Below are 57,671 nucleotides of genomic sequence, written 5' to 3'. Positions count from 1 at the left end.
GTACGGACACGGCGTCAGCGCGACCGCTTGGCCAGCCGCTCGACGTCGAGCAGGATCACGGCGCGGGCCTCGAGCCGCAGCCAGCCGCGTCCGGCGAAGTCGGCGAGCGCCTTGTTGACCGTCTCGCGGGAGGCGCCGACCAGCTGGGCGAGCTCTTCCTGCGTGAGGTCGTGCACGACGTGGATGCCCTCTTCGGACTGCACGCCGAACCGGCGCGACAGGTCGAGGAGCGCACGGGCCACACGGCCCGGCACGTCGGAGAAGACGAGGTCGGACATCTGGTCATTGGTCTTGCGAAGGCGCCGGGCGACGGCGCGCAGCAGCGCGGCGGCCACCTCGGGGCGGGCGTTCAGCCAGGGCTGGAGGTCGCCGTGGCCGAGGCCGAGCAGCTTGACCTCGGTGAGGGCGGACGCCGTGGCGGTCCGGGGGCCCGGGTCGAAGAGCGACAGCTCTCCGATGAGCTCGCCGGGGCCGAGCACCGCGAGCATGTTCTCGCGGCCGTCGGGCGAGGTGCGGTGGAGCTTCACCTTGCCCTCGGTGACCACGTACAGGCGGTCTCCGGGGTCGCCCTCATGGAAAAGCGCATCCCCGCGCGCGAGCGTCACCTCACTCATGGAGGCGCGGAGCTCCGCGGCCTGCTCGTCATCGAGCGCCGCGAAGAGCGGGGCGCGCCGCAGAACGTCGTCCACGAGTTCTCTCCTTGTCGACCTGCTCAGGGGATCTTGCTTCCCCCGCATATCAGGGGACCGTGTTCCCCATTTTGCCGGACTGTCCAAACAGTGTGATCAGTCACAAGTCTGCCGCACTGGCGTCGCAAGCTGTGCGGGAGGGGGCCAATTGGGGGCCGATCCATGGGGTCAGGGACGGATGTCAGTGCCGGGCTCTAGGCTGGCCGGGTGTCCAAAAAGCCGGTGAGAGCGCAGGCCGAGGGGGCTGAGCAGGTGAGCGCACCTCGCGATTCCGCTGTGGGCGAACAAGCGTCCGACGCCCTCGATAAAGCGACGAAACGGACAGTATCCCTGTTGTTCCCGGCGAAGAGGTCGGCCCTGTGAACGCAAAGAAGACGACACCTGCGGTGACGACGCCGACGGCCGAGAAGGCCCCGGCGAAGAAGGCGGCAGCGAAGAAGACGCCCGTGAAGAAGGCGCCTGCGGCGACGGCGTCAGCAAAGAACACAGCAGCAAAGAACACAGCAGCAAAGGCGACCCCTGGCACGGAGACCGCTGCGGAGAAGAAGCCTGCGGAGAAGAAGCCTGCGGAGAAGAAGCCCGCCAAGAAGGCCCCTGCGAAGAAGGCCGCCGCCAAGAAGGCCACCGCCCAAAAGCCCGCCTCACCGGCGCAGAAGCAGGAAGCCCCGACCGCCGACACCGGCACCCGGACGGAGTCCCACGCCGCTCTCGTCCGCCGCGCCCGGCGGATCAACCGTGAGCTCGCCGAGGTGTACTCGTACGCCCACCCGGAGCTGGACTTCGAGAACCCGTTCGAGCTCCTGATCGCCACGGTTCTCTCCGCCCAGACCACCGACCTGCGTGTGAATCAGACGACCCCGCGTCTCTTCGCCGCGTACCCGACTGCGGAGGACCTGGCCGCGGCCGTCCCCGAGGAGGTCGAGGAGCTGATCAGGCCGACCGGCTTCTTCCGGGCGAAGACCAAGTCGATCATGGGCCTGGCCAAGGTGTTGCGGGACGACTTCGGGGGCGAGGTGCCGGGCCGCCTCGACGACCTGGTCAAGCTCCCCGGCGTCGGCCGCAAGACGGCGTTCGTCGTTTTGGGCAACGCCTTCGGAGTACCTGGCATCACTGTGGACACCCACTTCGGACGTCTGGTCCGCCGCTGGAAGTGGACCGAGGAGACGGACCCGGTGAAGGTCGAGGCGGCAGTCGCCGAGCTCTTCCCGAAGAGCGAGTGGACGATGCTCTCGCACCGAGTGATCTTCCACGGCCGCCGCATCTGCCACTCCCGCAAGCCCGCCTGCGGCGCCTGCCCGATCGCCCCGCTCTGCCCGTCGTACGGGGAGGGCGAGACCGATCCGGAGAAGGCGAAGAAGCTGCTGAAGTACGAGATGGGCGGCTTCCCTGGCCAGCGCCTCAAGCCGCCGTCCGACTACCCGGGCAAGCCGGCGCCGCCGCTCGCGGGGTGACACCGACGGCGGACGGAACGAACCGGAGGGGCGAGAGCGTTGTCCAGAGACGGACGGGGGTGCCGATGACGCACGCGAGCGACACGACGAGCACGTACGAGGGTGAGCAGGGGGGCGACAGCCGGAACAGCGGCGTCGCCCGGACCGCGGGCGACAGCACCGGCGACACCCAGCCCACCGGCGGCAGCCACACCGCAGGCGTCGCCCGAACCGCGGGCGACAGCACCGGCGACACCCAGCCCACCGGCGGCAGCCACACCGCAGGCGACACCCAGCCCACCGGCGGCAGCCAACACACCGACGACACCCAGCCCACCGGCGGCAGCCACACCGCAGGCGTCGCCCGAACCGCGGGCGGCAGCCAGCCCGCAGCCCCCAGCCAGCACGCTGGCGGCAGCCACACCGCAGGCGACACCCAGCCCGCATGCCGCGGTCAGAACGATGGCGGCAGCCAGACCGTAGACCCCAGCCAGCCCACCGGCGGCGGCCACACCACAGACGTCGCCCCGTCCGCGGCCCCCAGCCAGCCCACCGGCGACAGCCAGCCCGCAAGCGGCGCCCAGCCCACAGACCCCGCCCAACCCACAGACCCTGCCCAGCCCACAGCTCACCCCCACCCCACAGACCCTGCCCAGCCCACAGACCCTGCCCAGCCCACAGCTCACCCCCACCCCACAGACCCCCACCCCCACCCCACAACCCAACCCACCCCCCTCCTCACCACCACCGGCCTCCCTTCCTGGCTCGACCCGGTCGTCCGCGCCGCGCAGACCGTTCAGCCGTTGCAGCTGAGCCGCTTCCTGCCCCCGGAGAGCGGTGCCGGACGGCAGTCCGCCGTGCTCGTCCTCTTCGGAGAGGGCGAACGAGGACCCGAGCTGCTCCTGATGGAGCGCGCCGGATCCCTGCGCTCGCACGCGGGGCAGCCCTCCTTCCCCGGCGGCGCGCTCGACCCCGAGGACGGCGACCCGCAGGGCGAAGGCCCCTTGCGCGCCGCCCTGCGCGAGGCCGAGGAGGAGACCGGGCTCGACCCCCGCGGCGTCCAGCTCTTCGCCGAACTGCCCCGCCTCTTCATCCCGGTGAGCGACTTCGTCGTGACGCCCGTGCTCGGCTGGTGGCGCACTCCGACCCCCGTGAGCGTCGTCGATCCGAACGAGACGGCCCGCGTCTTCACAGTGCCCGTGGCCGATCTCACGGATCCGGCGAACCGGGCGACGGCGATCCACCCCAGCGGCCACCACGGCCCCGCTTTCCTCGTCGAGTCCGCTCTGGTCTGGGGTTTCACGGCCGGCGTGATCGATAGAATCCTGCACTTCGCGGGCTGGGAGCGCCCCTGGGACCGCAGTAGGCAGGTCCCGCTCGACTGGCGCGCATGACAAGGTTGCGTGGAATGGCGACCGCGATGCGAGGCGAGGATTGAATCGGTGAACATGCTGGACGTCCTGCTGCTGCTCGCCGCCGTGTGGTTCGCGGTAGTCGGGTACCGCCAGGGCTTCGTGGTCGGCATCCTCTCGGTGACCGGATTCCTCGGCGGCGGTCTCGTCGCCGTCTATCTGCTGCCGATCGTCTGGGACGCCATGACGGACGACGACGCGGCCGAGGTGAGTACGACCGCGGCGGTGGTCGCCGTCGTCATCGTGATCGTCTGCGCGTCGATCGGTCAGGCCTTCACCACCCACCTCGGCAACAAGCTGCGCCGGTACATCACCTGGCAGCCCGCCCGCGCCCTGGACGCCACCGGCGGCGCGCTGGTGAACGTGGTGGCGATGCTCCTCGTTGCCTGGCTGATCGGCTCCGCCCTCGCGGGTACGACGCTGCCGACCCTCGGCAAGGAGGTGCGGAGTTCCAAGATCCTGCTCGGCGTGTCGCGCGCGCTGCCCGGCCAGGCGGACACCTGGTTCGCGGACTTCTCCTCGGTCCTCGCGCAGAACGGCTTTCCGCAGGTCTTCAGCCCGTTCTCGAACGAGCCCATCAAGGAAGTCCAGCCGCCCGACCCCAAGCTCGCCAAGAGCAAGGTCGCCACGACGGCCAAGCGTTCCATCGTGAAGGTCCGCGGTGAGGCGCGCAGTTGCGGCAAGGTCCTCGAAGGCACCGGCTTCGTCTTCGCGGACCGCCGCGTGATGACCAACGCGCACGTGGTGGGCGGCGTGGACGAGCCGACGATCCAGATAGGCGATCAGAACCAGACGTACGACGCGAAGGTCGTCCTCTACGACTGGGAGCGCGACATCGCCGTCCTCGACGTGCCCGCGCTGAAGGCGCCGCCCCTGAAGTTCACGTCGAAGGACGCGACCAGCGGCGTCGGCGCCATCGTGGCGGGCTTCCCCGAGGACGGGCCGTACGACGTCAGGCCCGCACGCGTGCGCGGTCGCATCACGGCCAACGGCCCGGACATCTACCACCGCGGCACCGTGCACCGCGACGTGTACTCGCTCTACGCGACCGTCCGCCAGGGCAACTCCGGCGGCCCGCTGCTCACGCCCGACGGCGAGGTCTACGGCGTGGTGTTCGCGAAGTCCCTCGACGACCCGGACACCGGCTATGCGCTCACGGCCGACGAGGTGCGCGAGGACATCGAGCGGGGCCGCACCGCCAACCAGGAGGTCGACAGCCAGGGCTGCGCGCTCTAGGACTAGGAGCTGCGCGCTCCAGGACCAGGAACGGTCCCCGGCGACCGGGCTGCCCGGAAGAAGGTGGCGGAGCCGGTCGCGCAGGCGGCGGGGTCAGTCGCGCGTATGCCGAAGGCGCGCGGAGACCCAGCGTGCCCTCCGGCGGAGAATGCGGGGGATGCCCATCGCTTGAGGGGGGCCGTGCCGGCCCTGCTCCTGTAGCCCGCCCCTCTCGCTGCTGTTCAGCGCTGTGGCCGAGCGGCGATTGCGTGCTACGTCACTGTAGTCGTGCGTCCAGCCCATACCCCGACGTGTGCCCGTGCCTCATGGTCGGTAACCGCGCCCAGGGGCCCCAATTGGCCTATGCGCGGGGCAATTGGCGTTCGTAGGACAAGTGTTCCCGCGGGTCCTCAGGAAGGCCCGCCCGAACCCTCGCGAATCGGCGTCCGCCACCTCACCGGTCCGGTTCGGGGTCCTTCAGCCAGTTCACCAGCTCGGTCGAGAACGCCACCGGGTCCTCCTCGTGCGGGAAGTGTCCGAGCCCGTCGAACAGCCGCCAGCGGTACGGCGCTTCGACGTACTCGCCGGAGCCCGCCGCGCTCCTCGTCCGCATCACGGGGTCGAGCGATCCGTGCAGATGCAGCGTCGGCACCCGCACGGGGCGCTTCATGCGGCGGTTGAACTGGATGCCGTCGGGCCGCGCCATCGACCGCACCATCCAGCGGTACGGCTCGATCGAGCAGTGCGCCGTCGAGGGGATGCACATGGCCCGCCGGTACGTCTCCACCGCGTCGTCGTCCGGTAGTCCCGGCCCGGACCAGTCGCGTACAAGGCGGCCCACCAAGGCGCCGTCGTCGGCGACCAACTGACGCTCCGGCACCCACGGCCGCTGGAAACCCCATACGTACGACGCCGCCGCGGTCTGCTTGCGGTCCGCCAGCATCGCCGAGCGCCAGCGCCGCGGATGCGGCATCGAGGAGACGGCGAGGCGGCGCACCAGCTTGGGCCGCATCACGGCCGCCGTCCACGCCAGGTACCCGCCGAGGTCGTGCCCGACGAGCGCGGCGTCCGGCTCGCCGAGGGAACGTACGACACCGGTGATGTCGAGCGCGAGGTTGGCCGGGTCGTAGCCGCGGGGGGTGCGGTCGCTGCCGCCTACGCCGCGCAGATCCATCGCGACGGCCCGGAAGCCCGCGTCGGCGAGTGCCACCATCTGGTGCCGCCACGACCACCAGAACTGCGGGAAGCCGTGCAGCAGAAGGACCAGCGGCCCCTCACCCATCTCGGCGATGTGGAACCGCGCACCGTTGGCGGCGACGTCCCGGTGGGTCCAGGGCCCCTCGACGCGTACGACTGAGGCGGGGGATTGGGCCGATGGAGTGGCGGGGTCCGTCATGAGGACGAGCGTGCCACAGTCGCCCCCGTCTCACCGACTCGCACCTCGACGACACTCGCGGGGCTCACCGCGCGGGGATGCGGCTTGACGTTCCCCAGTACGGCAGCCGTCTCCTTGGCCGACGCGGCGACCTTCTGCGGGCCCTTGCCCTTCTTCGCCTTCTTCGCGAAGACGACACCGATCAGCGCGAGCAGCCCGGCCACCAGCACATTGGCGGCGAAGGACAGCACGAAGCAGATCGCGAGGTTCCAGTCGCTCCAGGTGCGGATGCCGTAGGCGAGCGCGAAGCTCAGCATCGGCAACGAGAAGATGAGGACCGTGCCGGCCGCGGCGAACGCACCACCGCCGATCGCGCCGCGCTTGACGTCCTGGCGGAGCTGGGCCTTGGCCAGGGCGATCTCGTCGTGCACCAGCGCGGACATCTCGCCGGTCGCCGTGGCGACCAGCTGGCCGAGGCTGCGCTCGGCGCCGACGGGGCCGTCGGGTGAGCTCATCGCGTTCTCCCCTTTATCTCTTCTGATCTCTTCTGAGGTATGTCTGCTCAGATCATGCCGGACCGTTGCCGTCCTTGCGTTCCCCGCCCGAGACTTCGGCAAGCCTGCGATGCTCCGCGGCCTTCTTCTCATAGATGGCGGCCATCCGCAGGTGATAGTCGGGCTTGTCCAGTTCGTAGATGTCGGGGATGCCGTCGAGGTCGTCGTCGCGCTCCTCGTCCTCGCACAGCTTGCGGTACTTGGCATTGCGCACCTTCAGCAGGATTCCGGAGATGACCGCCGCGATCAGCGAGCCCATCAGGACGGCCGCCTTGATCTCGTCGGTGAGCAGCGGGTCCTCGGTGAAGGCGAGTTCGCCGATGAGCAGCGAGACGGTGAAGCCGATGCCGGCCAGCGAGGCGACCGCGAACACGTCGGGCCAGGCCAGGTCGTCGTTCAGCTCGGCCTTGGTGAACCGCGCCGCGAGCCACGTGCCGCCGAAGATGCCGACCGCCTTGCCGATCACCAGACCAAGGACCACACCGAGCGTCTCCGGTTTGGTGAACACATCGCCGAGCGCGCCGCCCGAGACGACCACACCGGCGCTGAACAGGGCGAACAGCGGCACGGCCAGGCCCGCGGAGACGGGACGTACGAGATGTTCGATGTGCTCACCGGGGGAGTGCTGCTCGCTCTCGTCCTCCTTGTGGCAGCGCAGCATCAGGCCCATCGCGACGCCCGCGATGGTGGCGTGGATGCCGCTGTTGTACATCAGGCCCCAGATGACCAGGGCCAGCGGCACGTAGATGTACCAGCCGCGCACCCGCTTCCTGAGCAGCAGCCAGAAGACGGCGAGGCCGACGACGGCGCCGCCGAGCGCCGCGAAGTTGAGGTCGCTGGTGAAGAAGACCGCGATGATCAGGATCGCGAAGAGGTCGTCGACGACGGCGAGGGTGAGCAGGAAGGCGCGCAGCGCGGACGGCAGCGAGGTGCCGATGACCGCGAGGACGGCGAGGGCGAAGGCGATGTCGGTCGCGGTCGGGACGGCCCAGCCGTCCAGCGAGCCGCCGCCCGCGAGGTTGGTCAGGAAGTACACGAACGCAGGTACGGCCATGCCGCAGAGCGCCGCGACGACGGGGAGCGCGGCGGCCTTGGGGTCGCGCAGATCGCCAGCGACCAGTTCGCGCTTGAGTTCGATGCCCGCCACGAAGAAGAAGACGGCGAGCAGCCCGTCGGCCGCCCAGTGCTGGACGGAGAGGTTGAGCCCGAGCGAGCCGGGCCCCAAGTGGAAGCCGCGGACGGATTCGTACGAGCCGCCGGCCGTGTTGGACCAGATCAGCGCGGTGACCGCGGCGGCGAGCAGCAGCACTCCACCGACGGTCTCGGTGCGCAGCGCCTCCGCGACGAAGTTCCGCTCGGGGAGGGAGAGCCTTCCGAGAACCTTGCGGTTGTCGGTGGGGGCGGGCGCGGTCACGAGAATCGACCTCCGGTCGGGTGGGCAGGACGGAGCACATGCCGACCAGACTTCCCGGCGCACCTAGATTCTTCTCGTCGCGTCGTCTTGTTGCGTTACTGACGCGATTCTTAGCCTACCTAACGTACGCCCGGACGTATCCGGTGATCTTCACCTTAAGCACAAGGGGGCCGCCCGGCGCGCTGCCGGACGGCCCCCTTGTGCTTACGCGAACCGTTGGTTTCCCGGGGTTCAGTCCTCGCTCGGAGCGGCCGGGAGCCTCGTCTGAATGAGGTCCATCACGGACGAATCGGTGAGCGTGGTGACGTCTCCGAGCTCGCGGTTCTCCGCGACGTCCCGCAGCAGCCGCCGCATGATCTTGCCGGACCGGGTCTTCGGCAGCTCGGCCACCGGCAGGACCCGCTTCGGCTTGGCGATCGGCCCGAGGGTGGCGCCCACGTGGTTGCGCAGGTCCGCCACGAGCCCCTCGTCGTCGGCGTCGGCCGTACCCCGCAGGATCACGAATGCCACGATGGCCTGGCCCGTCGTCTCGTCCGCCGCGCCCACGACGGCCGCCTCGGCGACCGCCGGGTGCGAGACGAGGGCGGACTCGACCTCGGTGGTGGAGATGTTGTGCCCGGAGACGAGCATCACGTCGTCGACGCGGCCGAGCAGCCAGATGTCGCCGTCGTCGTCCTTCTTGGCGCCGTCACCCGCGAAGTACCTGCCCTCGAAACGCGACCAGTACGTGTCGATGAACCGCTGGTCGTCGCCCCAGATGGTGCGCAGCATCGACGGCCACGGCTCGGTCAGGACGAGATAGCCGCCACCGCCGTCCGGCACCTCGTTCGCCTCGTCGTCGACGACGGTGGCACAGATGCCCGGCAGGGCGCGCTGGGCGCTGCCCGGCTTGGTCTCGGTCACGCCCGGCAGCGGGGAGATCATCATCGCGCCGGTCTCGGTCTGCCACCAGGTGTCCACGATCGGGCAGGCGTCGCCGCCGATGTTCTTCCGATACCACATCCAGGCCTCGGGGTTGATCGGCTCGCCGACCGATCCGAGCACCCGCAGACTGCTGAGGTCGAACTTCGCGGGGATGTCGTCGCCCCACTTCATGAACGTCCGGATCGCCGTCGGCGCGGTGTAGAGGATCGACACCTTGTACTTCTGGACGATCTCCCAGAAACGGCCCTGGTGCGGGGTGTCGGGGGTGCCCTCGTACATCACCTGCGTCGCGCCGTTCGCCAGCGGCCCGTACGTGATGTACGAGTGGCCGGTGACCCAGCCGATGTCGGCCGTGCACCAGTAGACGTCGGTCTCGGGCTTCAGGTCGAAGACGGCGTGGTGGGTGTAGGCCGCCTGGGTGAGGTAACCGCCGGAGGTGTGCAGGATGCCCTTCGGCTTACCCGTGGTGCCCGAGGTGTAGAGGATGAAGAGCGGGTGCTCCGCGTCGAAGGCCTCGGGGGTGTGCTCCGCGGACTGCTTCTGCGTGATCTCGTGCCACCACACGTCGCGGCCCTCGGTCCACGCCACGTCCTGGCCGGTGCGGCGCACCACGAGGACGCTGCTCACGCCGTCGACGCGGCCCACGGCCTCGTCCACGGCCGGCTTGAGCGCGGAGGGCTTGCCGCGGCGGTAACCGCCGTCCGACGTGATGACGACCTTGGCGTCGGCGTCCTCGATGCGCTTGGCGATGGCGTCCGCGGAGAAGCCGCCGAAGACCACCGAGTGCGCGGCGCCGATACGGGCGCAGGCCAGCATCGCGATGACCGCCTCGGGGATCATCGGCAGGTAGACGGCGACACGGTCGCCCTTGGTGACGCCGAGCTCGGTCAGGGCGTTGGCGGCCCGGCTGACCTCGTCCTTGAGCTCGGCGTAGGTGATGGCCCGGCTGTCACCGGGCTCGCCCTCGAAGTGGATCGCGACGCGATCGCCGTTGCCCGCCTCCACATGGCGGTCGACGCAGTTGTACGCGACGTTGAGCTTGCCGTCGGCGAACCACTTGGCGAACGGCGGATTCGACCAGTCCAGCGTCTCGGTCGGCTCCGTGGCCCAGGTCAGCCGGCGCGCCTGCTCGGCCCAGAAACCGAGCCGGTCGGCCTTGGCCCGCTCGTACGCCTCCGCGGTGACGTTGGCGGCGGCCGCGAGCTCCGCCGGCGGCGCGAAGCGACGCTCCTCCTTCAACATGTTGGCGATGGACGGACGTTCGCTCATGTGCAAGCTCCCAACATGCGGCATCACACCGGGCCCGGCGTGGTTTAGACCAATATCGTGACCGGTCGGATTCTTTAGGTCGCGCGGGGAGTTGGTCAACCCCCTCCCGATCCTGGCACTCGGCTCCCGGTAAAGACAGGGGTGCCCGGTGTGTCACGAAGACAGGTGTTGTAGGCCAGCGTCGCACCAGGGGGTTCGGGGGCTTCTACCGGGGCGATACCGGGGCGACACCGGGGTGGGAGTGCCGAAATGTCGGCTGTTGGGTGCCGGAATACTGGCTGCCGGGGGGGGGAACCCTGACCCGGGTCCCCCCTTCTCCGGTCGCTTCAAGGGGGCGCTGCCGCACGCTCCCCAGGCACGACGCGGGACGTACCGTGACCAGGAGCACCCAGCCCCGGAAGGGAAGGACGCCGCTACGCCTTGACCCGCGCGGTCGGCGCCACCTGATCGAACACCTCGTCGGCCACCCGCTCGGACCCCGCGCCTTCCGTCAGCAGGTAGGCCTGCGCCTCTCCGACGTGGAAGTACATGCCGTGCAGCTCGAGATCACCTTCCGCGAGGCGGCGCGCCACCGCTTCGTGCGCCTTGAGGTGCTCCAGTTGCTGCACCACATTGGTGAGGCAGAGCTGCTCGACCGAGTCGGCGGGCGCGCGCCCGGCGAGACGCGCCCACGCCTTGTCCTGTGCGCTCATGCGCTCCAGGCTCGGCAGCCCGTGCCGGAGCCACCGCTTCAGCGGTGTCTGCGCACCACCGGGCGGGGTATTGAGCAGCGCCTGCATGGCCCCGCACCCGGAGTGCCCGCACACGGTGATGGACCGCACCTTGAGCACGTCGACCGCGTACTCGATCGCGGCGCCCACCGAGTCGTCCCCGCTCTCGGCGCCCGGCAGCGGCACCAGATTGCCCACATTGCGTACGACGAAGAGGTCACCGGGACCGCTCGAAGTGATCATCGAGGTGACGACCCGGGAGTCCGCGCAGGTCAGGAAGAGCTGCGCGGGCTGCTGGCCCTCACGCGCGAGCCTGGCGAGCTCCCCGCGCACATGCGGCGCCGTGTTCCGCTGGAACGCGCTGATCCCACTCTCCAGTTGATGCCCACTGGGCCGCCCGGACCGCTCCGTCTCCTGCGGCCGGTCGCAGTGGTGGTTGCGCCACGGGGTCCAGGGCCTGCAGCAGGAGTGCGTTGCGCCGGCGGGCTCGGCGATGCGAGCCCCGGAGCGGCCGGTGATCTCGACGCTGCCGCCGTGCGCGGCATGCGCGTCCTGCCAGCACTGCAGTGATTCGTACGCGGCATGGTCCATGAAGGAGCCGTCCAGCTCCACGATCACCTGTGCGTCATGCGGGACGAGGTGCAGCGTCCGGCTGAGCCGCGGCACCGCGAGGAAGGTCAACTGGCCGCGTACGCGCACGTGGTGTACGCCGTCCGTCTCGCAGTGGGTGATCCGGGTGCGGGCGAGCCGGTGCAGCGAGACGGCCACGGCCACGGCGACGCCGAGCGCCACGCCTTCGAGGACGCCGAAGAGGATGACGCCGAGGGTGGTGGCGGCGTAGACGGGGATCTCGCGGTGGCGGGTGATGGTGCGGATGTGGTTGAGGCTGACCATCTTGATGCCGACGGCCATGACGAGGGAGGCGAGGGCCGCGAGCGGGATCAGCTCCAGGACGGGGACCAGGAGCAGCGCGGCCACTACTACCCAAACGCCGTGCAGCATCGTGGAGTTCCTGCTGACGGCGCCCGCGCGCACATTGGCCATGCTGCGCACGGCGACACCGGCGACGGGCAGCCCGCCGAGCGTGCCGGAGACGATGTTGGCCGCGCCCTGGCCGAGCAGTTCGCGGTCGAGGTCGGAGCGGCGCACGCCGGGGTGCAGGTCGTGCTGGCTCGCGACGACCTTGTCGACGGCGACGGCGCCGAGCAGCGACTGCACGCTGCACACCAGGGTGGTGGTGAGCACGGCGGCGATGATGCCGAGCACGGGCCCTTCCGGCAGCCCGGCCAGCGCGTGACTGCGCCAGGACGGCAGGTCGACCCTGTCGACCTCGAGTCGGCCGGCCGAGGCGACGGCCGTCGCGGCGGCGACGGAGATGAGGGCCGCGGGCAGGACTTTGGCCAGACGTCCCGCGCGCCCGGGGATCCGGGGCCAGAGGAGCAGGATCGCCAGGGTGAGCACGCTGATCGTCAGGGCGGCCGGATGAAGGTCGGCCAACTGGGCGGGCAACGCGCGGACGTTGTCGAGGACAGAGCTCTGCGGGGTGCCGCCGAGCACGATGTGGAGCTGGGCCACCGCGATCGTGACGCCGATGCCGGCCAGCATGCCGTGGACGACGGCGGGGCTGACGGCGAGCGCGGTGCGGGCCACGCGCAGGCAGCCGAGGCCGAGTTGGGCGAATCCGGCGAGGACCGTGATGGCGCAGGTGGTCCGCCAGCCGTACTGCTGGATGAGGTCGGCGGTGACGACGGTCAGACCGGCGGCGGGGCCGCTGACCTGCAGCGGCGATCCGCCGAGCAGTCCGACGAGGATGCCGCCGACGGCAGCGGCCACGAGGCCTGCCTGGAGTGGTGCCCCGGTCGCGAGGGCGATGCCGAGGGACAACGGCAGGGCGATCAGGAAGACGGCGACCGACGCGGAGAGGTCGGCGCCCGCGATGCGGAACCGCTTGCCGGGCGGCGGGGCGTGGGGCTTGTTGGCGCGGGGTGTGTGGATCGAGTCGGTGGCGCGAGTGGGGACGCAAGCAGACATGTTTCCCGTCTCCTCCGGGGCGGCGCGGTCGCGGGACAAGGGGTCCTCCGGAGGTCTCCGAAGGGCGGGTCGCGGCCGTGGGTCACGGCGTGCAGCGGCGGGATCTCTCAACTCTCGGTAAATGGATCGTAATGCAGAGTAAAGGCCCTGAATAGCTTTTCGGGGTATTTGGCCTATTTGGCCACCCAAAAGAGTGAATAAGAATTTTAATCGGCTTGTCGTATTAGAACAATTAAGACCCCGTGCGAAGTTCGGACTGTTCTGTCCCGACTTGCACGGAAGAAGGTGGGCGGAAGATGGCCGCCACCCGAAGAACCACCGCGAGCCTCACCGCCCTCGTGGCGTGCGTGGCGGCACTGGCCGGCTGCGCCGACAGCGGCACCGGAGCCAAGAAAGGCGCCCACGGCGCGAAGAAGCCGGCCGGAGCCCCGGCCCCCAAGAACGCCGTCCGCCTGATCGGCGACGGCTCCACGTCCTTCACCGGGAAGCAACCGCACCTGCCCCGGCCCGTCCGCCTGAAACCGGGCCAGAAACCACCGCAGTTCGTGGTCTTCTCCTGGGACGGGGCCGGTGAGGACAGCCAGAAGCTCTTCTCCCACTTCCGCAAGGTCGCCGAGCGGAACAACGCGAAGATGACGTACTTCCTCAGTGGCGTCTACATGCTCCCGGAGGGCAAGCGGAAGCTCTACAAACCACCCCAGCACCTGACGGGCAGCTCGGACATCGGCTTCAACGACCGCAAGGGGATCAGGGACACCGTGGAGCAGCTCCGCGGCGCCTGGCTCGAGGGCAATGAAGTCGGCACACACTTCAACGGCCACTTCTGCGGCGCGGGCCGCGGCGTCGGGGAGTGGTCCGTCGAGGACTGGAAGAGCGAGATCAGGCAGGCCAAGTCCTTCGTCAAGGGCTGGAAGACGAACGCCGGCCTGAAGAAGGCGCAGCCGCTGCCGTTCGACTACGACAAGGAGCTGATCGGCGCGCGCACCCCCTGCCTCGAAGGCCAGAAGAACTTCATGCGGGCCGCCCGGGAGCTGGGCTTCCGCTACGACACCAGTGGCGTGAACGACCAGGTCTGGCCCAAGAAGAAGGAGGGACTGTGGGACCTGTCGATGCAGCTCGTCCCGGTCCCCGGGCGCAAGTTCGAGACGCTGACCATGGACTACAACTTCATGGTCAACCAGTCCGGTTCGACATCGCAGGGCGACCCCTCCCAGCACGAGTACTGGGGCGACCAGATGCGTGACGGTCTGCTTGAGGGCTTCGATCGCGCCTACAAGGGCAACAGGGCGCCGCTGATCATCGGCAACCACTTCGAGTCCTGGAACGGCGGCACGTACATGCGAGCCGTCGAGGAGACCGTCGAGCAGGTGTGCAACAAGCGCGAGGTGCGCTGCGTCTCCTTCCGCCAACTCGCGGACTGGCTCGACGCCCAGGACCCGAAGACGCTGGCGAAACTGTCCGGGCTCCCGGTCGGCAAGGCGCCGAAGGAGGGCTGGGCGAGGTTCCTCTCCGCCCAGCCCGCACCGGCCCCGAAGGGCGTCCCCGGCGCTCCGGCGGTCAAGCACCACCAGTAGTGCTTCGCGGCGGCTCGTTCAGGCCGTGGCGGTCATGCGCTCGCGCAGCACGAAGTCGGGGTCGACCTGGGCAGCCAGGTCGGCCCCCGTGCGTTCGTTGCCCCAGCTCTGTGCGTTCTTCAGGTGGAAGTGGACCATCTGGCGGGTGTACCGCTCCCAGTCCCGTCGCTCGTACGAGGCGTCGACGGCGTCCTGGAGTGCCCGCAGGGAGCAGCGGTTGTCCTCCTCCAGGAGTTCGAAGCGCGGCGGATGCCCCTTCTCCATGGCGCGCACCCAGTCCGAGTGCCCGACCGTCACGAGCAGATCCTCGCCGACCTGCTCGCGCAGGAAGTCGATGTCGTCCTGGCCCTGCACCTTGTTGCCGACGACTGCCAGGCTGACGCCGAAGTCCCGTGCGTACTCCTTGTACTGGCGGTAGACGGAGACTCCCTTCTTCGTCGGCTCGGCCACCAGGAACGTCATGTCGAAGCGGGTGAACATGCCGGAGGCGAAGGAGTCCGAACCCGCGGTCATGTCCACGACCGCGTACTCGTCGCGGCCGTCGACGAGGTGGTTCAGGCAGAGCTCCACCGCTCCCGTCTTGGAGTGGTAGCAGGCGACACCGAGGTCGGCTTCGGTGAACGGCCCGGTGACCATCAAACGCACCGTGGCGTCGTCCAGTTCCACGGGCCGCGCGCAGGCGTCGTACACGGCGTTGTCCTCGCGCACCCGCAGCAGTCGGGAGCCGTCACCGGGCGGTGTCGTCTTGATCATCGTGTCGGCGGAGGCGATCCGCGCGTTGGAGCCCCTCAGGTACTCCTTGATCAGGGGCAGGCGGGCACCCAGGGCGGGCAGCTCGGCGGCCTCCGCCTCGTCGAGACCCAGGGCGGGGCCCAAGTGCTGGTTGATGTCGGCGTCCACCGCGATGACGGGCGCGCCGGTGGCGGCGAGATGGCGGATGAAGAGCGAGGACAGCGTGGTCTTCCCGCTGCCGCCCTTCCCCACGAAAGCGATTTTCATAACCACGAAGAGTAGCCGTATGTGTACGTCGGGTGCTGGATCCGCGTGAAGAAGACCACTCCTTCGTGGAGTGCGGCCCTGGAGTACGTAGGGTCGTACTCATGAGTACGACAGCTGATCCCTCCCCGAGCTCCCAGCCCGGCCCGAGCGGCGAAGACCCCCTTGCGGCCCTCGGGAACCTCCCCGGTGTGGCCGATTCCGTGGGCTCCGTGCGCAAGGCCGTGGACCGGGTCTACGGGCACCGGATCATGCGCCGCCGCAGCAACGCGATCACCTCCGAGGCGGCACTGCGCGGAGCTCGCGGCTCCGCGGCGCTCTCCGGTGCCGACTGGGCGCTCGAAGAGGTGCGTCGGCGCAGTGACTTCAGCGGCGGCGGTGAGGCCGGCACGGTCGGCGCGGCTCTGCGGCTGACCGCCGAGGCCGGTCAACTCCTGTCCATCTGGCGCCAGTCGCCGCTGCGGGTCCTGGCGCGTCTGCATCTGGTCGCCGCGGCCGACTCCACCGAGAAGGCGGGCCGGCCGCGACTGGCGGGCGAGCCCGTCGACGAACCGCTGGTCGAGCTGCCCCTGCCGGACGCGGACGAGGTGGCGGGCCGCCTGGAGGGACTCTCTCGGCTGATCATCGCGGGCAGCGCGGCGCCGGCCTTGGTGACGGCGGCCGTGGTCCACGGTGAGCTGCTCAGCCTGCGTCCCTTCGGCTCGCACAACGGCCTGGTCGCGCGGGCCGCCGAACGCATCGTCCTGGTGGGCAGCGGCCTCGATCCGAAGTCGGTCTGCCCGGCGGAGGCGGGGTACGCGGAGCTGGGCCGGGCGGCGTACGTGGCGGCCCTCGACGGCTATGCGTCAGGCCGCCCTGAAGGCATGACGGCCTGGATCTCCCACTGCGGCAAGGCGGTGGAGCTGGGCGTCAGGGAGTCGACGGCGGTCTGCGAGGCACTGCAGCGCGGGGCGGCATAGGGCGTCGGCGCTTGGCAGGAGACCCTGCGCGGGGAACCGAGGGGGCCGTGAAAAGGGTTGCGGCGGTACGGGATCCGTACCGCCGCTGGCATGTCCACCGGGTTACCAAGCGTCCTCGAAGTGTTGCCCATCAGGTCGGGACGTTGCCCGTCACCTGGTGCGGCTGGCCCGTAATCGACGGGTCGACGTCGCGTGGGTGCTCGGCGTTCATGCTTCGGTCCGTGGGGCCTTACTGCGTTTAAAGGTGATCCTCTCGGATGTCCTTGGTCTCGCGGGCCGTTGACTCCTTTGTACTCCAGTCCTGGGGTAAGCGGAAGTCCTGGCCGCACTTCTTTACTTTTAGGTTCAAACAGGTGTGAATCGGGCGCCGCTTCGGCGTGCGGTTTCGGCCGGACGGCGGCGTCGTTCAGCCGGTGGCCGTGCGGCGCCGGCCGGCGAACCAGACGAGGCCTGCCGTGGCCGCCGCCGCCCCGACCGCGGCTGCCGCAACGACGGCCGGGCGGGGCGGTGCGGGAAGGCGCTGTTTCAGGCGGACCGGGCGGTGGAAATCGAGGATCGGCCACCCGCGCGCGACGGCCTCGCGGCGCAGGGCGCGGTCGGGATTGACCGCGAAGGGGTGGCCGACCGACTGCAGCATCGGCAGATCGGTCGCCGAGTCGCTGTAGGCGTAGCAGCGGTCCAGGTCGTACCCCTCCGACCGCGCGAGCTCCTTGATCGCCACCGCCTTGGTGGGCCCGTACGCGTAGTACTCCACCTCGCCCGTGAAGCATCCGTCGTCCCCGACCACCATGCGGGTCGCCACCACCCGGTCCGCGCCGAGGAGTTCACCGACCGGCTCGACGACTTCGGCGCCCGAGGTGGAGACGATGACGACGTCGCGGCCCGCGGTGTGGTGTTCCTCGATGAGGGACGCGGCCTCGTCGTAGATGATGGGGTCGATCAGGTCGTGCAGGGTCTCGGCGACGATTTCCTTGACCTGCTCGACGTTCCACCCCCGGCACAGTGCGGACAGGTACTCGCGCATCCGCTCCATCTGGTCGTGGTCGGCGCCGCCCGCGAGGAAGACGAACTGCGCGTACGCGGTGCGCAACACCGCTCGGCGGTTGATCAGGCCGCCTTGGTAGAACGACTTGCTGAAGGTGAGTGTGCTCGACTTCGCAATGACCGTCTTGTCCAGGTCAAAGAACGCGGCGGTCCGAGGCAAGGAGTGGTTTTCCACGATGCCGAGCATAGGCGCCCACCATTCGGCGTAAGCTGAGGCGCGTGGGTTTGCCTGAGAAGGCTCTCGGGTACACCATGGAAGTCACGGATCGTTCGCGACCGTGCTAACCCGGTCTGGCTCCTCCCCCCCCGAGTCGGACCGTGGGGACGACCCCCGCTCTCCCCCCCGGCGGGGGTCGTCGCATGTCCGGATGGGTTTTTGAACCCTCCGCTGATCCTCTTCCAGCTCTTGAGCGGTCCTCATCGCTCTCTCGACCTTCCCTCCAGCTGCACAGCCTTCGTCACTCTCTGTAGTTGTAGCGCTGCTCTGCGGAAGTCGCCACGAAGGCGGACTGATGTCACTGGTATGGGTGACGGGGATATTCACAGGCACCGCGTTCTCCACAGTTATTGACCAAGATCCACACCATTTTCGGCAGCGTCGCACGCTGATTCCGCTCGTTCCGCTCGCGAAGTTCATGGCCGGATTGCTTTGTCCGGCTCTTCGCCGATGCGTGACGCGGCATTCACAAGTGTCTTGCGGTGTGAAGGGGGATGAAGATCATGGGTGGAGTCATTTCGCGTGACGGGACCACGACGGCCGACGGACGGCAGGGCGGGCCGCTGATCGTCACGGAGGACGTGGAACTGCTGGACGACCTGCTGCGGCTGTGCGCGGCGGCCGGGGCGCTGCCCGAGGTGCACCACGGCGGGCCGTCGCACAGGCAGGGCTGGGACGCGGCCCCGCTCGTCCTGGTCGGGGACGACGCGGCCGACCGGGTGCGCGGAGCCCCGCGACGGAGCGGAGTCGTGCTGGTCGGGCGGGACCAGGACGACCCCGGCGTCTGGCGGCGGGCCGTGGAGATCGGCGCCGACCATGTGCTGCTCCTGCCCGACGGGGAGCAGTGGCTCGTGGACCGCATCGCCGACGTGGTCGAGGGCGTGGGCCGGCCCGCGCTCACCATCGGCGTCATCGGCGGCCGCGGCGGCGCCGGGGCCTCCACGCTGGCCTGCGCCCTGGCCGTCACGGCGGCACGGTCCGGGCGGCGCACGATGCTCGTCGACGGGGACCCGTTGGGCGGCGGCCTCGACGTACTCCTGGGCGGCGAGGGCGCCGACGGACTGCGATGGCCGGCGTTCGCCGCCTCGCGGGGCAGGGTCGGCGGCAGCGCGCTGGAGGAATCACTGCCCGAGCTGCATGCGCTGCGGGTCCTCAGCTGGGACCGTGGAGAGGCGGTCACGGTCGCCCCGGAGGCCGTGCGTGCGGTCGTCTCGGCGGCCCGCAGGCGCGGGGGCGTGGTGATCGTCGACCTGCCCCGCCGGGTGGACGAGGTGGTCGCCGAGGCGCTCGCACAGGTCGACCTCGGCCTCCTGGTGGTGCCCGCCGAACTGCGCGCGGTGGCCGGGGCGCGGCGGGTGGCCTCAGCGGCGGGCATGGTCCTGCGGGACCTGCGGGTGCTCGTCTCCCACGGCGCGGGGCCAGGGGAAGCCGGTGGTCTCGACCCCGAGGAGGTCGCGCGCCTGCTCGGCCTGCCGCTGGCGGGCGAAGTGCCCTGGGAGGCGGGCCTGGCCTCGGCGCAGGCGGCGGGGACGCCACCGGGAGGTCCGGCGCGGGGACCACTGGCGCGGTTCTGTACGTCCTTCTGGGACCGGCTGCCGGTCGACACCGCGGGAGTGGGCGTATGAGCGCGGTGGTCGGGACCCGGATGCTGGACGGCGTCAGGCAGTGGCTCGCGGAGAACGGCACGGAGCCGACGCCGGCCAGGGTCGCCGAAGCGCTGCGCGCCCAGGGCCGGGTGCTCGGGGACGCGGAGATCCTCGGGGCGGCCGACCAACTGCGCTCGGAGCTGGTCGGCGCGGGCCCCTTGGAGCCGCTGCTCGCGGACGCCTCGGTCACCGACGTCCTCGTCTGCGCGCCCGACCGGGTGTGGGTGGACCGGGGCGGAGGCCTTGAGCTGACGGGCGTGACGTTCCGGGACGCGGCCGCGGTGCGGCGTCTGGCACAGCGCCTCGCGGCCGTGGCGGGACGACGTCTCGACGACGCGAGGCCGTGGGTGGACGCCCGCCTCCCGGACGGCACCCGGCTGCACGCGGTGCTGCCACCGGTGGCCGTGGGCTCGACCTGCCTCTCCCTGCGGGTGGTGCGGTCCAGAGCCTTCACCCTCGCGGAACTGGTCGACGCGGGGACGGTGCCGCCCGGCGGCGACCGCTTCCTGCGGGCCTTGCTCGACGCCCGGCTGTCCTTCCTGATCAGCGGGGGCACCGGCAGTGGCAAGACGACCTTGCTGAGCGCGCTGCTCGGCCTTGTCGGACCCAAGGAGCGCATCGTCCTCGCCGAGGACTCGGCGGAGCTGAGGCCCGGGCACCCTCACGTGGTCCGCCTGGAGTCCAGGCCCGCGAACCAGGAAGGGGCAGGCCTCGTCGGTCTGGACGACCTCGTGCGGCAGGCGCTGCGGATGCGACCCGACCGGCTGGTCGTCGGTGAGGTGCGGGGCGCCGAGGTGGTCCATCTGCTGGCCGCGCTGAACACCGGACACGAGGGAGGTTGCGGCACGGTCCACGCCAACGCCGCGGCGGACGTACCGGCCCGGCTGGAGGCACTGGGGACTGCCGCGGGACTCGACCGGGCAGCCCTGCACAGCCAGTTGGCGGCGGCCCTGTCCGTGGTGATCCATCTCGTAAGGGACAGGGCGGGCCGCCGCCGCATCGCCGAGGTGCATGTCCTGGAGCGGACCGAATCCGGCTTGGTGGTGACCGTGCCGGCGCTGCGGTGGGGGGACTCCGCCTTCACGCGGGAGCGGGGATGGAAACGACTGAACTCCCTGCTCGCTGAAGGAGCCTGGAGCGACGCCCTGTGAACGTCTCGATGTGGGCGGCGGCACTGTGCGCCGGGAGCGCGGCCTGGCTCCTTGGCCGACGGAACCAGGAGGCCCGGCGGCTGCGATCGCTGTTCGGCCCCGACGCGCCGCAGACGACCCGGACTCCGCCCTGGCGCCGGATGCAGGCAATGGCCCGGACGCGCCCCGAATGGTGGTGCCTGGCGGCCGGAGGGGCGGTCGCACTCCTGGCGGAGTCCGTGGTGCCGCTGGTTGTCGGTGCGGCCGGGGTGCCGTTGGCGGCGCGTGTGCGGCGGGCCCGGGACGCACGCATGGACCGGGAGCGGCGCGGCGACGCGGTGATCGGGCTGTGCGGAGCGCTCGCAGGCGAGGTGCGGGCAGGACGGCAGCCCGGAGAGGCGCTGCGGCGAGCACTCGGCGAAGCCGACGCGGGCGTCGGTGGGACCCGGAGCGCGGTGCTGGCGGCGGCGCGGTTCGGCGGGGACGTGCCGGGGGCGCTGCGAGAAGCCGCCCGGGAGCCCGGCGCCGAAGGACTGCTCGGATTCGCGGCCTGCTGGCGGGTGGCGGTGGACCGGGGAGCGGGGCTCGCCGCGGGTCTGGAACGCCTGGAGGGAGCACTTCGCGCGGAGCGCGACCAGCGAGCCGATTTGCGGGCCCAGTTGGCGGGGGCCCGGTCGACTGCCGTGATGCTCGCGGGGCTGCCCGTCCTGGGCCTGCTGATGGGCAGCGCGCTGGGGGCTCAGCCACTACGGGTGCTGTTTCACACGGGCCCGGGGCTGGCGTGTCTCACGGCGGGGGGAGTGCTGGAGGCCATCGGTACTTGGTGGGCGCTGCGGATCGTACGAGGGGCGGAGGAGTGATGGACGTTGTCCACAGGCTGGGGGTAGTCGTGTGGGATACCGCGGCCGTGCTCTGGCTGGTGCTGACGGCGCTGGCCGCGCGACGGGAGCGGACGGCGCGACGCCGCGCAGGACGAGCGCTGTACGTGGAACGGCCGCCCACACGCCGCCGCACACCGAGCCCGGCACCGGACCTGGTCCGTCGGACCAGGGCACGAGAGTGGTTGCTGATGGCCGGCACGGCGAGCGCTGCCTACGCCCTGGTGGGCGGGGTCCCGGGCCTCCTGACCGGAGCTGCGGTGGGCTACGGCACATGGCGCCGCAACCAACGGTCGCGTGCATCCCCACTCGATCCGGACGACGAGCACACGAAAGCGGAGGCAGCACGTCAACTCCCGCTGGCCGCTGACCTTCTCGCGGCCTGCGTGGCTGCGGGGGCGAGTCCGGTAGCGGCGGCCCACGCGGTCGGTGAGTCGCTGCGGGGCCCGATCGGCACACGGCTGGCGTGCGGAGCGGCGGAGATGCGGCTGGGCGGAGAACCGTCCGACGCCTGGCGCCAGTTGGCCGCGATACCGGACGCCGCCCCTCTGGCCCGACTCCTGGAACGGTCCGGCGAAACCGGAGCACCGGCAGCCGCCCCGGTGGCCCGCCTGGCAGCGGATGCCAGGGCGCAGCGGAGCCGGACAGCGACGGCAGGCGCACGCAGGGCGGCGGTCCTGATGACGGCGCCGGTGGGCCTGTGCTTCTTGCCGGCGTTCGTCGCGGTCGGGGTGCTGCCGGTGGTGATCGGGATGGCGGAGGGCTTGTTGAGAGCGGGCTGAACGAGGACGGCACTGAAGCGAACGCCGAGGGGCCCCTGACTGACCCCCGGAACCGAGAGTCGAGAACCGAGAACTGAAAACCGAGCACTGAGAACAACTGCCGGGCTTTACAGGGAGGTTGAAATGTGGGGGAAGACGATGCGGGGAATGGTGGCGCGAGGGCGAACGGCGCATTGGGGCCGGTGGCGGGCCTGGTGGACCGGCTCGCCGGGCAGGGACGCAGGAATGGTCACGTCCGAGTACGCGATGGGCTTGATCGCGGCGGTGGGATTCGCCGGCCTGCTCTACAAGGTGGTGACGAGCGGGCAGGTCAGGGCGGCGCTCCAGGCGGTCGTGGAGAAGGCGCTCGATGTCCCGTTCTGAGGCGGGACAGGGTCGATGGAGCGACCGGTACCGGCGCCCCCGCTCGGACCGTGGGTTCGTCACGGCGGAGGCGGCCGTGGTGCTGCCGACGCTGGTGCTGTTCACCATGGCGCTGATCTGGACGTTGCTGGTGGTCTCCGCGCAGATCCAGTGCGTGGACGCGGCCCGGGCCGGGGCTCGGGCCGCGGCCCGCCAGGATCCAAAGGGCACGGCCGTGGCGGCGGCACGGCAGGCGGCGCCGCGCGGGGCGAGCGTCTCCGTGCGGCGCGACGGCGACCTGGTCCGGGTCGAGGTGGCGGCGGACACGCCGGGCCCGGCGGTGCTGGGTCTGGGGCTGCGGCTGCGGTCCGAGGCGGTCGCGTTGGCGGAGGAGACGGTGGGGGTGGACGTATGAGGGCGGGGAAGTGGCGCGGAGCGGGCCGGGACCGCGGGGCCGCCACCGTGTGGGTGGTCGTGGTGATGGCCGTGCTGGGCGTGGTCTGTGGCGCGGTGCTCGCGATGGCACAGGCCGTGACGGCCCGGCACCGGGCGGGCGGCGCGGCGGACCTGGCGGCGCTGGCCGCGGCGGACCGATGGGCGGCGGGTTCCGCGGACGCGTGTGAGGGAGCGGCACGGGTGGCTGAGGCTCAGAGGGCGCGGATCGTGCGGTGCGCCCTGCACGGCGAGATTTCCGAGGTCACGGCTTCCTCCTCGGCCGGCCCCTTCTCGGTCACGGCCAGATCCCGGGCGGGCCCGGGAGGCCCACTCCCCCCACCCACCCGTGCCACGCCGACGCGAGCCCTGAACCTCCCACAACAGGAGCCCAACCCCAACCGAAGCCGCACACGCCCACCCACGGCGCCCGTCCTACGTCTCCGAATCCCTGAGCAACACCGAAAGAAGCCGAACCGCTCCCCGCTTGTGCAACGGATCGTTGCCGTTGCCGCACTTGGGGGACTGGATACACGAGGGGCAGCCCGCCTCGCACTCGCAGGAGGCGATCGCCTGCCGGGTGGCCGTCAGCCACTCCCGCGCCGTGTGGAAGGCCCGTTCGGCGAAGCCCGCCCCGCCGGGGTGGCCGTCGTACACGAAGACCGTGGGAAGGAGCGTGTCCGGATGCAGCGGCACGGAGACGCCGCCGATGTCCCACCGGTCGCACGTGGCGAACAGCGGCAGCATCCCGATGGAGGCGTGCTCGGCGGCGTGCAGCGCACCGCCGAGGATCTCGGGATTGATGCGGGCGGCGTCCAGTTGGTCCTCGGTGACCGTCCACCACACGGCCCGCGTACGGAGCGTACGAGGAGGGAGATCGAGCTTGGTCTCGCCGAGCACTTCGCCCGTGATCAGTTTGCGACGCAGGAAGGAGACGACTTGGTTGGTGACTTCGACGGAGCCGTAGCAGAGGCGTCCCGCGCCCCAGGGCACCTCGGTGTCCGTCTCCAGGATGGAGATCGCCGTGGTGTCGCGCGCGGTGGTGGAGTAGGGCGGTACGGCCTCCTCCACCAGGGCCACCGAGTCCTCCAGGTCGAGGCGGCGCACGAGATACGTGAGCCCCTGATGGAGGTGGACGGCGCCTTCGTGGACGGTGGTGTGGGCGGCGGACGCGTCGACCGTGCCGAGCAGCCGGCCCGTGCCCTCCTCGACGATCTGGACGGGCCGCCCGCCCTCGCCGCGGATGTCGGTGAGGTCGGCGGCGCGTTCGCGGCGGGTCCAGTGCCAGGACTTGGTCCGGCGACGGAGCAGCTTGGCGGCCTCCAGCTGTGGGAGCAGTTCTTCGGTGGTGGGGCCGAAGAGGGCCACGTCGTCCTCTGTCAGCGGAAGTTCCGCGGCGGCGGCGCAGAGGTGGGGCGCGAGGACGTAGGGATTGTCGGGGTCGAGGACCGTGGACTCCACAGGCTGTTGGAACAGCGCCTCGGGGTGGTGGACAAGATAGGTGTCCAGCGGATCGTCGCGGGCGACGAGTACGGCCAGGGCGCCCTGCCCCGACCGTCCCGCACGCCCGGCCTGCTGCCAGAGGGAGGCCCGGGTCCCCGGGTACCCGGCGATGATGACGGCGTCCAACCCCGAGACGTCCACGCCGAGTTCGAGGGCGGTGGTGGCGGCGAGGCCGAGGAGCTCGCCGGAGTGCAGGGCGCGTTCCAGGGCGCGGCGTTCCTCGGGCAGGTAGCCGCCGCGGTAGGCGGCGACGCGGCGGGCGAGGGAACGGTCGACCTCGGAGAGGCGTTCCTGGGCGATGACCGAGATCAGTTCGGCGCCGCGCCGGGAGCGTACGAAGGCGACCGAGCGGACACCCTGGACGGTCAGGTCGGTGAGCAGGTCCGCGGTCTCGGCGGTGGCGGTGCGGCGGACGGGGGCGCCCTTCTCGCCGTGCAGCTCGGTAAGCGGGGGTTCCCAGAGGGCGAAGACGAGATCGCCGCGGGGTGAGGCGTCGTCGGCGACCTCCCGCACGGGCACTCCGGTGAGGCGTTCCGCGGACGCGGCGGGGTCGGCGGAGGTGGCGGAGGCGAGGAGGAAGACGGGCTCGGAGCCGTAGCGGGCGCAGAGGCGGCGCAGGCGGCGCAGGACCTGGGCGACATGGGAGCCGAAGACGCCGCGATAGGTGTGGCACTCGTCGATGACGACGTAGCGCAGGGCGCGCAGGAAGGAGGACCAGCGGGGGTGGGAGGGGAGGATCCCGCGGTGCAGCATGTCCGGGTTGGTCAGGACGTAGTTGGCGTACTGACGCACCCATTCGCGTTCTTCGAAGGGGGTGTCGCCGTCGTACACGGCGGGCCGTACCGCCTTGCCGAGCGGGGCCGCCAGCTCGCGGACGGCGCGGCGCTGGTCGGCGGCGAGGGCCTTGGTCGGCGCTAGGTACAGGGCGGTGGCGCCGCGGCCGTTGGCGGCTTCGGAGCCGTCGAGGAGGGCGGAGAGGACTGGGGTGAGGTAGGCCAGCGACTTGCCGGACGCGGTGCCGGTGGCGACGACCACGGATTCGCCGTCCAGAGCGTGCTCGGCGGCCAGTGCCTGGTGGGCCCAGGGGTGCTCGATGCCCGCGGCCCTGACGGCGGATATGACCTCGGGGCGGATGCGGTCGGGCCAGACTGCATACCGGGCCTCACGTGGGGGCAAGTGCTCCGTATGAGTGACGCGCGATGCACGGCTCGGCCCCGCGGTGAGCCGGTCCAGGACGGTCCGCGGGGACGTGCGTGCCGGGGCGCCCGCGGAGGGTCCTCCGGCCGGAGAAATTTTGGCCATCGGCATCGAGTGTGTCACTGGCGGGATGGACAATGGTCCCAAGGCGTCGTGCGCGCCTACCAGTAAGTGATTGAATGCCATCGCGGCTGGCGATCCGTCCTGGGGGCTCTGCCGAGGTGTCCCGAGGGATGACCGCTCGATAGCAAGGTGCTGGAGGATCCGTGGACCTGTCCCTGTCGACCCGTACCGTCGGCGATCGTACGGTCGTCGAGGTCGGTGGCGAAATCGATGTTTATACCGCGCCAAAGTTGCGCGAACAGTTGGTCGAGCTGGTGAACGACGGCAGTTTTCATCTGGTCGTCGACATGGAGGGCGTGGACTTCCTCGACTCCACCGGGCTCGGCGTGCTGGTCGGCGGCTTGAAGCGGGTGCGTGCCCATGAGGGCTCGCTGCGCCTGGTCTGCAACCAGGAGCGCATTCTCAAGATCTTCCGTATCACCGGCCTGACCAAGGTGTTCCCCATTCACACCTCGGTCGAGGAAGCGGTCGCGGCCACCGACTGAGTGGCGGCCACCGATCGAGTGGCCGCCGCCTGAGTGGCGGCCACCGACCGGGTGACCACCGAGTGTCGGCCGACCGGAAGCCGGACCTCCCGGGCCCCTGGGCCCGGGGCGGCAGTACAGCAGGGGACCGGGCCTGCGGCCCGGCCCTCTGACAGCACGTGCGTATGTCGAGGGGGATGCATGGCCACCGTTGAGCTCCGCTTCAGTGCGCTGCCCGAGCATGTCAGGACCGCCCGCCTGGTGGCGGCCGCGGTGGCGCGCAGGGCTGGGGTGGACGAGGCCGTTCTCGACGAGGTCAGGCTCGCGGTCGGCGAGGCCTGCACGCGCGCCGTCGGGCTGCACCAGAGCAGCGGGGTGACGGCGCCGGTGTGGGTGGCGCTGATCGAGGACGAGAAGCAGTTCTCCATCGAGGTCGGCGACGAGGCGCCTCGTGCGGCACCAGGGGACCGGGCGCCCGGCGCGCGGCTCGGTGAGGGCGACGACGCGGAGGGCGAGGACGAGATGGGCCTCGCGGTCATCAGCGGGCTCGTGGACGACGTGGAGGTCACGGCCGGCGAGTCCGGCGGTGTCATCCGCATGACCTGGCCGACTACTCCGGCACCGCTTCTTCCCTGAGTCGTACGCCCCGTTCAGGCCTTTCCTGACCCGAGTCGGCCTGATCCAGACCCTCCTGTTCCGACCCTGCGTTCCGGCTCGTCGCGCCTCGGTCATTCATGTACCGGCCCGCCACGCTGTGCCGTGTCGCCGTGTCGCCGTGTCGCCGTGTCCCGCCCCGGCCCGTCCAGCCCCGTCCTGCCCAATCCGGCCGACCGTGACCTGACCTCGGGACGCCCGGCAGACGCGGCAGACGACGCCAGAGGCCTCGAAGGCGCCCCACAGACGCCCCGCAGGCCCACACCGGCCCCGCGGGCTCGCCCTCCCCGGCCCAGCCTCGCCCACCCTGCCCCAGGCCGCCCTCCGCCCCGGCTCTCCTGCCCAGCCCCGGCCGCGCCTTTCCAGCCCCCAGGGGCGTGCTCACCCCTCTGCCGCCACCGCGATGAGCAGGCCCTTTTCCTCCCCGATCATTAATCTGCCTGGACCGAAGATCGCTCGTCAACGGTTTTGGGGCATTACCGCTTTTGGGGCCAATCCTCGTGCGCGATCATTTGCTGAGAAGCAATCTCAGGTCAATTCCGTTTGTGGCGCTCTGTTTTGATCAGGTTCTGCTCCCTACAATCCGTCCACATCTTGAGCTCAGCCCAAGCGTCAAGGAGGACGAATGGCGGGGCTTTCTACCCCTCATCAGTTTGACCACCCCTCAACCTTCGCAGCCGCAGTACTGACAGATGACAATCGCCTCATCGTGATGGTCGTCGCGGCCGTCGCACTCGCGGCGCTCGTCGTCGCGGGCGTACTGGTACGCCAGGTGCTCGCGGCAGGCGAGGGCACCGACAGCATGAAGAAGATCGCGGCAGCGGTCCAGGAGGGCGCGAATGCCTATCTGGGGCGTCAGTTGCGCACTCTCGGCGTATTCGCCGTCGTGGTGTTCTTCCTGCTCATGCTGCTGCCCGCGGACGACTGGAATCAGCGCGCCGGACGATCGATCTTCTTCTTGATCGGTGCGGCGTTCTCGGCGACCACCGGCTATATCGGTATGTGGCTCGCCGTACGCAGCAATGTGCGCGTGGCAGCCGCCGCCCGAGAGGCCACTCCCGCGGAAGGTGAGCCGGAAAAGGATCTCACCGCCGTTTCGCACAAGGCCATGAAGATCGCTTTCCGCACGGGCGGCGTCGTCGGCATGTTCACGGTGGGGCTCGGTCTTCTGGGCGCCTCCTGTGTGGTGCTCGTCTACGCGGCCGACGCGCCGAAGGTGCTCGAAGGCTTCGGTCTGGGCGCCGCGCTGATCGCGATGTTCATGCGTGTCGGCGGCGGCATCTTCACCAAGGCCGCCGACGTCGGCGCCGACCTGGTCGGCAAGGTCGAGCAGGGCATTCCGGAGGACGATCCGCGTAATGCCGCGACCATCGCCGACAACGTGGGCGACAACGTCGGCGACTGTGCCGGTATGGCCGCCGACCTCTTCGAGTCGTACGCCGTGACACTGGTCGCCGCGCTGATCCTCGGGAAGGTGGCGTTCGGTGACTCCGGGCTCGCCTTTCCGCTGATCGTCCCGGCCATCGGCGTCGTGACGGCGATGATCGGCATCTTCGCGGTGGCGCCCCGGCGCTCCGACCGCAGCGGCATGAGCGCCATCAACCGCGGATTCTTCATCTCCGCGTTCATCTCGCTGGCGCTCGTGGCCGCGGCGGTCTACGCGTACCTGCCGTCCTCGTACACGGACCTGGACGGCGTCACGGACACGGCGATCAAGGGGCACGACGGCGATCCGCGGGTCCTCGCGCTCGTCGCCGTCGCCATCGGCATCGTCATGGCCGCGCTGATCCAGCAGCTCACCGGCTACTTCACCGAGACCAACCGGCGTCCCGTCCAGGACATCGGGAAGACCTCGCTCACCGGCCCGGCCACCGTGGTCCTGGCCGGTATCTCGCTCGGTCTGGAATCGGCCGTCTACACCGCGCTGCTGATCGGGCTCGGCGTGTACGGGGCGTTCCTGCTCGGCGGTACGTCGATCATGCTCGCCCTCTTCGCGGTCGCGCTCGCCGGTACGGGGCTGCTGACCACGGTCGGTGTCATCGTCGCCATGGACACCTTCGGACCCGTCTCCGACAACGCGCAGGGCATCGCCGAGATGTCCGGCGACGTCGAGGGCGCGGGCGCGCAGGTGCTCACCGACCTGGACGCCGTCGGCAACACCACCAAGGCCATCACCAAGGGCATCGCCATCGCGACCGCGGTCCTCGCGGCGTCGGCGCTCTTCGGGTCGTACCGCGACGCCATCGCGGAAGCGGCCAAGGACGTCGGCGAGAAACTGGGCGACGGCGCGCCGATGAACCTCGTGATGGACATCTCACAGCCCAACAACCTGGTGGGTCTCATCCTCGGCGCCGCGGTCGTCTTCCTCTTCTCGGGGCTCGCGATCAACGCGGTGTCGCGGTCGGCGGGAGCCGTGGTCTACGAGGTGCGGCGGCAGTTCCGCGAGCACCCCGGGATCATGGACTACACCGAGGAACCGGAGTACGGGCGCGTCGTCGACATCTGCACCAAGGACGCGCTGCGCGAGCTGGCCACGCCGGGTCTGCTCGCCGTGCTCACCCCGATCGCGGTCGGGTTCTCGCTCGGCGTCGGCGCGCTCGGCTCGTTCCTCGCGGGCGCGATCGGCACGGGCACCCTCATGGCGGTCTTCCTGGCCAACTCCGGCGGTGCCTGGGACAACGCCAAGAAGCTCGTCGAGGACGGCCACCACGGTGGCAAGGGAAGCGAGGCGCATGCCGCGACCGTCATCGGTGACACCGTCGGTGACCCGTTCAAGGACACCGCGGGCCCGGCGATCAACCCCCTGCTGAAGGTGATGAACCTGGTGGCGCTGCTCATCGCGCCCGCGGTCATCAAGTTCAGCTACGGGGACGACGCCAGCGTCGGGATGCGGGTGCTGATCGCGGCGCTCTCCATCGCGATCATCATCGGCGCGGTCTACGTCTCCAAGCGGCGTGGCATCGCCGTCGGGGACGACGGCAACGCCGAGCGGGTGACCAAACCGGCCGACCCGGCCGTGGTCTCGTAGCGGACACTTCGTCACTCCTGATCGGGCTCGGCCCAACACGCGGGCGGGCGGCGCTTTCTGAGGCGCCGTCCGCCCGTCGCCGTGCGCGGACCGGTGTGCGCGGGGTGTGCGCCGGCCGGTGTGCGCGGAGCCTCGTGAACCTTCTCTCGCATGCCGTCGCCGCTTGGTGCAAATGGCTGCAATAGCGGTTGTACCGGGCCCCCGACATGCGGTTGTCGCCCAGTTGGCGTGTAAGTTCCGGGGCCGAGAGCCATGGAAGGGACCAATCCGGTGAACAAGAAGCTTGCAGCCGCACTGTCCGGCGGTGCGGTACTGGTACTCGCTCTGTCAGGGTGCAGCAGCGACGACGACGGGAACAAGGAGCTCGACGACTGGGCCAAGAAGGTCTGCGACTCCGTGCAGCCCCAGTCCAAGAAGATCGCGGACGCCAACGCAGCGATCCAGAAGGAGACCTCCGACAACAGCTCGCCGTCCGACGTCCAGAAGACCGACTCCAAGGCGTTCCAGGACATGTCCGACGCCTACAAGTCGATGGGTGACGCCGTGAAGAAGGCCGGTGCGCCGCCGGCCGACGACGGGAAGAAGAAGGCGGACGACGCCGTCAAGGAGCTCAACTCCATCTCCAAGTCGTACGGGGACCTGAAGAAGCAGGTCGACGGCCTGGACACCAAGAACCAGGCGGACTTCGCGGACGGCCTCAAGGACGTCGCGGGCGAGCTGGACAAGCTGAGCAAGAGCGGCAACGAAGCGCTGGAGAAGCTGCAGGAGGGCGAGGTCGGCAAGGCGATGGGCAAGCAGGACAGCTGCAAGAGCGCGTCCGCCACCCCCTCCGCCAAGAGCTAGGCCGCCCCTGGTCCGGCACCAGCCCGCTCCTTGGTCCGGCACCGGCCGGCCCCCTGGACCAACCCCAGTTGGCCGTACGTTCCCGACGCCCTCGGAACCCCTGGCGGGGCCGAGGGCGTCGGAGCATCCGGAGGGCCACAATGGGGGAGTGAGTAACGCGAGCCTTCCCCTGCCCTCGTCCGACCGCGCCGACGCAGCCGCCTCCCTGCGGGCGGCCCTGCTCGGCGCCGACTTCACCGCCGACGGGCTGCTCGAGCTGCTCGGGGCGCCCGCGTACACCGCGCTCGCCCGCAGCGAGACCGTCCCCGCGCTGCGGGCCACGCGCGGGGACGGGGCGCTCGCAGCGCTCGTACGCCTCTTCCTGCTGCAGGAATCGGTGCCCCACGCGCGCGTGGCGGACGTTCTGCCCGTCGACGTACTCCTGGAGAGCGGTTGGCTGGCCGAGGAGGAGAAGAGCGCCGAAGGGGACGGCGGGCTGCGGGCGACCGTGGACGTGCGGCCGTACGGCGGGCCGGGCGGTGAGGACTGGTTCATCGTCTCCGACCTCGGCTGCGCGGTCGGCGGTGCCGGTGGCATCGGCAAGCACGAGGAGGGCGTCGTCCTCGGGGTCGGCGGCGCGTCCACGACACTCGCGGGCATCACGGTGCGTACGCCCGTCGCGAGCGCACTGGACCTCGGCACCGGATCCGGCATCCAGGCGCTGCACGCCGCGCAGCACGCCACCCGCGTGACCGCGACCGACCTCAACCCCCGCGCGCTGCGGTTCACCCGGCTCACCCTGGCGCTCTCCGGAGCCCCGGAGGCCGACCTGCGGGAGGGCTCGCTCTTCGAGCCGGTGGCCGACGAGACGTACGACCTGATCGTGTCGAACCCACCGTTCGTGATCTCGCCGGGTGCCCGGCTCACCTACCGGGACGGCGGGATGGGCGGGGACGATCTGTGCCGGTCGCTCGTTCAGGAGGCGGGGGAGCACTTGAACGAAGGGGGGTACGCGCACTTCCTGGCGAACTGGCAGCACGTGGACGGCGAGGAGTGGCAGGACCGGCTGCGCTCCTGGGTGCCGCGCGGCTGCGACGCCTGGATCGTGCAGCGCGAGGTGCAGGACATCACGCAGTACGCCGAGCTGTGGCTGCGGGACGCCGGGGACCACCGCACGGACCCCGGGCAGTACGCGGCGCGGTACGACGCGTGGCTGGACGAGTTCGAGGCGCGGGGCACACGGGCCGTCGGGTTCGGCTGGATCGCGCTGCGCAAGACCGGGGCCGCCGAGCCGTCCATCACCGTGGAGGAGTGGCCGCACCCCGTCGAGCAGCCGCTCGGCGACACGGTCCGGGAGTTCTTCGAACGGCAGGACTACCTGCGTACGCACGACGACGCCGCGCTGCTCACCGGGCACTTCAAGCTCGCCGACGAGGTCGTGCAGGAGCAGGTCGGGCTGCCTGGCGCCGAGGACCCGGAGCACGTCGTGCTGCGGCAGAACCGCGGGATGCGGCGGGCCACCAAGGTGGACACGGTGGGCGCCGGGTTCGCCGGCGTCTGCGACGGCTCGCTGAGCGCCGGACGGATCCTGGACGCCATCGCGCAACTGGTCGGCGAGGATCCGGTGTTGCTGCGCGACCGGACGCCCGCGCAGATCAGACTCCTCGTGGAGCAGGGCTTCCTGCTGCCGGTCGGGGTGTAGGGCCCAGGGCCCTGGCGCGGAGCCGGGGCGTAGGGCGCCAGGCGCGGGAAACCAGCCAACATCGCGCCGCCAGCTCGCAGCGCCGTCCGTCGTTCACCCCGATTTCGTACTCCGGATTCCCGTGCGTGACAACCTCCCGGCAGGGAACTCGGCACGGGGAGGCAAGAGCATGGAGAGCGGGCCAGCGATCTTCGCGGGGACGGTGTTCGCGGTCTTCGGCGCCGGACTGCTGCTGTGGACCGGCGCGCGAGTCGCACACCGCGCCCCCGTCGCCCAGGGTGTGAGCCCTGTCGCATCGGTGACCCTCGCCACGCTCGCCGGATCGGGCGCGCTGCTCCTCGGCATGTGGTGCTTCACAAGACTCTGACGCGGCTTCGGCGGCGCGGCGGACCGCGCCGTTCCGGTTGACAGACCGGGCACGGGCCGCGCGGACACTCCGTGTCCCGGCTGGGCGGACGCTCTACGGCGGGTCGGCGGACGCTCCCCTTCCGACCCGTCGGGCACCCGGCTCCCGGTGGCCACGCGGGTACGGCCCCGTCCACTGCCGGGACCGGTGCCGAAACAGCGGGTCGCCACTCCGGGCGGCAGGAATGACGGTAGTCGGGTTACCGTTCGAGTGGCCGTTGCGGGCTTTTCCCGTTTGACACGGGGGCGGGATGTACCGTCACACTCCGCAGCGACAGCGCAACGCAAGCCATGCGGGCACTGCCACCGCACCGCCACGAGCACTGCCACCGCGCACTGCGACCGGCTCTGCGACCAAGCGGTGCCACCGCGCACCGCCACCGAGTGTCGACCGGAGAGAAGAGCGAAGTTGTCCCCGACCAGCGAGACCGCACAGGGCGGCCGCCGACTCGTCATCGTCGAGTCGCCTGCCAAGGCGAAGACGATCAAGAGCTACCTCGGCCCCGGCTACGTAGTCGAGGCCAGCGTCGGGCACATCCGCGACCTCCCCAACGGCGCCGCGGAGGTGCCCGAGAAGTACACCGGCGAGGTGCGCCGCCTCGGCGTGGACGTCGAGCACGACTTCCAGCCCATCTATGTCGTCAACGCCGACAAGAAGGCACAGGTCAAGAAGCTCAAGGACCTGCTGAAGGATTCCGACGAGCTCTTCCTCGCCACCGATGAGGACCGCGAGGGCGAAGCCATCGCGTGGCACCTCCTCGAGGTCCTGAAGCCCAAGGTCCCCGTCCACCGGATGGTCTTCCACGAGATCACCAAGGACGCGATCCGCAGCGCCGTCGCCAACCCGCGCGAGCTCAACAAGCGCATGGTCGACGCCCAGGAGACCCGTCGCATCCTCGACCGCCTCTACGGCTACGAGGTCTCGCCGGTCCTGTGGAAGAAGGTCATGCCGCGCCTGTCGGCAGGCCGCGTGCAGTCCGTCGCCACCCGTCTCGTCGTCGAACGGGAGCGCGAGCGCATCGCCTTCCGCTCCGCCGAGTACTGGGACCTGACCGGCACCTTCGGCACCGGCCGCGTCGGCGACGCCTCCGACCCCTCGCAGCTGGTCGCCCGCCTCACCGCGGTCGACGGCAAGCGCATCGCGCAGGGCCGCGACTTCAACTCCGTCGGGCAGCTGAAGGCCAACAGCGCGAACACCCTGCACCTGGACGAGGCGAACGCCCGCGCGCTGGCCGCCGCCCTCCAGGACACGCGGTTCTCCGTACGTTCCGTCGAGTCCAAGCCGTACCGCCGCTCGCCGTACGCGCCGTTCCGTACGACGACGATGCAGCAGGAGGCGAGCCGCAAGCTCGGCTTCGGCGCCAAGGCGACCATGCAGGTGGCCCAGAAGCTGTACGAGAACGGCTTCATCACCTACATGCGTACGGACTCCACGACCCTCTCCGACACGGCGGTCGCGGCCGCCCGGGCCCAGGTCACGCAGCTCTACGGCAGCGACTACCTGCCGGACAAGCCGCGTACGTACGCCGGGAAGGTCAAGAACGCGCAGGAGGCGCACGAGGCGATCCGTCCCTCGGGTGATCGTTTCCGCACGCCCGCCGAGACCGGCCTGACCGGCGACCAGTTCCGGCTCTACGAGCTCATCTGGAAGCGGACCGTCGCCTCCCAGATGAAGGACGCGACCGGAAACTCCGTCACGGTGAAGATCGGTGGCAGCGCCTCCGACGGCCGCGACGCCGAGTTCAGCGCGTCCGGCAAGACCATCACCTTCCACGGCTTCCTCAAGGCCTACGTGGAGGGCGCCGACGACCCGAACGCCGAGCTCGACGACCGCGAGCGCAGGCTCCCGCAGGTCGGCGAGGGCGACCCGCTCACCGCCGACGAGCTCTCCGTCGACGGCCACGCCACCAAGCCCCCGGCCCGCTACACCGAGGCCAGCCTGGTCAAGGAGCTCGAAGAGCGCGAGATCGGCCGCCCGTCGACGTACGCGTCGATCCTCGGCACGATCCTCGACCGCGGGTACGTCTTCAAGAAGGGGACGGCGCTCGTCCCCTCGTTCCTCTCGTTCGCCGTCGTGAACCTCCTGGAGAAGCACTTCGGGCGGCTCGTCGACTACGACTTCACCGCCAAGATGGAGGACGACCTCGACCGCATCGCCCGCGGCGAGGCGCAGGCCGTGCCGTGGCTGCGGCGCTTCTACTTCGGTGAGGGCGAGGGATCCGGCGGCGCGGCAGAGGCGGGCAACGGCGACGGCGACCACCTCGGCGGTCTCAAGGAGCTCGTCACCGACCTCGGCGCGATCGACGCCCGCGAGGTGTCGTCCTTCCCGGTCGGCAACGACGTCGTCCTGCGCGTCGGCCGCTACGGCCCCTACATCGAGCGTGGCGAGCGCGACTCCGAGAACCACCAGCGCGCGGACGTCCCCGACGACCTGGCGCCCGACGAGCTGACCGTCGACTACGCGGAGGAACTGCTCGCCAAGCCGAGCGGCGACTTCGAACTCGGCGCGGACCCCGAGACGGGCCGTCAGATCGTCGCCAAGGACGGCCGCTACGGCCCGTACGTGACGGAGATCCTCCCCGAGGGCACCCCGAAGACCGGCAAGAACGCGGTCAAGCCGCGCACGGCGTCGCTCTTCAAGTCCATGTCGCTCGACACGGTCACCCTCGCGGACGCCCTCAAACTGATGTCCCTGCCGCGCGTCGTCGGCACCGACGCCGAGGGCGTCGAGATCACCGCGCAGAACGGCCGGTACGGCCCGTATCTGAAGAAGGGCACCGACTCGCGCTCCATCGACAGCGAGGAGCAGCTCTTCACGATCACGCTGGAAGAGGCACTGGAGATCTACTCCAAGCCGAAGCAGCGTGGCCGCGCCGCGGCCAAGCCGCCGCTCAAGGAGCTCGGCGAGGACCCGGTCAGCGGAAAGCCGGTCGTGGTCAAGGACGGCCGCTTCGGCGCGTACGTCACCGACGGCGAGACGAACGCCACCTTGCGGGCGGCGGACTCCGTCGAGGACATCACCCCTGAGCGGGGCTACGAGCTCCTCGCGGAGAAGCGGGCGAAGGGCCCCGCCAAGAAGACGGCGAAGAAGGCGCCCGCGAAGAAGACCGCCGCGAAGAAGGCACCCGCCAAGAAGACCGCGGCCAAGAAGACGGCCGCCAAGAAGACGACCACCGCGGCCAAGAAGACGACCGCGAAGAAGACGACCACGAAGAAGGTGGCGGCTTCGGCCAAGGCGGCTTCGGAGGACTGACCTCCACCGATCCCGACCGACCTGCCCAGTGCCGGGTGCCTCGTCGCAGGCGCCCGGCACTGGTCTGTGCACCCCCTGAAACGGCACGTTCCGCCTGCAACGGGACCAGCTGGACGTGCTGGACGTGCTGGACGTGCTGGACCAGACGGTCGTTTGTTCGGGTGGCTCGGCAGGGAAGCGACCCGTCCAGATAGGCTGGACGGATGACGCGTGCCGAGCAGCCAACGGCCGGAATCCCGGCCCCCGACGACGCCCTGGTCGCAGATTCCCGAGAGCGCGCCGTCCGCGCCTTGCTGCGCGTACCGCAGCTGAAGAGGTTGTGGAGCGCCCATCTCGTCGACAGTGTCGGCGACGCGCTCGCCCTCCTCGTCCTGGTGATCCTCGCCCTCCAGTCCGCCATCGCCGAAGGCGCCTTCGGAGGCGGTTACCGGGGCGTGGCCCTCGCCGTAACCGCTGTCTTCGGAGCACGCGTTCTCGCGACGCTGCTCTTCGGAGCGGTGCTTCTCGGGCCCCTCACCTCGCTCACCTCACCCGGCGGGCCGCTGGACCGCCGCTGGACCATGGTCGGTGCCGACGGCGTGCGGGCCGCACTCCTGGTCGTCGCGCCGCTGTGGATCGACTGGACTCCGGACAACGCCCTCGCGGTGATCCTGGTGACGTCCTTCGTCGTGGGCGTCGCCGAGCGCTTCTGGACGGTCGCCAAGGAGAGCGCGGCGCCCGCGCTGCTGCCCGCGCCGCCCCTGGAGGGTGCGACGATAAGGCCGCTGCCGGACCACATGGACGCGCTGCGGCGCCTGTCCCTGCGCACGGGATTCCTCGCCCTGCCCATCGCGGCCACGATCCTCGTCGCCATCACCCTCGTCGGGAACGTCCTCGGCGCGGGCCTCGACTGGTTCGAGCTGCACCAGGCCGGACTCGCCTCCTTCGTGGCGGCCGGCCTCTTCGCCGCGTCGCTCTCGATCGTCTACTTCCTCGAACTTCCCGGCACGCAGACGCCCCGCGCGCGCAGCCCCCTCGAAGGGCTCCGCAGGCCGCGTACCGGCTCCGGCACCGACAAGGGCCGTACCGGCGCGATCCCGCTCCTCGTGGTGGCCTGCACCGCCGTCTCCGTGGCTGTCGCGGCGGCCGTCGCCGTCGCCGTGCTGCACGCCAAGGACCTCGGCGGCGGGCCCGTCACGTACGGCCTGATCGTCCTCGCGCTGACCGGCGGCACCGCCCTCGGCATCCGCACCGCGCCGTCCCTGCTGCCCTCGCTCTCGCGCCGCAGGCTGCTCGCGCTCGCCATCGCCTTCACCGGCGTCGCGCTGCTCGCCGCGGGCCTCGTGCCCGACGTGACGACCGTGCTGCTGCTCCTGGTCCTCACCGGGGTCTGCGCGGGCGTCGCGGCCAACACCGGGCACGCGCTGCTCGACCAGGAGGTGGAGGACTACCGCAGGGCCCGCACCACGGAGCACCTCCACGCGGTCGTACGTCTCTCCCTCGCGCTCGGCGCGCTGGTGGCCCCGGTGATCGCCGCCCTGATCGGGCCGCACCGCATGGTCAACGGCAAGTTCGTCTTCGACCACGGAGGCGCCGCCTTCACGCTGATGCTGGTCGGCGCGCTGCTCCTGCCGGTGGCCGCCCTGGTCCTCGCCAAGGCCGACGACCGGCAGGGCGTGCCGCTCCGCAACGACCTGCTCGACGCGCTGCGCGGCGGCGACGACCCGGTGCAGGCGACCTGCGCCACCGGCTTCTTCATCGCCCTCGAGGGCGGCGACGGCGCCGGCAAGTCGACGCAGGCCGAGGCACTCGCCGAGTGGATCCGCACCAAGGGGCACGAGGTCGTCGTCACCCGCGAGCCGGGGGCGACGCCCGTCGGCAAGCGGCTGCGGTCGATCCTCCTTGACGTCTCCTCGGCCGGTCTCTCGCACCGCGCCGAAGCACTGCTGTACGCCGCCGACCGCGCGGAGCACGTCGACACGGTCGTACGCCCCGCCCTGGAGCGCGGCGCCGTGGTCATCTCCGACCGCTACATCGACTCGTCCGTCGCCTACCAGGGCGCGGGACGCGACTTGTCGCCCACCGAGATCGCCCGCATCAACCGCTGGGCCACGGGTGGCCTCGTGCCGAACCTGACCTGCCTGCTCGACGTGTCCCCCGAGGCCGCCCGCGAGCGGTTCACGGAGGCGCCCGACCGCCTTGAGTCGGAGCCCGCCGAGTTCCACGCGCGCGTGCGTTCCGGTTTCCTCACGCTCGCCGCCGCCGCTCCGGGCCGGTACCTGATCGTCGACGCCGCACAGGAGCCGGAGGCGGTCACGACCGTGATCCGGCACCGGCTCGACACGGTGCTCCCGCTCTCCGAGGCCGAGGTGAAGGCGCGGGAAGAGGCCCGCAGGGCCGCCGAGGAGGAGGCCAGGCGCAAGGCCGAGGAAGAGGCGGCGCGCAAGGCCGAGGAGGAGCGACTGGAGCGCGAGCGCCAGGAGCAGCTCGCCAAGCTCCGTGCCGAGGAGGAGGCGCGCAAGCGGCGCGAGCTGGAAGAGGCGCAGCGCCGCGAGGCCGAGCGGCAGGCCGAAGAGGCCAGGAAGCGCGCCGAGGAAGCCCGCCGCAAGGCCGAGGAGGAGCAGGCCAGGCTCCTCGCCGAGGAGAAGGTGCGCAAGGCCGAGGAGGAGCGGCGGCGCAAGGAGGCCGAGGAAGAGGCGCGGCGGCGCGCCGAGGCGGAGGAACGGCGCCTGGAGAAGCAGCGGAAGGCCGAGGAGGCGCTGCTGCGTGCGGAGGAGGCGCGGCGGCTCGCGGCGGCGTCCGCGGCGGCGGCAGCGGCTTCGGCTGCTGCGGCGGTTTCGGGGCCTGCGGTTTCGGGGCCTGCGGCTTCGCGTGCTGGGGCTTCGGGGGCGGGGTCTTCGGGGGCGGGGTCTTCGGAGAGCGCGTCTTCGCGGACGGCGTCTTCGGAGAGTGCGTCTTCGAAGGCCGCGCCTTCGGGGTCGGCTTCCGCTTCCGGGCAGGGGGAGGCCTCGTCGGTTCGGTCCGCGTCGGGACAGGGCGCGTCGGGACAGCCCGCGTCGGGTCAGTCCGCGCCGGGCAACGAGACCGCGCCGGACAACGAGACCACCGTGACCACGCCCGTGGTGGCGCCGCCCTCCGGCGCGGCCGACGAGACCGCCGTGCTGCCGGCGATCGGGGCCGAGCGGCCCGGCGCCGACGACACCGAGGTGCTGCCGCAGGTGTCCGTCCCCGAGGCGCCCGCCCCCGAGGGGTCCGCGGAAGAGACGGCCGTGCTGCCGGCGATCTCGGAGGACAAGGTGCCGCCGGGATACTTCCGTGACGAGCGGCCCGCCGCGCCTGCGGAGTCCTCGGAGGGGCCGAACGAGCGGACTCGGGAGCTGCCCCAGATCGACGAGTCGGGCGTGCCCCAGCGGCCCCGCTCCGCCTGGGCCGAGGAGACGCCGCTCGACGACCTCCCGTCGCTGGCGGACGAACTGCTCGGGTCGCACGAGGACGATGAGGACGAGGGCGGGAGCGGGAGGGGGCGCCGCGGGCGTAAAGGCCGCTGAGCCCTGAGCCCTGCTGTCGGCGGCCTCCCTGCTGTCGGCGGCCTGCGGACCGGATTGTCAGAGGCGTGCTCCACAATGGGGAGTCCGGCATCCGGGCCGGGCAGAGCGCAGCGTAAGGCGGTGACCCCATGAGCGTGTGGGACGACCTGGTGGGGCAGGAGCGGGTGAGCGAGCAGCTGAGCGCGGCCGCTCGGGACGCCGACGCGCTGGTGACCGCGGTCGCCGCGGCCACCCCGCTCCCGGAGTCGTCGAAGATGACGCACGCCTGGCTGTTCACGGGCCCGCCCGGCTCCGGACGCGCCACCGCCGCGCGCGCCTTCGCCGCCGCCCTGCAGTGCACGAGCCCGGACCGCGCGCTCGGTGGCGTCCCGGGCTGCGGCTTCTGCGACGGCTGCCACACCAGCCTCATCGGCACCCACGCCGACGTGGAAGTGGTGCGCACGGACATGCTGTCCATCGGTGTGAAGGAGACCCGCGACCTCGTCCGGCGGGCGCAGCTCTCGCCCGCGGTCGGCCGCTGGCAGGTCATCGTCATGGAGGACGCCGACCGCCTCACCGAGGGCGCGGGGAACGTCCTCCTCAAGGCCGTCGAGGAGCCCGCTCCCCGCACCGTCTGGATGCTCTGCGCGCCTTCCCTGGAGGACGTGCTGCCGACGATCCGCTCCCGCTGCCGGCTCCTGACCCTGCGTACGCCGCCGGTGGACGCGGTCGCCGACGTGCTCATCCGCAGGGACGGCATCGAGCCGGACGTGGCCGCCGTCGTGGCACGCGCCACGCAGGGGCACATCGGCCGCGCCCGGCGCCTCGCGACCGATCCACGCGCGCGTGAGCGCAGGGCCGCCGTCCTGAAGATGCCGCTGCGGGTCACGGAGATCGGCGGCTGCCTGAAGGCGGCGCAGGAGCTGATCGACACGGCGACCGAGGACGCGAAGCAGGTCGCCGACGAGGTCGACACCAAGGAGACCGACGAGCTGAAGGCGGCGCTCGGCGCGGCGCAGGGCGGTCGGATGCCGCGCGGTACGGCCGGGGTCATGAAGGAACTCGAGGACCGGCAGAAGCGCCGCAAGACGCGTACGCAGCGCGACAGCCTCGACCTCGCGCTCATCGACCTGACCGGGCTCTACAGGGACGTGCTCGCCCTGCAGCTGGGTTCACGGGTGGCGATCGCCAATACCGAGGTGCAGGACATGTTGCAGCGCATGGCCCTGGGCACCTCCCCCGAGTCCACGCTGCGCCGCATCGAGGCGATCGGCGCCTGCCGCACCGCCCTGGACCGCAATGTGGCGCCGCTGCTTGCGGTCGAGGCGATGACGGTGGCGCTGCGGGCGGGCTGACCGGGCGACGGAGCGGGCGGCTGACCGGGCGACGGGGCGGGCGGCCCGCTGGGCAGGACACCCGGCAGGTCAGGCCGGGCAGGACACCAGGCAGGCCGCCGCGCAGGACACCAGACAGGCCACCGGGCAGGACACCAGACAGGCCACCGGGCAGGCCGCCGGGCCGGGCGATCCGACGGATTGACGAAGTCGCTCGTACGAGTGCGTTACGTGATGAGCCCTTCGCCGAGAGTTACTCTCGCGTGATGGACACCAGCCGTCGCGGCCGTCGCAGCCGTAACCTTTCGCTCCGCACGTACGGCTCGCCCCGCAGGTACGGCGCTCTGCTCGTGACCGCAGGCCTGCTCGTCTCCGGATGCGCTTCGCGGAGTTCGACGGCGGACACGTCCCTGGCGTCGCTGTCCCGCTCGGTGCCTGCGGAGCTCGCCCCGTACTACGGGCAGAAGCTGAGCTGGCACGAGTGCGGTGTCCCCGATTTCGAGTGCGCCTCCATGAAGGCGCCGCTCGACTACGCGAAGCCCGCGGCGGGCGACATCAAGCTGGCGGTCGCCCGCAAGCGGGCCACGAAGAAGAGCGGCCACCTCGGCTCGCTCCTGGTCAACCCCGGCGGCCCCGGCGGCTCGGCGATCGGCTACCTCCAGTCGTACGCGGGACTCGGCTACCCCGAGGAGGTCCGCGCCCACTACGACATGGTGGCCGTCGACCCGCGCGGCGTGGCCCGCAGCGAGCCCGTGACCTGCCTCGACGGCAAGCGCATGGACGCGTACACGCAGACCGACGTCACGCCCGACGACCCGCGCGAGACGGACGAACTGAGCACGGCGTTCAAGAGGTTCGCGGCCGGCTGCGAGGAGCGGTCGGCCAAGGTGCTGCCGCACGTTTCCACGGTCGAGGCGGCCCGTGACATGGACGTCCTGCGCGCGGCGCTCGGCGACAGGAAGCTGTCGTACGTCGGCGCCTCGTACGGGACGTTCCTCGGCGCGACATACGCCGAGCTCTATCCCAAACGGGTGGGCCGCCTGGTCCTGGACGGCGCGATGGACCCCCGGCTGCCCGCACGGCGAATGAACCAGGAACAGACCGCCGGGTTCGAGACGGCGTTCCGGTCGTTCGCGAAGGACTGCGTGAAGCGCGGGGCGGACTGCCCGCTGGGCGGCGGGAGCCCGCAGGACGCGGGCAAGCGTCTGAAGGCCTTCTTCGGCGCACTGGACCGGAGGCCGCTGGCCACGAGCAGCCGCGGCCGGAAGCTGGGCGAGGCGCTCGCCACGACGGGTGTGATCGCCGCCATGTACGACGAGGCGGGCTGGCCCCAGCTGCGCGACGCGCTCACCTCGGCGATGAAGGGCATGGACGGCTCGGGCCTGCTCGCGCTCTCCGACGGCTACTACGAGCGGGACGGCGACGGCTCGTACGCGAACCTCATGTTCGCCAACGCGGCCGTGAACTGCCTGGACCTGCCGCCCGCCTTCAGCTCACCGGACGACGCGAAGAAGGCGCTGCCTGCCTTCGAGAAGGCCTCCCCGGTCTTCGGCGAGGGCCTCGCCTGGTCCTCGCTGAACTGCACGTACTGGCCGGTGCGGGCCACGGGCCGCCCGCACCGCATCGAGGCGAAGGGTGCGGCCCCGATCGTGGTCGCGGGCACGACCCGCGACCCGGCGACCCCCTACCGCTGGGCCAAGGCCCTGGCCTCCCAGCTCTCCTCCGGCCACCTCCTCACATACGAGGGCGACGGCCACACGGCGTACGGGCGCGGCAGCGAGTGCGTCGACGCGACGATCAACGCCTACCTACTGAAGGGCACCGTCCCGAAGGACGGAAAGCGCTGCTCATAGGCGTGCCGAAGGGGTGTGCGGAGCACCCCCGAAAACTGTGTAGACTTGGCCGCGTTGCTGATCGCACGATGGTGCGGACGGCGTGCCGCCTTAGCTCAGATGGCCAGAGCAACGCACTCGTAATGCGTAGGTCTCGGGTTCGAATCCCGAAGGCGGCTCTGTGGAAGCCCCAGGACTCACTCGCCGTGACCTGGGGCTTTTGCTTTTGGGGGATGTGGCGTCGGTGGCGTGAGCGGGCCGTGCGGGTGCGGTTGTGGTGGGCTCTGGGTGGGGAGCAATCGGCCATGGTCGACACAGCTGAAGAGGTGGCCGCGCGGCACGGGCTGGTGCCGTTGCCGGTCGAGGGTGGACTGTTCCGGCGGACCTGGGCCGGGCCGCCGGGTGCCGATGGGCGTCCCGCGGGGTCGGCGATCGTCGCGCTGCTGACCGACGCACCCGGTGACTTCTCCGCTCTGCACCGGCTCCCCATCGACGAGGTCTGGCACTTCTACGAGGGTGACCCGCTGGAACTGCTCCTCCTCGCACCCGACGGCACGGACCGGATCGCCGTACTGGGCGGTGCCGAGGGGCAGGTGCAGTTGGTGGTTCCGGCGGGGACGTGGATGGGGGCGCGGGTTCGGGGCGGTGGGCGGTGCGGGTGGGCGCTCTTCGGGACCACCATGGCGCCCGGCTTCCTCGACGAGGACTACGAGGGTGGGGACGCCGAGGAGCTGAGCGTGCGGTATCCGGGGCGGGAGGGGCTCATTCGGGAGCTGTGCCGGGTCGGGGCGCCGTTGCGGATGGGGAGTGGGATGGGGAGTGGGACGGGGAGTGGGGTGGGGCAGGGGGTGAGTGGTGGTGAGGGGGCGCGTGATGGTGTGGTGTCGGGGCTTTCCGGGCGGGTTGCTCTGGTCACCGGTGCCAGTGGTGTCATCGGTGCCGGGGTCGCCCGGCGGTTCGCGCAGGCGGGGGCCGCGGTCGTGGTGCACTACCGGCGCGCCGGGCAGCGGGCCGAAGCGCTGGTCGGGGAGATCGTCGCGGCGGGCGGTGACGCCATCGCCGTACCGGCGGAGCTGGCGGTCGAGGACGAGTGCCATCGCCTCGTCGAGAGGGCGTACGCGTGGCGCGGGCGCCTGGACTCGCTGGTCAACGCCGCCGGGATCCAGCCTGTGCAGGAACTCGCCGGTATGAGCGGGGCGGACTGGCGGCAGGTCTCGGAGGCCAACGTGACGAGTGCGTTCTGCTGCACGCAGGCCGCCGCCGAGTTCATGGCCGGCCAGGACGGCGGCGGTACGGTCACCCATATCGCGTCCATCGAAGGGTCCAGCCCCGCGCCCGGCCACGCGCACTACAGCGCGTCCAAGGCCGCCCTGATCATGTTCGCCCGTTCGGCGGCCCTGGAGTACGGGCCGCGCGGCATCCGCGTCAACAGCGTATCGCCGGGTCTGATCGAGCGGCCGGGGCTTGCCGAAGAGTGGCCCGACGGGGTGGCGCGGTGGGGCCGGGCGGCACCGCTCGGGAGGCTCGGGCGGCCCGAGGACGTCGGCAACGCGTGCGTGTTCCTCGCTTCGGATGCGGCTTCCTGGATCACGGGTACGGATCTGGTGGTGGATGGCGGGGTGGGGGCGCGGCCCACTTGGTAGTGGGGGAGGTCGTAGGCCGGTCAGTGGTCCAGGTAGGCCAGGACCGCCAGCACGCGGCGGTTGTCGGTGTCCGACGGGGGCAGGCCGAGCTTGGGGAAGATGTTGCCGATGTGCTTGGCGACGGCCTTCTCCGAGATGAACAGGGCCTCCGCGATGCCCGCGTTGGAGCGCCCCTGCGCCAGGCACCCCAGGACCTCGCGTTCGCGCGTGGTGAGCGTAGCCATGCCGGTGTCGCGGTCCTTGCGGACCAGCAGTTGCGAGACCACCTCGGGGTCCATGGCGGTGCCGCCCGCGGCGACGCGCTCGATCGTCGAGATGAACGCGGCACCGTTCGATACCCGGTCCTTCAGGACGTAGCCGACCCCCTCGGAACCGGTCGCCAGCAACTCGTGCGCGTACAGCGGCTCCACGTACTGGGAGAGCAACAGGACCGGCAGCCCGGGCACGCGGCCGCGCGCCGTCACGGCGGCGCGCAGGCCCTCGTCGCTGAAGCCCGGGGGGAGCCGGACGTCGACGATCGCGACGTCCGGCCGCAGTTCCGTGAGTGCGTCAAGGAGTTCGGGGCCGTTGTCGACGGCCGCGGCCACTTCGTGCCCGAAGGCGGTGAGGAGTCTGCTGAGACCGTCCCTCAGCAGGAAGTGGTCTTCGGCGAGGACAACGCGCACGGCACCTCCACCGTCACCATGGTCGGGCCGCCGGGCGGGCTGCTCACGGCGAGTATGCCGTCGAAGGTGGCCAGGCGTTGTTCGATGCCGCGCAGGCCCGAGCCGCGGGACGGGTCGGCTCCGCCGTGGCCGTCGTCGGTGATGGTGATGCGGAGGGAGCCGGAGCCCTTGGATGTGGATGTGGCTTCGGATGTGGTTTCGGATGCGGACTCGGATTTGGGCCCGGGTCCGGGTCCGGAGGCGTGGGCGGTTGCGGCTGCCGCTCCGGTAGCTGCTTCGGATCCGTCCGTGGTCGTGCGTGTGACGTCGGTGGGGGAATCGCCTTCGTGGCGGATGTCGATCCGGACGCGTTCCGCCCCGGCGTGCTTGGCGGCGTTCGCCATGATCTCCGAGACCGCGAAGTACACGGCCGACTCCACCGGCGGCTCGGGGCGCGCGGGCAGGTCGGCCACCACCTCGGTCCTGAGCGGGCTGATCAGCGCCAACGAGCGGATGGCGTCCGCGAGCCCGCGGTCCGCGAGTACCGGCGGGTGGATGCCGCGGACCAGGTCGCGCAGCTCCTGCAGCGCCTTGGTGGAGTTCTCGCGGGCCTCCACGAGCAGGGCGCGTACCGCGTCGGGGTTGGACTCCAGGAGGTGTTCGGCCGCGTCGAGTGTCATGCCCATCGCCACCAGGCGGACCTGCGCGCCGTCGTGCAGGTCGCGTTCGATGCGGCGGATCTCGGCCATCTGTGTGTCGACGGCGGCGGTACGGGTGGTCGTGAGGTGGTCGATGCGGTGCGCCATCTCGGCCAGCTCCGCGCGCAGTTCACCTTCGCTGGGGGCGAGCATCGCGCGGAGGTAGCACTCGTGCAACCGGACGGCGCGGGGCGCTGCCCAGTGGAACGCGAGCGGGAGCTGCAGGGCGCCGAGCACGCCGGCGAGGGCGGCCGTGGGCCAGTTCTGGACCGGTACGAAGAGGTACCAGATGCTGTCCCACTCATGGGACAACCGCGTGCCGAACACCGCTGTGGCCAGCCCCCATACGCCGCTGATGAGCAGGGCGAGCGGGCCGAAGGCGATCGTGCCGCCGAGGTACGGATCGAGGCCCGCCCATCGCCAGTCACGCCATACCTGGCCCTCCTTGCCCGCCAACTGGGCGCGCAGGGCGAGGCCTTGTGAGCGGTCGGGGCGTTGGTCGTAGGGCGCGGGGAAGTCCTTGCCCGACCACTCCTCGGCCAGTGCGCGCTGGCGGTCCGCGAGTCTTCGGACGTGACGCATCGGGGCCGGAAGCAGCTTGGCGTTCGGGCCGCCCGCGAAGAAGACGTGGGCTTGGACCATCCAGAGGGAGAGCCAGAACGCGCGGAGGGAGAGGGCCCAGAGGAGGAGGGAACGTTTGAACGCGGTGGTGGTGTCGTTCCCCGTGGGTCCTCGGTGTGTGGTCATGGACTTCCCCCTCGCGCGTCTGAACTGCGGGTTCATGCCGTTTCACGCTGTCCGCGAGCTCATTATCGGGTGCGGGGCGGGGAGAAGTCGGTGGTGAAAACTCCCCTCTTCGGGGGCTCTCTTCGGGGGCTGATCGATGCTTCGAGGTGTGGCTGCTTCAGGAGATGCGGGACAGCCAGGTGCGGAGCGCGGAGTTGAACTCGTCGGGGCGTTCCAGGTTCGGCATGTGGGCCGCCGCCTCCACGATGTGCAGCGCCGAGTCGGGGAGCGCGGCGTGCATGGCCTCGGCGTCGGAGACGGGGGTGTACGTGTCGTCGCGGCCGACGATCACGAGGGACGGGACGTCGACGCGGGTCAAGAGGGCGCGGTAGTCCGGGCGTTCGGCGCGCCCTCGCAGGGCGGCGGCCGCTCCCTCGGGCGGGGCGGACAGCATCATGCGGTGGACGGTCGCGGACGCCTCCGTGTTGTACGGGGCCACCATCTTGTCCCGTACGTCATCCGCGTATCCCCGCATGCCTTCGGCGAGAAGGCGGTCGGCGAGGGCGTTCCGGGCGGCCTTGCCGGACGGTGTCTCGGGGGCGGGGAACGTGTCGGCGAGGAGGAGGCCCGTGATGCGCTCCGGGAACAGGCGGTAGCACTCCATCACGATCTGGCCGCCCATGGAGAGGCCGCCGAGCGCGAACTTCTCGACGCCGAGGTGGTCCAGGAGAGTGGCGACGTCCTCGGCGAAGGTGGCGAAGTCGGTGGTGCCGGGGACGACGGTGGACTCGCCGTAGCCGCGGAGGTCGGGGGTGATGACGCGGTGGGTCGTGGCGAGGGCGGTGCGTTGGGGGGACCACATGGAGCGGTCGAAGGGGTGGCCGTGGAGGAGGACGAGGGGAGTGGTGGGGGTGGGGGTCCCGGTGGCGTCGGTCTTGCCCTCGCCGTCGCCCTTGCCCTCGCCCCCGCCTATCGTTCCGTCTTCGCTCCTGCGTACGTCGTCGTAGCCGATGGTGATGCCGTTGAGCTGCGCGGTAGCCATGTGGGGAGGCTAGGCGTGGTCAAGTAGGCGGTGCAATAAGGTCTTTGCTCTCGGTGCAATGTTCGCGGGGCGGGGGCGGGGGCGGTACGGGGGTGGGTGTGCGGAGGGTTCGGGTGAGGGGCGTCGCTCCGCGACCAGGGAGACGGTCGGCGGGGCCGTGGAAGGTGAGGGGAATCATGGCTCGGCGGGACGAGTTTCGGCGCGTTGCGGATGATGTCGCCCGGCAGATCGAGGCCGGGGTGCTGCGGGCCGGGGACCAACTGCCTCCGCAGCGGGTCTTCGCCCGGCACAGGCGGATCGCCAACTCCACGGCCATCCGCGTGTACGGGGAGCTTGCGCGGCGGGGGCTGGTCGTGGGCGAGGTGGGGCGCGGGACGTTCGTACGGGCTGCCGCGCCGCATGTCGGCGGTGCTGTGGCTCTGACGGAGGGGGGCGCGGGGGCGGGAGTTGGGGAGGTGGGGCTGTCGGGGCTGTCGGGGCTGTCGGGGCTGTCGGGGCCGGCAAGGCCGCCGGGTCTGTCGGGTCTGTCGGGGCTCATCTCACTCGCCCCTCCCACCCACACCCCCACAACACCCCCCGTCAACCTCGAGCTCAACTACCCGATTGTCGAAGGGCAGTCGGAGGCCATGAGCCGAGGCCTCACGCCGCTGCTGCGCGCCGACGTGTTGAGGGAGGCGACCCGAGTCGTCGCTCCCGATGGAACCGCGGAGGCGCGGGATGCCGCCGTGTCCGTGCTGGCGCGCAGTGGCTGGCGGCCGGAAGCGGAGCGGGTGTTGTTCGCGGGGAACAGTCGGCAGGCCATCGCTGCCGCGCTCTCCTCGTTGGCGCGCCCCGGGGGCCGTATTGGGGTCGAGGAAGTGACATATCCGCTGGTGAAAGCCATCGCGGGGCAGCTCGGTGTGGAGCTCGTGCCGGTTGCCGTGGACGAGCAGGGCATGGTGCCGGGCGCGCTCGCCGACGCGCACCGGAAGGCCTCCCTCAGCGGCGTCTACGTACAGCCGACCCTGCAGAATCCGTTGTCCGTGACCGCGGGGGAGGAGCGGCGGCAGGAGCTGGCCGACGTCATCGAGAGGTCGGGCGTGCTCGTCGTCGAGGACGGCACCTGGGGGTTCCTTGCCCCGGACGCGCCCGCTCCGCTTGTCGCCCGGCTGCCCGAGCGCGTCATCTTCGTCGACAGCCTCTCCAAACGGCTCGCGCCCGGCCTCACCGTCGGCATGCTCGTCGCCCCGGCCGCTCACCTGGACGCCCTCGCGCGCTCCCTGCGGTCCGGGGCGTGGACGGCGGGGGCGTTCAACCTCGCGGCGGCCGTGCGGTGGGTCGCCGACGGGACCGTGGAGAGGCTGGTCGCGGCCAAGCGCGCCGACGCGGCCGTGCGGCACCGCATCGTGCGGGAGCGGCTGATCGACGCGGGGGTCAAGGGGCGGTTCCGTACCGATATCCGCGCCTATTACTGCTGGTGGGAGCTGCCCGCGCCGTGGCGTGCCGAGACCTTCGTCGCGGCGGCGGCGGACCGTGGCATCGGCGTCACGCCGGGCTCGGCCTTCGTCGCGGGCTCCCACTCGGTGCCGGACGCGGTGCGGGTCGGGCTCGCGTCGCCGCCGCTGGATGTCCTCGCGGAGGCGTTGGGGGTGCTCGGGGATGTGGGCGGGCGGGGGCGGAGGACCCGTACGTCTTGAGGCGGACCCCGAGTCCGACCTCCGTCGCGCCGCAGAGGCTGTATTTCGTTCTGCGGCCGTACGGAAACCGGTGTCCGGGGCCGAAGACTGGTCTCATGCCCCTGAACAAGAAGAAGGCCGGTGTCCTCGTCCTCACCATGGCCGGGTGCCTGGTGGCCGCCGGTACCGTCGCCGTCGCGGCGCCCGCGCTCAAGGACAGCGCGCTGATGCCGGACGTCGTCAGTGAGCACGTCTTCAAGGAGAAGACGAAGTCCTTCGCGACGGCGGCGGACGCGCCCACCAAGGGTGACCTGGCGTTCGTACTGCCCCGATGGGTCCCCAAGGACGCCGAGAACATCAAGGTGAAGGTGAAGACGACCGGTGCCGCGAAGCTGATCCGCTACACGCTCGGCGACGCCGGCGCGGGCAGCGGCGACGGGGGCGTCCGTAGCGGTGGCGTGCCGGTCGACCGGGGCGTTGCCTGCGGGGTCGGCTCACCCCGGGTCGGTGCGCCGAAGCTCGACGCGTCATGGTGGCCCGACCGGACGCCGTCGCGGTCCCGTACGGAGTGCGGCGACTCCTACGCGTACCGGGTCGCGGTCCACGGAAACACCGTCTACGCGTGGACCAACGGGGACCTGTCCCCGGAGGCTGCGGGCCGGGCCCTTAAGGGGCAGCCGGGCTCCTAGGGGTCAGCCGACGCCACAGGCAGCGTCACACGGCACATGGATGGCAGGCCGTACGACTCGAACCCGCCGGGTGCTGACGCCAAGGGGCACTACGCCGTCACCATTGAGAACCCGACCGACGGCTGCCACGACATCCCGAAGGAGGCCCTTTTCTTCGTCGAATCGGATGGGACCCAGATCCTGAGGCAACAACTAGTGGTCCACTTCGACAACGACACGGACAAGGTGATCAGCTTCTCAGGGGTCCCGTGCGACTCCCCAGTAAGGCCTATCCCCACAGACGGCGTCAGGCCCGTTGGGCCGCTCACTTACGGATACCCGGTGAGGGCGCTCTCCTTCGTCGTCGACAGCCCTCTGTGGCGTAACGCCTGACCGCTGATCACCTGCACAACCACAGCTAGGGCCTGTTGCGAAAGTGGATCTTGATCGTTGATGATCGCCTGCTGTGGGGCGTGGGGATCTGACGAACGGCCAGTGGGCCCGGCTTGGGCCGCTGCTGCCGCGGGGCATCAAGCCGGGCCGGCCGCAGGTGTGGACACGGCGGCAGCTGATAGACGGCATACGGTGGCGGACACGGACCGGCGCCCCGTGGCGCGATGTGCCTGACCGGTACGGCCCGTGGGACCGGGTCTATGACCTGTTCCGGCGCTGGCAGCGGGACGGCGCCTGGGCTCGGATAGTCGCCCAGCTCCAGGCTCAGGCCGACGCGAAGGGCCTGATCACCTGGGACGTGAACGTCGACTCCACCGTCTGCCGCGCTCACCAGCACGCCGCCGGAGCGGCGAAGAGGGGGATCTTCAAAAGGAGCCGCCCGGCGGTCTCGTCGCAGAGCCGGCTGACCACGGTCTCGGACGCTCCCGAGGCGGGCTGACCACCAGGATCCACCTCGCCGTTGAGCAGGGGCAGAAGCCTCTGTCGGTGGTGATCACCGCCGGGCAGCGCGGAGATTCCCCGCAGTTCGAGCCCGTGCTTGAGGCGATCCGGGTGCCGCGTCTGGGAGTGGGGCGGCCCCGCAAGCGGCCGGACCGAGTGCGGGCCGACAAGGCATACGACTCCAGGAAGAACCGCTCCTATCTGCGCAAACGCGGTATCAAGGCAACGATCCCGGTGCCTGCGGACCGGGTCCGCAACCGCAGCAAGCTCGGCTCCCGCGGTGGTCGGCCGCCGAAGTTCGACAAGACCGACTACCGCGAGCGACACGCAGTCGAGTGCGGAATCAATCGACTCAAGCGCCACAGGGCAGTCGCCACGCGATACGACAAGCTCGCCGTCCGTTACGAGGCAACCGTGCTGGTCGCAGTCCTCAACGAGTGGCTGTGACCAACCTCTTCAGCCTGCTCAAGTATGCGGAGCGCATCGGCAGCCGCTGGTGACAGCATGGTGTCGTCCTGCAAGTCGGCCAGAGGAATCCACGCCACCGCGTCGGTGGAGCCGTCGATCTCGGTCACCGCCAGCGCCCCGCCCTTGAGGACAACGACGTAGAACAACGCCGTGAGGCTCCAGCTCACCCCATTCCGCCGGACCGCGTAAGTCCGCGCGTCGAGCAGACGAGCATCAGCGAGTTCAAGCCCTGTCTCCTCCCGGAGTTCACGGGACAAGGCCTCCACAGGCTGTTCGCCCGGGTCGATTCCGCCGCCTGGCATGTGCCACAGACCCGGTGTGAAGACTGGCGAGGCGTCCGACAGTCGGATCAGCAGCAGCCGACCGTCCTCCACCGCGATTGCGTACGCCGAAACACGGGTCTGTACGTGATCGTCCACGGTTCCCGCCCCTCCCTACACGAAAGCCGACAAGCGGGAACCCTAGCGTCACCAAGATCGACTTACGCAACAGGCCTAGGGGTCAGCACACCTAGGCGGGGGTGCCGGACAGGGTCCCAGGTACTTATGAGGATCCTGTCAGGCCTGCGTGCGAATCCCATTTGCCTCTCCTGCAACACGCGATGCATGCCTATCCTCAACGCCATGTGCGCTTTTGTCCTGGTCGCGGAGGACGACGAAAAACAGGCCGAGCTGGTCCGCCGCTATCTGGAGCGCGAGGGCCACGCCGTCGCCGTCGTCCACGACGGGTCAGCCGCCCTCGCCGCGATGCGGCACCGGTCGCCGGACCTGCTGATCCTCGACGTGATGATGCCCGGCACCGACGGCCTGGAGGTCACCAGGCTCCTGCGGGGCGGTGCTGGTCCCGCCGGGCTGACCCGCCTGCCGATCCTGATGCTGACCGCCCGTTCCACGGAGGACGACCTGCTCGCGGGCCTCGATCTGGGCGCCGACGACTACCTCACCAAGCCGTACAGCCCTCGCGAGCTGATGGCCCGGGTGCGGACGTTGCTGCGGCGTGCGAGCGGCATCCACCCGCCGCTGTCCGGCACCGACCGGCGGATCCTGCGCGTCGCCGGTCTCGTCGTCGACCCGCTGCGGCACGAGGTGACGGTCGACGGGCGCTACGTCGACTGCACGCCCGGCGAGTTCGACCTGCTGAGCGCGCTCGCGGAGGAGCCGGACCGGGTCTTCACGCGGCCCCAGCTCCTCGACCGGATCCACGGCTCGTCCGGCTACATATCCGTGCGTACGGTCGACGTGCACATCCTCAACCTGCGCAAGAAGATCGAGACCGACCCGCGCCGCCCCGACCGGCTCGTGACGGTTTTCGGGGTGGGGTACAAGTTGGTCGGTAGCGGTAGCGGTAGCGGTAGCGGTAGCGGTAGCGGCAGTGCCAGCAGTACCGGTACCGGTACCGGTACCGGTGAACCCGCCGTGAGCGGTGCGGTCGCCAATGGGGCGGCGGCACGACGTGGCGCGTGACATTCCGCTCCGCAAGAGCCTCCTCGCACGCCTCCTCGCCGTATCCGTCCTCGTCTCCGTCGGCTCGATCGCCGCCACCGCCTGGCTCGCGGCGCAGACGACGTCCGGTGCGCTGCGGCAGGAGCAGGGCCAGGTCCTCGCCGACGACGCCCGCATCTACGACAAGCTCCTCGGCGTCGGCGCGAGCGCCCCGGAGTGGCGGGGAGCCGAAGAGGCCGTACGCGAACTGTCCCGGAGCACCGGTCGCCGGGTCGCCCTCACCACGCAGGACCGCAAGGTCATCGCGGACTCGGCAGCCCCGAGAGGGCAAGGCGCTTCGGCGGACGGCCACGGCGAGGGCGGTTCGAAGAAGGACTCGAGGAACGCCCCCAAGACGGACCCCAAGACGGACCCCAAGGCGGACCCCAAGACGGACCCGGACAAGGGCTCAAAGGGCAGCCGTGAGGGGAGCTCGAAGAAGGGCCCGCACGAGGACGACTCCAGGCGTACCTCCCTCCCCCCGACCGCCTCCGCCGTCCTCGACCCGCTCGCCGTCGATTCCATGCTCTCCCCGGAACGTACGGGCGACGACACGAGCACCACCGACTCCGCCCAGTCCACCGACTCCACCGGTCGGGACACGGTCGCCCGGAACGGCACCGCCAAGGGCCACGCGGCCGACCGCATCGACCCGCGCGCGGTCGGCCCCTACCGCCTCACCAAGGTGGAACGCGTCCGGCTCAAGGAAGCCGCCGACAAGAGCGCGGCCTGCGTGACCGACATGGGCGGGAGCGCGCAGGTCGTCGTCGGCCCGGGTGGGCGCCCGACCATCCAGATCGCACACGACCCGGACGACTCCCTGCGGGCCCGCTGCCGTATGCCCCCGCTCGAAATGCCGACCGCGACCGAGCAGAAGGCCCTCAAGAAGCTCAACTCCCTCACCGACGCCTGTATGAAGCGGCACGGTCTCGACCCGGTCCCCGTCAGCCTCGACCTGACCGGGCGGTACGGCCCGAAGCCGGTCGGCGCCGCCGTCCCGACGTACCCGACCACCGAACCCGACCCGGCGTCCGGGGCGGTCCCCGTGGACCCCGGCCCCGCCGGTGCGGCCGACTTCGAAGCAGTCCCGCCCACCTCCGACGCCGCGGCCACGGCCGCCGCCACCGCCTCCTGCGTCGACACCGCGCGCCGCGAACAGCTCGGCCCCTACGTCTCCTCACCCGCGCTGCTCTTCATCACCAGCTCCGACGGCACGCGGAGCACGCCCGGCTTCAGCCTCTCCCGGGGCAACACCGCGCGTCTTGCCGGGCTCGCCGCGGCCGTCCTCGCCGTCACCGTCGCGGTCACCGCGCTCGCCGCGACCCGGCTCACCCGGCCGCTGCGCGCGCTCACCGCCGCGACCCGGCGCATGAAGGCGGACGAGACGAGCGAACCGGTTTCCGAGCGGGCCACCCGCTCGGCGGGCGAGATCAGCCAACTCGCCGCCGCCTTCAACGACATGGCCGCCCACCGCAAGGCCCTGGAGGAACAGCGCAAGGCGATGGTCAGCGACGTGGCGCACGAGCTGCGCACTCCGCTGTCCAACATCCGGGGCTGGCTGGAGGCAGCGGAGGACGGCGTCGTCGACACCGACCCCGAACTGGTCACCTCGCTCCTCGAAGAGGCACTGCTGCTCCAGCACATCGTCGACGACCTGCAGGACCTGGCGGCCGCCGACGCCGGCACGCTCCGGCTGCACCGCGAACCGGTGCGCGCCGCCGAGATCGCCGAGCAGGTGGCGGCCGCGCACCAGGCGCGCGCGGAGACGGCCGGGGTGCGGCTCAGGGCCACCGCGTTCGGCGACCCGTGGGTGCGGGCCGACCCGCTGCGGCTGCGCCAGGCGATCGGCAACCTCGTCTCCAACGCCGTCCGCCACACCCCCGAGGGCGGCAACGTCCGCATCAGCTGCCGCACCACGGACGACGCCGTACTCATCGAGGTCGCCGACACCGGTACGGGTATCGCGCCCGCCGACCTGCCGCACGTCTTCGACCGCTTCTGGCGCGCGGACAAGTCGCGGACCCGCGCGACGGGCGGCAGCGGGCTCGGCCTCTCGATCGTCCGGAAGCTGGTGGAGGCGCACGACGGCACGGTGACGGCGGAGAGCGTGCCGGGGAAGGGGTCGCTGTTCACCGTGCGGTTGCCGGTGGCGTGACGGGGGTGGTGTGACGGGGGTGATGAGTGGGCCCGGGGTGGTTTCGGGAGTGGTGCCGGGAGTGGCGCCGGGAGGCTTCGACGACGTGATCTCACCCTGGTGAGGGTGACTCCGGCTTCGTGGAGATGTGGCGAGGGGACTGCGGAGGCGTGGCGGCGTCGGCGTAGAGACGGCGTGGAGGAATCCGGCCGGGGTGCGGCGCCCGGCGGGGCCGGAATCCGCTATGGGCCGCGGGCGGCGCGGACGGCGGCAGTGCGAAAGCCCCGGTCGTTCACCTCCGCCGACCGGGGCTCTCTCTGCATCCGGACCCGGCCGCGGCGGCGACACTCCCCCGAGCTACGCGCTGTGCGCGAGTACCGGCGGGCCAGGTCCGATGTAGAGATCAGATCAGGGGTCGCCAACAGATCGCTAACATGTGGTTGGATGGCCGCGGCCTGGTCAGAACTCGTAGGGCAGAGGGGCCCTAACCAGGGGTGCAGCGGCCGACCCACCCTTTGATACCCGTCGTTGTCGGTCGTCGTTGGCCGTCTTTGGCCGCCCTCGGACGGCCCACACACGGCCCCGCATTCGTGCCCGCGTCAGTCGCAGGGGCAGCGCTCGACAGGGGTACGTGCGAACTATCTGCGAGCGACCCTGCCCTCACGAGTCATCACTCAGCAGATCGGCGACGCCCTGCTGTGACCAGTGCCCAGACGCGCCAGGGCAGGCCGACACGTATGAAGCCACCGCTTCCATATCCCATGCGCCGGCCGATAGGAGCCCCGACGCCAGGAAGCGCACGTAAGCCGGGGACGGGGGCACCCACTGGACATCGCCCAAGCCCCAAGGGGCCGTGAACGTCAGAACGGGCATGCGGTCGACTTGGCCAGCGCACACCAACGTTTCGTATCGACCGTCGCCCAGGACGTCACGCCCTTGTGTAAGCGCTCTGGTCAAGTCCAAGTCGGCACCCGGCTCCCGGTACATCTCCTGAGCGGCGATGTCGGCGAATTGCTCGACGGTCACCAGGTGGGCTCTGGCCAAGACGCGACCGCTCGCGCGGGGGTCGTAGAAGGCCCGCCCACCTCCCCACACGGGCGACACGGTCGCGAAGTACATCGCTCCGTTCAGTTCCACGGGGATGGATTGAGCGGGCATCGCGGGATTACGGCATCCCGGGTAGTCCTTTGCCGCGCCCGATGGACGCCCGCCGCGGATGTAGGCAGCAAGCCGATCCAGGTGCATGTTCGAGCCGTAGGACGTGTACCAGACTCGCTCAGGCGCCGCATCGTCCGGGAGCGTCGGGTCGATGCTTCGCAAGGCTTTCACGCTGGCTTTCTCCTGTGCGGCACGCTCACTCTGCCGAAACGTCGTACGTGATGACATGACGGTCTCCCGGGAGGATCGTGACCATGACTCGAAGGGGTTTGTCGTTCTCGTCGTAACCCGTGCGCATGTGCACGGCGACAGGTGTGGCCGAGGGGAGAGACAACTTCTCGATCTCAGCGCGTGTCGGCATTCGCACTGTGATCTCATCTCGGTAGCGAGCTTGAACAAGGCCGACGCTGGCGAGTACCCCGCCAGGTGCGGACACATCCTCCGGCAACATGAGGGGCGTACCGCGAACCAGTTCCTCGGGAAAATACGAGTCGGCCAGCGCGTACGGGTCTTGGTCCACGATGCGCACTCGCTCCCGAACCACAGTCAGAGCGCTCTCGGGGTCCAACTCCAGTCGTTCGGCGATCTCGGCAGACGGACGCCGGATGGAAACCCGGACTTCCTGCCGGGGCAGACGACCACTTTCGGCCACGATACTGGCCCATTGGTCGCCTTGTTCGTCTGACTTGTGGCGCTCTCGTGACTCCAGAACGGACCAGTCCCAGACGGCTGGAGTCAGGCGCCGCCGAACGAAGCTGCCCCGCCCCTGGCCAGCGATGATTAGCCCCTCTTCTGTGAGGCGACGCAGGGCCAGTCGCACCGTGTTGCGACTGGCTTCGTAGCGCTCAACCAGCTCGTACTCCGTCGGGAGCTGTCCACCCGCTTGCAGCTCGCCCCGCTCGATCTGTCCTCGCAGGTCATCAGCGATCCGGTGATACCGCGGGCGTTGCTCCTTCATGGCCTCTCCCTGCCAGTTGGCCGACTTGTTCCAACAACATACGCCGTTTGCCTTGACGGACCCAACGTCGTGGTGCAATCTCATGACATCAGGTTGTTGGTACAACACCACCAACACCGGTAAGTCAGTCTTTATTTCGAGCAGGGTTAGCGCGACTCGGAACCTTGCTTGACCTGCACGAATGCATGGGGCGGGGACGCTGCAATCCCGCTAAAGGCCAGAGGACAGGGCTTCGGCCCGACTGGCGAGGTGGCCCGGTGACCGCGAGCAACGGCCGGAGGGTGGGGACATCGGTCCCCCTTGCAGTGCGTATCCCCATGTTCAGCAGTTCGAAGGAGTGACGGTGAGTCGACGAAAGTGATGGGCGCGGCCGTGAAGACCGGCACGGCGGCGCCGCTCCACCCCCGGGCCTCCGAGCGCGATTGAGTGCTGCGGCCGGCCGGTCACCATCCACCGATTCGCGGCGGCTATCGCCGCGCCGGTTGCTCGCCCCGCCCGTACGACGGTTCTGCGGAGCACGTCGCACGGGCGGGGTTGAGAGGAGCCGGATCTTCCGACTTCAACGGCGCGCGGCCCCGGTGCTGGAACACCGGGGCCGCTGCTCATGCCGTTGCATCCGTGAGAGGACCTCGCCATGTTCGGCAAGAGCAAGCACA

43 protein-coding genes, 1 tRNA gene and 3 pseudogenes are annotated in these 57,671 nt (G+C 70.7%); 31 read left to right on the top strand and 16 right to left on the bottom strand.

All coding sequences use genetic code 11. The features are described from left to right. Window positions 1-14: 14 nt before the first annotated feature. Window positions 15-689: a Crp/Fnr family transcriptional regulator gene (locus AC07DI_RS26845; RefSeq protein ID WP_016642758.1), complete on the bottom strand. Its 675-nt coding sequence runs from the start codon at window positions 687-689 to the stop codon at window positions 15-17. A 359-nt stretch (window positions 690-1,048) separates the two neighbouring features. On the opposite strand from AC07DI_RS26845, the gene nth reads away from it, so the two are divergent. The 3 genes and pseudogenes from nth (at window position 1,049) to AC07DI_RS26830 (ending at window position 4,767) form a co-directional block, all read left to right on the top strand. Then, window positions 1,049-2,140: an endonuclease III gene (gene nth / locus AC07DI_RS26840; RefSeq protein WP_478906458.1), complete on the top strand. Its 1,092-nt coding sequence runs from the start codon at window positions 1,049-1,051 to the stop codon at window positions 2,138-2,140. A gap of 719 nt (window positions 2,141-2,859) precedes the next feature. Then, window positions 2,860-3,513, top strand: a pseudogene (locus AC07DI_RS26835) (NUDIX hydrolase); the annotation flags it as partial. Window positions 3,514-3,561: 48 nt separating this feature from the next. After that, window positions 3,562-4,767 carry a MarP family serine protease gene (locus AC07DI_RS26830; protein WP_384258404.1) on the top strand — a complete coding sequence of 402 codons (1,206 nt, stop codon included), beginning with the start codon at window positions 3,562-3,564 and terminating at the stop codon, window positions 4,765-4,767. A 93-nt stretch (window positions 4,768-4,860) separates the two neighbouring features. Here AC07DI_RS26830 and AC07DI_RS26825 read toward each other — a convergent pair whose 3' ends face one another. The 6 genes from AC07DI_RS26825 to AC07DI_RS26800 all read right to left on the bottom strand — a co-directional run bounded on the left by AC07DI_RS26825 (window position 4,861) and on the right by AC07DI_RS26800 (window position 13,023). After that, the gene (locus AC07DI_RS26825; RefSeq protein WP_384258402.1) at window positions 4,861-5,049 is read right to left on the bottom strand and encodes a hypothetical protein; all 189 of its coding nucleotides are present in this window, start codon (window positions 5,047-5,049) and stop codon (window positions 4,861-4,863) included. A 151-nt stretch (window positions 5,050-5,200) separates the two neighbouring features. Beyond that, window positions 5,201-6,142, bottom strand: a complete 942-nt coding sequence (locus AC07DI_RS26820; RefSeq protein WP_384258400.1) for an alpha/beta fold hydrolase — start codon at window positions 6,140-6,142, stop codon at window positions 5,201-5,203. Next, entirely contained in the window at window positions 6,139-6,636 is a 498-nt protein-coding gene (locus AC07DI_RS26815) for a phage holin family protein (RefSeq protein ID WP_384258398.1), read from the bottom strand. The genes AC07DI_RS26820 and AC07DI_RS26815 overlap by 4 nt, the downstream gene beginning before the upstream one ends. A gap of 52 nt (window positions 6,637-6,688) precedes the next feature. Further along, on the bottom strand, window positions 6,689-8,089 hold the full coding sequence (nhaA, locus tag AC07DI_RS26810) for a Na+/H+ antiporter NhaA (RefSeq protein ID WP_478906455.1): 1,401 nt from the start codon (window positions 8,087-8,089) through the stop codon (window positions 6,689-6,691). A 231-nt stretch (window positions 8,090-8,320) separates the two neighbouring features. Continuing rightward, complete coding sequence (gene acs, locus AC07DI_RS26805; protein WP_478906454.1) at window positions 8,321-10,282, bottom strand: acetate--CoA ligase; 1,962 nt, start codon at window positions 10,280-10,282, stop codon at window positions 8,321-8,323. 413 nt (window positions 10,283-10,695) lie between these two features. Beyond that, the gene (locus tag AC07DI_RS26800) at window positions 10,696-13,023 is read right to left on the bottom strand and encodes a bifunctional SulP family inorganic anion transporter/carbonic anhydrase (RefSeq protein ID WP_478906452.1); all 2,328 of its coding nucleotides are present in this window, start codon (window positions 13,021-13,023) and stop codon (window positions 10,696-10,698) included. Between the two features lie 296 nt (window positions 13,024-13,319). Here AC07DI_RS26800 and AC07DI_RS26795 point away from each other — a divergent pair, with 296 nt between their 5' ends. Next, a complete protein-coding gene (locus AC07DI_RS26795; RefSeq protein WP_478906450.1) occupies window positions 13,320-14,597 on the top strand; it encodes a polysaccharide deacetylase family protein in 1,278 nt (425 codons plus the stop codon). An 18-nt stretch (window positions 14,598-14,615) separates the two neighbouring features. Here the strand turns inward: AC07DI_RS26795 and AC07DI_RS26790 are convergent, their stop codons facing one another. Then, a complete protein-coding gene (locus tag AC07DI_RS26790; protein WP_478906448.1) occupies window positions 14,616-15,596 on the bottom strand; it encodes an ATP-binding protein in 981 nt (326 codons plus the stop codon). 101 nt (window positions 15,597-15,697) lie between these two features. On the opposite strand from AC07DI_RS26790, the gene AC07DI_RS26785 reads away from it, so the two are divergent. Continuing rightward, window positions 15,698-16,552, top strand: coding sequence for a Fic family protein (locus AC07DI_RS26785; RefSeq protein WP_478906446.1), 855 nt, complete (start codon window positions 15,698-15,700; stop codon window positions 16,550-16,552). 406 nt (window positions 16,553-16,958) lie between these two features. On the opposite strand, the gene AC07DI_RS26780 is transcribed toward AC07DI_RS26785, so the two are convergent. Continuing rightward, on the bottom strand, window positions 16,959-17,783 hold the full coding sequence (locus AC07DI_RS26780) for an HAD family hydrolase (protein WP_478906444.1): 825 nt from the start codon (window positions 17,781-17,783) through the stop codon (window positions 16,959-16,961). Window positions 17,784-18,316: 533 nt separating this feature from the next. On the opposite strand from AC07DI_RS26780, the gene ssd reads away from it, so the two are divergent. From ssd to AC07DI_RS26745, 7 genes and pseudogenes are all read left to right on the top strand, one after another. Next, entirely contained in the window at window positions 18,317-19,438 is a 1,122-nt protein-coding gene (gene ssd, locus AC07DI_RS26775) for a septum site-determining protein Ssd (protein WP_478906442.1), read from the top strand. After that, window positions 19,435-20,610 (top strand): TadA family conjugal transfer-associated ATPase, encoded by a 1,176-nt coding sequence (locus AC07DI_RS26770; protein ID WP_478906440.1) that lies wholly within the window; start codon window positions 19,435-19,437, stop codon window positions 20,608-20,610. The genes ssd and AC07DI_RS26770 overlap by 4 nt, the downstream gene beginning before the upstream one ends. Before the next feature lie 8 nt (window positions 20,611-20,618). Next, window positions 20,619-21,449 (top strand): type II secretion system F family protein, encoded by an 831-nt coding sequence (locus tag AC07DI_RS26765; RefSeq protein WP_478906648.1) that lies wholly within the window; start codon window positions 20,619-20,621, stop codon window positions 21,447-21,449. A 29-nt stretch (window positions 21,450-21,478) separates the two neighbouring features. After that, window positions 21,479-22,249 carry a type II secretion system F family protein gene (locus AC07DI_RS26760; protein ID WP_478906438.1) on the top strand — a complete coding sequence of 257 codons (771 nt, stop codon included), beginning with the start codon at window positions 21,479-21,481 and terminating at the stop codon, window positions 22,247-22,249. Window positions 22,250-22,474: 225 nt separating this feature from the next. After that, on the top strand, window positions 22,475-22,612 hold the full coding sequence (locus AC07DI_RS26755) for a DUF4244 domain-containing protein (protein WP_384258375.1): 138 nt from the start codon (window positions 22,475-22,477) through the stop codon (window positions 22,610-22,612). After that, window positions 22,599-23,006, top strand: a complete 408-nt coding sequence (locus AC07DI_RS26750) for a TadE family type IV pilus minor pilin (RefSeq protein ID WP_478906436.1) — start codon at window positions 22,599-22,601, stop codon at window positions 23,004-23,006. The genes AC07DI_RS26755 and AC07DI_RS26750 overlap by 14 nt, the downstream gene beginning before the upstream one ends. Then, a pseudogene (locus tag AC07DI_RS26745) lies at window positions 23,003-23,287 on the top strand (Rv3654c family TadE-like protein); the annotation flags it as partial. The gene AC07DI_RS26750 and the pseudogene AC07DI_RS26745, both read left to right, overlap by 4 nt. Before the next feature lie 171 nt (window positions 23,288-23,458). On the opposite strand, the gene AC07DI_RS26740 reads toward AC07DI_RS26745, so the two are convergent. Next, complete coding sequence (locus AC07DI_RS26740) at window positions 23,459-25,909, bottom strand: DEAD/DEAH box helicase (RefSeq protein WP_478906435.1); 2,451 nt, start codon at window positions 25,907-25,909, stop codon at window positions 23,459-23,461. A gap of 80 nt (window positions 25,910-25,989) precedes the next feature. Here AC07DI_RS26740 and bldG point away from each other — a divergent pair, with 80 nt between their 5' ends. The 13 genes and pseudogenes from bldG (at window position 25,990) to AC07DI_RS26675 (ending at window position 44,489) form a co-directional block, all read left to right on the top strand. After that, window positions 25,990-26,331, top strand: coding sequence for an anti-sigma factor antagonist BldG (gene bldG, locus AC07DI_RS26735; RefSeq protein ID WP_003975386.1), 342 nt, complete (start codon window positions 25,990-25,992; stop codon window positions 26,329-26,331). A gap of 180 nt (window positions 26,332-26,511) precedes the next feature. Then, the gene (locus tag AC07DI_RS26730; RefSeq protein WP_478906433.1) at window positions 26,512-26,946 is read left to right on the top strand and encodes an ATP-binding protein; all 435 of its coding nucleotides are present in this window, start codon (window positions 26,512-26,514) and stop codon (window positions 26,944-26,946) included. Between the two features lie 643 nt (window positions 26,947-27,589). Next, window positions 27,590-29,992, top strand: a complete 2,403-nt coding sequence (locus tag AC07DI_RS26725) for a sodium-translocating pyrophosphatase (protein WP_478906431.1) — start codon at window positions 27,590-27,592, stop codon at window positions 29,990-29,992. Between the two features lie 252 nt (window positions 29,993-30,244). Next, the gene (locus AC07DI_RS26720; protein WP_384258363.1) at window positions 30,245-30,835 is read left to right on the top strand and encodes a small secreted protein; all 591 of its coding nucleotides are present in this window, start codon (window positions 30,245-30,247) and stop codon (window positions 30,833-30,835) included. A gap of 148 nt (window positions 30,836-30,983) precedes the next feature. Next, a complete protein-coding gene (locus tag AC07DI_RS26715; protein WP_478906429.1) occupies window positions 30,984-32,516 on the top strand; it encodes a DUF7059 domain-containing protein in 1,533 nt (510 codons plus the stop codon). Between the two features lie 169 nt (window positions 32,517-32,685). Then, window positions 32,686-32,883 (top strand): hypothetical protein, encoded by a 198-nt coding sequence (locus AC07DI_RS26710; protein ID WP_384258358.1) that lies wholly within the window; start codon window positions 32,686-32,688, stop codon window positions 32,881-32,883. A gap of 447 nt (window positions 32,884-33,330) precedes the next feature. After that, window positions 33,331-36,174, top strand: a complete 2,844-nt coding sequence (gene topA, locus AC07DI_RS26705) for a type I DNA topoisomerase (RefSeq protein WP_478906426.1) — start codon at window positions 33,331-33,333, stop codon at window positions 36,172-36,174. Window positions 36,175-36,377: 203 nt separating this feature from the next. Then, the gene (gene tmk, locus AC07DI_RS26700; protein WP_478906424.1) at window positions 36,378-39,701 is read left to right on the top strand and encodes a dTMP kinase; all 3,324 of its coding nucleotides are present in this window, start codon (window positions 36,378-36,380) and stop codon (window positions 39,699-39,701) included. Window positions 39,702-39,829: 128 nt separating this feature from the next. Further along, window positions 39,830-41,035 carry a DNA polymerase III subunit delta' gene (locus tag AC07DI_RS26695; RefSeq protein WP_478906422.1) on the top strand — a complete coding sequence of 402 codons (1,206 nt, stop codon included), beginning with the start codon at window positions 39,830-39,832 and terminating at the stop codon, window positions 41,033-41,035. A gap of 245 nt (window positions 41,036-41,280) precedes the next feature. Continuing rightward, window positions 41,281-42,867: an alpha/beta hydrolase gene (locus tag AC07DI_RS26690; protein WP_478906420.1), complete on the top strand. Its 1,587-nt coding sequence runs from the start codon at window positions 41,281-41,283 to the stop codon at window positions 42,865-42,867. Between the two features lie 84 nt (window positions 42,868-42,951). Continuing rightward, window positions 42,952-43,025 (top strand) — tRNA-Thr (locus tag AC07DI_RS26685). A 126-nt stretch (window positions 43,026-43,151) separates the two neighbouring features. Beyond that, window positions 43,152-43,628: pseudogene (locus tag AC07DI_RS26680) on the top strand (cupin domain-containing protein); the annotation flags it as partial. 99 nt (window positions 43,629-43,727) lie between these two features. Next, window positions 43,728-44,489, top strand: coding sequence for an SDR family NAD(P)-dependent oxidoreductase (locus AC07DI_RS26675; protein ID WP_478906646.1), 762 nt, complete (start codon window positions 43,728-43,730; stop codon window positions 44,487-44,489). Between the two features lie 20 nt (window positions 44,490-44,509). On the opposite strand, the gene AC07DI_RS26670 is transcribed toward AC07DI_RS26675, so the two are convergent. The 3 genes from AC07DI_RS26670 to AC07DI_RS26660 form a co-directional block, all read right to left on the bottom strand. Then, entirely contained in the window at window positions 44,510-45,154 is a 645-nt protein-coding gene (locus tag AC07DI_RS26670; protein ID WP_384258333.1) for a LuxR C-terminal-related transcriptional regulator, read from the bottom strand. After that, window positions 45,118-46,578, bottom strand: coding sequence for a sensor histidine kinase (locus AC07DI_RS26665; protein WP_478906418.1), 1,461 nt, complete (start codon window positions 46,576-46,578; stop codon window positions 45,118-45,120). The genes AC07DI_RS26670 and AC07DI_RS26665 overlap by 37 nt, the downstream gene beginning before the upstream one ends. 157 nt (window positions 46,579-46,735) lie before the next feature. Beyond that, entirely contained in the window at window positions 46,736-47,599 is an 864-nt protein-coding gene (locus AC07DI_RS26660; protein ID WP_478906416.1) for an alpha/beta fold hydrolase, read from the bottom strand. Window positions 47,600-47,775: 176 nt separating this feature from the next. On the opposite strand from AC07DI_RS26660, the gene AC07DI_RS26655 reads away from it, so the two are divergent. From AC07DI_RS26655 to AC07DI_RS26640, 4 genes are all read left to right on the top strand, one after another. Beyond that, window positions 47,776-49,275, top strand: coding sequence for an aminotransferase-like domain-containing protein (locus tag AC07DI_RS26655; RefSeq protein WP_478906414.1), 1,500 nt, complete (start codon window positions 47,776-47,778; stop codon window positions 49,273-49,275). Window positions 49,276-49,370: 95 nt separating this feature from the next. Further along, the gene (locus AC07DI_RS26650) at window positions 49,371-49,943 is read left to right on the top strand and encodes a hypothetical protein (protein WP_478906412.1); all 573 of its coding nucleotides are present in this window, start codon (window positions 49,371-49,373) and stop codon (window positions 49,941-49,943) included. A 36-nt stretch (window positions 49,944-49,979) separates the two neighbouring features. After that, the gene (locus AC07DI_RS26645) at window positions 49,980-50,315 is read left to right on the top strand and encodes a hypothetical protein (protein ID WP_478906410.1); all 336 of its coding nucleotides are present in this window, start codon (window positions 49,980-49,982) and stop codon (window positions 50,313-50,315) included. 73 nt (window positions 50,316-50,388) lie between these two features. Then, a protein-coding gene (locus AC07DI_RS26640; RefSeq protein WP_478906408.1) for an IS5 family transposase occupies window positions 50,389-51,263 on the top strand; the annotation gives its coding sequence in 2 pieces (ribosomal slippage) (window positions 50,389-50,779 and window positions 50,779-51,263; 876 coding nt in all). Here the strand turns inward: AC07DI_RS26640 and AC07DI_RS26635 are convergent. Next, a complete protein-coding gene (locus tag AC07DI_RS26635) occupies window positions 51,218-51,703 on the bottom strand; it encodes an NUDIX hydrolase (protein WP_478906406.1) in 486 nt (161 codons plus the stop codon). The two genes, AC07DI_RS26640 and AC07DI_RS26635, sit on opposite strands and share 46 nt — an antisense overlap. A 204-nt stretch (window positions 51,704-51,907) precedes the next feature. On the opposite strand from AC07DI_RS26635, the gene AC07DI_RS26630 reads away from it, so the two are divergent. Continuing rightward, on the top strand, window positions 51,908-52,747 hold the full coding sequence (locus AC07DI_RS26630) for a response regulator transcription factor (RefSeq protein WP_478906404.1): 840 nt from the start codon (window positions 51,908-51,910) through the stop codon (window positions 52,745-52,747). Beyond that, window positions 52,737-54,920 carry a sensor histidine kinase gene (locus AC07DI_RS26625; protein WP_478906402.1) on the top strand — a complete coding sequence of 728 codons (2,184 nt, stop codon included), beginning with the start codon at window positions 52,737-52,739 and terminating at the stop codon, window positions 54,918-54,920. Before AC07DI_RS26630 ends, AC07DI_RS26625 begins: the two co-directional genes overlap by 11 nt. 639 nt (window positions 54,921-55,559) lie before the next feature. Here the strand turns inward: AC07DI_RS26625 and AC07DI_RS26620 are convergent. Beyond that, window positions 55,560-56,228: a histone deacetylase gene (locus tag AC07DI_RS26620; RefSeq protein WP_478906644.1), complete on the bottom strand. Its 669-nt coding sequence runs from the start codon at window positions 56,226-56,228 to the stop codon at window positions 55,560-55,562. 25 nt (window positions 56,229-56,253) lie between these two features. Next, a complete protein-coding gene (locus AC07DI_RS26615) occupies window positions 56,254-57,015 on the bottom strand; it encodes a GntR family transcriptional regulator (RefSeq protein ID WP_478906401.1) in 762 nt (253 codons plus the stop codon). Window positions 57,016-57,671 lie beyond the last annotated feature (656 nt).

The sequence above is a fragment of the Streptomyces sp. NPDC044106 genome (genome assembly GCF_056433985.1).
Note: the sequence above shows the minus strand (reverse complement) of the source record. Positions and strands in the feature narration are given on the sequence as shown.

Excerpts from the sequence above, each read along its gene's own strand:
- AC07DI_RS26800 (WP_478906452.1), bottom strand. The coding sequence starts at position 13,023 with ATGTCTGCTTGCGTCCCCACTCGCGCCACCGACTCGATCCACACACCC.
- AC07DI_RS26770 (WP_478906440.1), top strand. The coding sequence starts at position 19,435 with ATGAGCGCGGTGGTCGGGACCCGGATGCTGGACGGCGTCAGGCAGTGG.
- AC07DI_RS26790 (WP_478906448.1), bottom strand. The coding sequence starts at position 15,596 with ATGAAAATCGCTTTCGTGGGGAAGGGCGGCAGCGGGAAGACCACGCTG.
- AC07DI_RS26740 (WP_478906435.1), bottom strand. The coding sequence starts at position 25,909 with ATGGCATTCAATCACTTACTGGTAGGCGCGCACGACGCCTTGGGACCA.
- AC07DI_RS26615 (WP_478906401.1), bottom strand. The coding sequence starts at position 57,015 with ATGAAGGAGCAACGCCCGCGGTATCACCGGATCGCTGATGACCTGCGA.
- AC07DI_RS26710 (WP_384258358.1), top strand. The coding sequence starts at position 32,686 with ATGGAGAGCGGGCCAGCGATCTTCGCGGGGACGGTGTTCGCGGTCTTC.
- AC07DI_RS26730 (WP_478906433.1), top strand. The coding sequence starts at position 26,512 with ATGGCCACCGTTGAGCTCCGCTTCAGTGCGCTGCCCGAGCATGTCAGG.
- AC07DI_RS26815 (WP_384258398.1), bottom strand. The coding sequence starts at position 6,636 with ATGAGCTCACCCGACGGCCCCGTCGGCGCCGAGCGCAGCCTCGGCCAG.
- AC07DI_RS26725 (WP_478906431.1), top strand. The coding sequence starts at position 27,590 with ATGGCGGGGCTTTCTACCCCTCATCAGTTTGACCACCCCTCAACCTTC.
- AC07DI_RS26765 (WP_478906648.1), top strand. The coding sequence starts at position 20,619 with ATGTGGGCGGCGGCACTGTGCGCCGGGAGCGCGGCCTGGCTCCTTGGC.
- AC07DI_RS26755 (WP_384258375.1), top strand. The coding sequence starts at position 22,475 with ATGGTCACGTCCGAGTACGCGATGGGCTTGATCGCGGCGGTGGGATTC.
- AC07DI_RS26690 (WP_478906420.1), top strand. The coding sequence starts at position 41,281 with ATGGACACCAGCCGTCGCGGCCGTCGCAGCCGTAACCTTTCGCTCCGC.
- AC07DI_RS26720 (WP_384258363.1), top strand. The coding sequence starts at position 30,245 with ATGGAAGGGACCAATCCGGTGAACAAGAAGCTTGCAGCCGCACTGTCC.
- AC07DI_RS26795 (WP_478906450.1), top strand. The coding sequence starts at position 13,320 with ATGGCCGCCACCCGAAGAACCACCGCGAGCCTCACCGCCCTCGTGGCG.
- AC07DI_RS26645 (WP_478906410.1), top strand. The coding sequence starts at position 49,980 with ATGGATGGCAGGCCGTACGACTCGAACCCGCCGGGTGCTGACGCCAAG.
- acs (WP_478906454.1), bottom strand. The coding sequence starts at position 10,282 with ATGAGCGAACGTCCGTCCATCGCCAACATGTTGAAGGAGGAGCGTCGC.
- AC07DI_RS26665 (WP_478906418.1), bottom strand. The coding sequence starts at position 46,578 with ATGACCACACACCGAGGACCCACGGGGAACGACACCACCACCGCGTTC.
- AC07DI_RS26825 (WP_384258402.1), bottom strand. The coding sequence starts at position 5,049 with ATGGGCTGGACGCACGACTACAGTGACGTAGCACGCAATCGCCGCTCG.
- ssd (WP_478906442.1), top strand. The coding sequence starts at position 18,317 with ATGGGTGGAGTCATTTCGCGTGACGGGACCACGACGGCCGACGGACGG.
- tmk (WP_478906424.1), top strand. The coding sequence starts at position 36,378 with ATGACGCGTGCCGAGCAGCCAACGGCCGGAATCCCGGCCCCCGACGAC.
- AC07DI_RS26820 (WP_384258400.1), bottom strand. The coding sequence starts at position 6,142 with ATGACGGACCCCGCCACTCCATCGGCCCAATCCCCCGCCTCAGTCGTA.
- AC07DI_RS26785 (WP_478906446.1), top strand. The coding sequence starts at position 15,698 with ATGAGTACGACAGCTGATCCCTCCCCGAGCTCCCAGCCCGGCCCGAGC.
- AC07DI_RS26655 (WP_478906414.1), top strand. The coding sequence starts at position 47,776 with ATGGCTCGGCGGGACGAGTTTCGGCGCGTTGCGGATGATGTCGCCCGG.
- AC07DI_RS26750 (WP_478906436.1), top strand. The coding sequence starts at position 22,599 with ATGTCCCGTTCTGAGGCGGGACAGGGTCGATGGAGCGACCGGTACCGG.
- AC07DI_RS26660 (WP_478906416.1), bottom strand. The coding sequence starts at position 47,599 with ATGGCTACCGCGCAGCTCAACGGCATCACCATCGGCTACGACGACGTA.
- AC07DI_RS26650 (WP_478906412.1), top strand. The coding sequence starts at position 49,371 with ATGCCCCTGAACAAGAAGAAGGCCGGTGTCCTCGTCCTCACCATGGCC.
- AC07DI_RS26780 (WP_478906444.1), bottom strand. The coding sequence starts at position 17,783 with ATGCTCGGCATCGTGGAAAACCACTCCTTGCCTCGGACCGCCGCGTTC.
- AC07DI_RS26695 (WP_478906422.1), top strand. The coding sequence starts at position 39,830 with ATGAGCGTGTGGGACGACCTGGTGGGGCAGGAGCGGGTGAGCGAGCAG.
- AC07DI_RS26630 (WP_478906404.1), top strand. The coding sequence starts at position 51,908 with ATGTGCGCTTTTGTCCTGGTCGCGGAGGACGACGAAAAACAGGCCGAG.